This is a genomic window from Vibrio sp. SCSIO 43137 (assembly GCF_028201475.1).
GTDB lineage: Bacteria > Pseudomonadota > Gammaproteobacteria > Enterobacterales > Vibrionaceae > Vibrio.
In genome coordinates this window covers 749,730-807,400 of sequence record NZ_CP116383.1, presented here as the reverse complement: position 1 = coordinate 807,400, position 57,671 = coordinate 749,730, and the positions used below count along the sequence as shown (strand labels likewise).

The window sequence follows — 57,671 nt, the reverse complement described above, 5'->3', positions numbered from 1 at the left end:
CCCGTCCATGCATGGCGACCAGGAGTCATATCATTCTTTATGGCGAAGGTTGTCGACAACGCCTCTTTCTCAACAGAGCTCTCTTCAATAATCTTCGCTCCTGCCGGATTCACCATTTCAAAATGGGCGGCAATCGATCCCGGCAGTACCAACCCCATCTCGCCACTGACCGTCATACTATGGTCAACATTCTCTTCGTGAGACTGGATAAAAGTGACTTGCACAGGTGAAGGGTAAACCAGTACAGACTGCTCTACGGAGCGGAGAAATACCCCATTTCCCGAGGTAATAATAGCTCTGTATTTGCCCGGGTTAACCTCAATAGGCAGTTCAACGGTAAATACTCCGTCACCGGCAACTTCATCCAGACCTTCCCCGTTATCCATAAACGAACCCAGTTCAATGGTTTCAGGAACTTCCGTTAGTTCAGGGTTATCGGGGTCTTCAACATGGTGAACAAAAGTCACTTTCAGGCGGACACGGTTAAGAAAGTCCTGAACCACCAGCGGATCACCGTTTTGGGTCAGCCTTGCGGTAAATTTAAGCCGTTCGGTTTGATAGAGGCGGGAAGGAAATTTCTCTACACTCAATTTCAGGTTGGAAAGCAGCAGGATATTGTTTCGCGGCGTAACCTTACCGACCGCCTGCCACGGCCCCGGCATAGGATTTTCGATAGAAATAATGTCCAGTGCACTCTCTTCATACCATGAAACATTATCGGGATGGTTCCACGCATAATATTTCTTGCCGTCAGGGCGCACCAGAACAACGGATTTTGAACGATTTTTGCGGTAAACCAGAAAAGAGATTTGATCGATAGTAGGATCAACCCTAAAGCGATTATCCAGCAGGGACTGAGAGGACTCTGTCTGAGACCAGCTGACAGAACTGGTTACAATGCATAGAAGTAAAAACAGAATCCTTAACATAGTTTCCTCTTATTGGCGCCAGAGACATTGGCCGGCTTTTTCAACGATATCCAGTCGATCCTTGTGTGCATTTAGTTCATCGGCCGTCGCGTACAAAACCTTAAGTGATTTTCTTCCGGCTGCTACTCGCTTAACAGTTTCTGAACCCGAATCACTGTTTGCCTGACTACCGGCATTAAACTCCAACGCCGTTTGCCCGCCCGTCATCATCAAATAAACATCAGCGAGTATCTCTGCATCGAGCAAAGCCCCGTGAAGAGTACGGTGGGAGTTGTCTATTCCGTAACGGTCACACAAGGTATCCAGATTATTCCTTTTGCCGGGAAAAATCTTTTTCGCCATGGCAAGGGTATCGGTAATCTTGCAGTAGTGCTCTGTTTTACCAATTGCCGGATCCAGCATATTAAACTCATTATCCATAAAGCCGACGTCAAACGGCGCATTATGGGCAACCAATTCACTGCCTTTAATAAAGTCCAGAAACTCCTGATGAACGTCCTGATAGTCAGGTTTATCCGTCAGAAATTCATCGGTAATACCGTGTACTTCAATCGCGTCAGGCTGGATCTCTCTGTCCGGCTTAATATAGACATGAAAATGCCTGCCGGTCAGTTTACGGTTGATGATTTCCACCGCACCAATCTCGATAATTCTGTGTCCCTGATAAGTCGGGCCACCCTCGCGGTTCATACCTGTGGTTTCCGTATCGAGAACGATGATTCTTTGCTGATTCGAATTGTTACTAGTATTCATAATGATATGTGTGTCAGACTATACTGATTAAGCATTTAGCAATAATTACTAATAGTACCAAATGATGACAAAACAAGTCGAAGTTTTCACAGACGGTTCCTGTTTAGGTAATCCCGGCCCCGGTGGTTACGGCATCGTTCTTCGTTATAAGCAGAACGAAAAGCAGATTGCACGCGGTTTTACACTCACTACCAATAACCGTATGGAAATGATGGCAGCCGTTGTTGCTCTGCGCACTTTAAAAGAGCCGTGTAAGGTTATTTTAACCACTGACAGCCAGTATGTTCGTCAGGGTATTACTCAATGGATACACAACTGGAAAAAACGTGGCTGGAAAACAGCCGACAAAAAACCAGTTAAAAACGCAGACTTATGGCAGGCTCTTGATAAAGAGTCAGCTCGTCACGAAGTAGAGTGGCACTGGGTAAAGGGACATGCAGGCCACAGGGAAAATGAAATCTGCGATGAAATTGCAAGAGCAGCGGCAGAAAACCCTACCGATACCGATGAAGGTTACGTTCCTGCATAACTAACACAGTCAGAGATCAGATTCCTCTGTATCTCTGACAACCTACCCGGCAGTTTACGCTGACCGGAGAAAGTTTTCTCTTCAGTTTCCAGTGAGGCTTTATCAGCTTTAACGGATAGGTCCGCTTTCTTGCCACAATAAAGTAGAGGCTGCCGAATGGCGCAACACTGTCACCCAGCCCGTTTTCAAGCCATGTCCAGAAAGGATGGTTCCATGGAAAGGCGGCGTATCTGTCGGTATGAATAACTTCATAATTCAACACACCCAGCCAGTCGCGGATGCGGTTTGAGGTAAACATTCTGCCACTCCACGGCAGATTATTTTTTCTCCAAGGCAGCAAGCTGGTGATTCCTGTCAGGCTGACAGGGTTAAAACCGGTAATAATAAGATAACCATCATCGATCATTACCCGGTCTACTTCACGTAAAGTACGGTGAGGATCGTTACAATAGTCAAGTTGGTGGGCAAGTAACACCACATCAAAGCTTTTTTCGAGAAAAGGAAGGTTGTAGCTATCTGCAATAACATTGTGTAGCGGGTTTTTAATATCTACACTAACCTGATGTTGAATATTGCACATAGTACTGGCAATCTCACAACTTAAACCACCGAGTTTAAGCATATGATAACCAAATAGCTTTGGACACCACTCGTCCAGCCTCATCTGAATGGAAGCAGATACCCACTCTCCGTTTTTCAGATGTTGCCATGAGTGAGGCTTTTCAAGCTTTCGTGTTGTACGAGCTGGTTTCATCGCCTGTTAAATTTCCATAGCTGGAGAATAAAATGTTAACCATCAAGAGCATACCTGCATTTAATGACAATTACATCTGGCTTATTCAAAATCACGACCTACGTTGCGCTGTGGTGGATCCGGGTGACGCTCAGCCTGTCATCGACTATCTTGATCGTTATGGACTAACTTTAGAAGCAATTCTGGTTACTCACCACCACAATGATCACACCGGAGGTATTTCTGCTCTGATCAGCGCCTATCCACAGCTCAAGGTAGTCGGGCCGCAAAACAGCACTATTAAGACTCTTACTCACCAAATGAAAGGGGGCGATCAGTTCTCTCTGTTTGATGAGACTTTTCTGGTTCTCGACCTGCCGGGACACACACTCGATCACATAGGGTATGTAGGTGATGGCAAACTGTTTTGTGGAGACGTGCTGTTTTCTGCCGGCTGCGGCAGGGTCTTTGAGGGAAGTTACCAGCAGATGTTTGACTCACTGAATAAAATCTTACGTCTGCCGGAAGAGACAGAAATATTCCCCGCCCATGAATACACCAGTAGTAATATTGCCTTTGCCATGGCAGTAGAACCGGATAACAAAGCGCTGCTGGAGTACCGGGAGGATGTCTATCGACTAAGGGATGAAAACCGCCCTACCTTGCCGACAACCCTAAGGCAGGAAAAATGGATCAACCCTTTCCTTCGCTACGATCAGCCAAGCATCATTAAATCTGTTTCTAACCGTATCAATGAGACAACACCTCTGAGTGTCTTCTCTGCCCTCAGGGAGTGGAAGAACGCATTTTGACATTTTCTGCCTTGTATCAACAATTGAGCACAAGTATTATCAGCAGCCAATTTTGAAAAAGGTTAGATTAATGAGAACTCTATTGAGTTGGGTCACTGTACTTTTACTGGCTGGCTGCCAGATGACCCAACAAAATGACGTGTCTACTCAAGATACAGAAACAAACAACGCAAATCAGCTTGAAAATCAATCTGATGCCGACTCGGTGGCAAACACTGAATCCATCGGCCAGAAAGACTCAGCTGACTCAGACACGGCTTCTCAGACTAAAGATACCCCTCCGGTAGCCACTCCGTGGGATCAGGAAGATTTATGGCAGCGCATTGCTATGCAGCTCTACCTTCCTGTTCCAGATCACAAAAAAGTAGATTACTACCGGAACTGGTATCTGAAACACCCAAATCATCTGGCCACTATTTCTAAGCGTGCAGAACCTTTCCTTCACCTTATTGTAGAGAAGGTTGAAGAGCGACAACTTCCTATGGAACTTGCCCTTCTTCCTGTGGTTGAAAGTGCTTTTGATGCTTTTGCCTACTCTCACGGCAGTGCTGCCGGCTTATGGCAGTTTGTACCTGGTACAGGGAAAATGTACGGACTTAAACAAGATTACTGGTACGACGGCCGTCGCGATGTGAAAGCCTCTACAGAAGCTGCCCTTGAGTATCTGACCTATCTGAACAAACGGTTTAATGGCAACTGGAGTCACGCTATTGCTGCTTATAACAGTGGCGGCGGCCGGGTATCACGGGCTATCACGAAAAATGAGAAAGCTGGCAAACCAATCGATTTTTTCTCTCTGGATCTGCCTAAAGAGACCAGTGGCTATGTGCCGAAACTTCTTGCTCTGGCAGACGTGGTTGCCAATCAGGAGAAATATGGCCTGACAATACCGGCTATCAAAAATGAAAAAGTGTTGGATATGGTTGACCCGGACGAGCAACTGGATCTTGCCATTGCGGCGAACTACGCCGGCCTGTCAGTAGAAAAGCTGCAAAGTTACAACCCGGCCTACAACCAATGGGCAACCGCTCCCGATGGTCCGCACCATTTTCTTATCCCATCAGATAAAGTGGCTCAGTTTAATAAAGCTGCTGAAGCGAACCGTGGTAAGGGTGTCAAACTTATCCGCTATAAGATCAAAAGCGGTGACTCGATCAGTGTAATTGCCAAAAAATTTGATACCACAGCCAAAACTATCCGTGTAGCAAACAATCTGGCAAACAACAATATACGTGCCGGTAAATATCTGATGATACCAACCTCTACCGGTAGCGATAAGACCTACACCCTTAGCGCAAAGAACCGGCTGGCAAAGACTCAGTCTAAAAGCAGAGGTAAGTACAAGCTCACTCATACCGTTGCTTCAGGTGACAGCTTATGGACCATTTCAAGAAAACACAAAGTCTCTCACCTTGCTTTGGCAAAGTGGAACGGAATGGGACCGAAAGATACTCTTAAGATAGGCCAGAAGATTGTTATCTGGAAAAACAGCGGATCAGATTCAATTATCCGCACAGTCAATTATAAGGTACGTAGCGGCGATACCATCAGCGGCATTGCCAATAAGTTTAAAGTAAAGAGCTCAGATATTGTTAAGTGGAATAACCTTACTAAGCAGAAATATATTAAACCCGGCCAGAATTTAAAACTATATGTAGATGTTACTAAGGTAAGTGTATGATCGTTCCATCCATCAACCCTTTAATTATGTTGGTTGATATTTTTAAATCACCAACCTCCTGTTTTGCAGCCCTTTATCAGAAAGGTATGTGGGGCTGGCAAACCTATGTGATTTTGCTGCTCTCTCCTTTCCTGTTTTGGGGAGCCTACTTTGATGTGGTTAATTTTGATTGGCTTAAGCAAGGCCTGATGGCGCAAACCAGCGATCCTGAACTGATGGCTCAGATAGATGCTAATGCTCTGATGGCCAGTGAAATCATCAATGATCTTTTAAACCGTACCCTTGCTGTGGCACTGCTGGCGTTCTGGTTTATGCTGGCAGCAAAACCAAGCCAGTATCAGCACGGTTACTGGAAGTGGTTTGCTGCATCGACAGTAATCACCTTTCCTGCTGTTCTGGGTGATCTTGCCAGCTATGTAAACCTGCTTATTAATCATGGACAGGTAATGACCTATGCGGCCGATCTAAACAGCCTGAACGGACTGCTAAAACTGCCTCTGAACAATGAGTGGTCTGGCTTTGCCAGCGCCTTCCCTCTGCTTCTGCCTTGGTATATTGTTCTGGGTTATGCGGCAATAGGGGCATGGACAGAGTTTAACAAAGGTCAGGCATTAGCTATTGCCTCTATTCCATGGCTGGGATACTTCTTTATCTGGGCTATTTATATCCTGATATTCTAAGCTCAGCCAGTAAAGGGTTATGATCAGAAGCGTCCGTTACGGGCGCTTTTGCGTTTATAAGATCCAGCCCGCGGATAAACAGAAAATCCAATGGTAACCCGGTAACAAAACGGGTTCGGTTATCAGGCTCAAAAGTGACCGGTTCTAACTTTAAACCATCAGTAAGCTGTGCCAGTGCTGTTGTTCTGCTCTCGCTCCAGGCATTAAAGTCACCGGCCAGAATAACAGGGCCCTTATGCTGTTTAAGTGCCAGATAAACCTGATTCAGTTGCTGACGATAGTCGCTGATACCAAAGGCGAAGTTAATTCCATGAAGGTTAATCACAGCCAGCGTATCACCGCCGGAAAGTGAATATAACGAGTACAAGGAAGATTTAGGTAAGCGTAACCATGGTTCCATACTAAGCATGGCACAGGCTTTTATAGCAGCTTGCTGAGAGAGAGTCATTACACCAGCCGGCAACTGAAACACCTCAAAGGCATTGACCTGATAACTATTGAGTCTTTGTTGATCAATCCAGCTCTGAAATGCTTCGTTAAAACTCACTTCCTGAAGTAGCAAAAGTTGCTTCTCTTTTGCCATGCGGGATAGCTCCGTTTTCCAGCTTTCCCGGTTCTGCTTAAAAATATTCCAGACAACAAGATTAATAGTTCCGGAGTTATCCAGATAAGAGGTGGGCTCAGTCTGAAAACATGCCTGTTGGTGTGAAAGTGTGCCGCTATGATAAACCAGTAACTCCGGCTTATCTGACACTGTGAAGGCAGTATGGTAAAGAGAAACTAACCCTATCGCCGCAAGTGCTGCTGTCACTGATAGGTACTTTCGCCACTTCCTCATACCACACCTCAATAAAAAAGGAGCCTGAAGCTCCTTTACAATATAGTTATCTCAGCGCGATTAGATAGCGTCTTCATCTTCTTCACCGGTACGAATACGTACAACACGTTCGACCTCGGTTACAAAAATCTTTCCGTCGCCAATCTTGCCTGTCTGAGCGGTTTCTATAATGGTATCAATACACTGGTCAACAACATCACCGGTAACCACTATCTCAAGCTTTACTTTCGGCAAGAAGTCCACCATATATTCTGCACCGCGATAAAGTTCAGTATGGCCCTTCTGACGGCCAAAGCCTTTTACTTCAGAAACAGTCATCCCTGTGATACCTACTTCAGCCAGAGCTTCCCTTACGTCGTCTAGCTTAAACGGTTTAATTATCGCTTCGATTTTCTTCATCTTAATCCCTTAACGTGTGCTGAATAACGGTATTATTACTGATTTAGACTAAATAACCAGTGTTAACCATCATAAAACGGATTAACTACTTAAGAGTTGAGTAGTAAGCCGCCAGGTTTTCAATATCCTGATCGCTTAGAATCATTGCCTGAGCCTGCATTACAGCAGCCAGACCGCCGTTTCTCTGCTTAGAGCGATACGCTTTGATTGAAGATTGAATATAAGCCGCGTTCTGCCCTTTCAGGTTCGGGTAACCATCAATAACAGCAATACCGTCTACACCGTGACATGCACCGCAGACAGCCGCTTTTGCTTTTCCGGCAGCAGGGTCGCCTGCTGCAAGAGTTGCTCCGCTAAACAGAGCTGCAGCCATCATCATTCCAGTAGTAAACTTGTTCATATACATTGTTCCTTTATTAATAGATTTGCTTTATCTTTCATTATTTTTCTTATCTGAAGATTTATACTTTATTCCAGCAGAATTCACAATCCTGACCTGAGAAATCTTTGTCAACGAACATGTTTACCACCGTTGCCAGCCGATCGTTGTACATAATTATCGGTGTACGATTGCGTAACCAACTCGGAATACCGTATTCCTGAAACAGCTTTTTCAGCTTTCTGCTATGACCACGATCTGTAGGGTGAGCTGATAATCCTTCGGGATTAAATATTACCCTGACGACCTCGTCTGCCCCCGGCAGTCTCAAAGTCTGAGAAGCTGAATTTGTCACTTTACTCATCTTGAGAGTACCTAGGCTATCCGGTAATACGAGCTCCTGCCCAAACTGGATCAAATTTGACCACTCACTAACATTATTAAGGTGTGGCAGAAAATAGAGCTGCTGCTGATAACGACGGACTTCGCCACTGGAAAGAACTAACTTAGGGTTTGCATCACAGGATGCCAAAGCAACTTCCTGCCATAAGAGTTCAAGCTGACGGACACTTGGCATCAGGCTCGACTGTTTTTGCAGCCACATACGGATTAGCTGATTACGCGCCAGAGTACTCTGCTCACTCAGCTTACCGATGGAAAGCTGTAAGTTTTCACCTGTCATTCCGGCCAGCTTATCTTCCAGTAACTCTTGTAATAGCGCTTCCTGATCGGCACACAGTTTCGCACTGCGCAGTACCGACTGTTCCATCGACGGCCAGCGGGATCTGAGTACCGGCATCACCTCGTGACGAAGAAAATTCCTGTCATAACGGGTATCCTGATTACTTTCATCTTCGATCCACTCTAGTTGCTGCTCTCTGGCAAACTCTTCTACCTTCTCTCTGGTCACCGACAGTAAAGGCCGGACAATAGCACCCTGTTGAAACGGGCTGGATTCTGCCATAGCAGAGAGTCCTTTAGGCCCGCTTCCCCTTTTTAGCGCCAGTAAAAAGCTCTCAGACTGATCACTGGCATGCTGCCCTGTCAGCAACAAATCACCGGCACCAACCCACTTTGCCAGCGCCGCATATCGGTGTTTTCTCGCTTCCTGTTCTGTACTTATCTGATTACCCAGTTCCAGCTTTACTTTCTCGACCCGGCATTCAACCTGATAGTCTGAACACCACTTGATGCACTGTTCTGCCCATATGTCAGCATTTTCGCTTAGTCCGTGATGAACATGAACCGCCATACACTCTGTTTGAGGAAACTCTGTGCGGTACTGTGCCAGAAGGTGTAAAAGAACACGCGAATCGACACCGCCGCTAAAAGCAACAATCACCTTTCCGTGATTACTTTGTTGGCTCAATACAGATAAGAAGTGCTGATAAATCAAGATAAGAAACCTTTACCGGGCTATAAACTAAAAAAGCGGACATAAATGTCCGCTCTATACTAACTGATTCTACACCTGTCTGTTAACAGTATCCGTAGTTCATCAGACGCTGGTAACGTCTCTCAAGCAGGTTATCATGATCCAGTTGGTCAAGATCTTCCAACTGCTTCAGCAGAGTCGCTTTCATATTCGCAGCCATCTGCACAGGATCGCGGTGAGCACCACCCAGTGGCTCTTCGATAATCTCGTCAATCAGCTCAAGTTCTTTAAGGCGGTCAGCCGTCAGACCCATTGCTTCTGCTGCCTGCGGCGCTTTATCCGAATCTCTCCACAAGATTGAAGCACAACCTTCAGGCGAGATTACAGAATAAGTAGAGTACTGAAGCATGTTTACATAATCGCCAACACCGATAGCAAGAGCACCACCAGAGCCACCCTCACCAACAACGTTACAGATAACCGGCACTTTAAGGCCTGACATCACTTTCAGGTTCTTAGCAATAGCTTCTGACTGACCACGCTCTTCCGCACCGACACCCGGGTAAGCACCGGCTGTATCGATAAAGGTGATAATCGGCATATTGAAACGCTCAGCCATCTCCATCAGACGTAACGCCTTACGATAACCTTCCGGCTTTGGCATACCAAAGTTACGAAGTACCTTCTCTTTAGTTTCACGGCCTTTCTGATGACCGATTACCATTACCGGACGCCCATCCAGACGGGCAATACCGCCAATAATGGCTTTATCGTCAGCAAAAGCACGATCGCCGGCCAGCATATCAAACTCGGTGAAGATATTTTCAATATAATCCTGTGTATATGGACGCTGTGGGTGTCTTGCCAACTGCGCTACCTGCCATGCACCTAAGTCACTGAATACTTTTGTCTTCAGTTCTAAACTTTTTTCTTCAAGTTGGGCGATTTCTTTGTCCAGATCTACAGAGGTATCACCACCATGCCGGGATACACCACGAAGCGCTTCAATCTTAGCTTCCAGTTCAGCAATCGGCTTTTCAAATTCCAGAAAGTTTAGGCTCATCTTGAATCCTTTTATTTTCAGTCGCCAGCAGCAACTGACTTCTAGTTAAATTCGAGTTCTACCTGGCTTTTTCCAAGTAGCAGTTTTAAATCATCGATTAATTCATCATTTGGCGTTACACGCCATTCAACCCCCAGTGCGAGCTTTGCTCTGGCATCTGGCCGTTGATAGTAAATATTGACGGGAACGGTTCCTGCCCGGTGAGGTTCCAGTATCCGGCTAAATTTGTCGAAAAACTCGTCATCAATCTGAGATTGGCTGACAGAGATAGAAAGTCCACGGGCATATCGCTCACGAGCTTCACCCAGATCCATAACTTCCCGGGCGGACATTTTAAGGCCACCATTGAAGTCATCAAAGCTGACCTGTCCCGAAACCACCAAAATTTTATCTTTTTCCAGCAGTTCCGCATACTTATCTAGCGAATCCGAGAACAACATCACTTCAATTCGTCCCGAACGATCATCCAGAGTCATTAAACCGATGCGGCTTCCGCGCTTTGTTGTCATCACTCTGGCTGCAATAACCAGACCGGAAAGTGTCACACTTTGATCCCTGCGGGTAGGTGTAGCGTCTTTAAGTCGACAACTGGTGTACTTAGAAAGTTCCTTAATATAGGCATTTACCGGGTGTCCGGTCAGATAAAGACCAAGAGTTTCACGCTCACCTTCCAGCCAGACCTTCTCCGGCCATTCCGGAACCTGAGCATAAGCTTGCTCAACGGCTTCCGGCGCTTCTGTCAGCACACCAAACATATCAGCCTGACCAAAGGCTTCTGCCTGATGATATTGCCCGGCGGCTTTAACGGCATCATCGACCGATGCCATCATTGCTGCACGGTGAGGCCCGAGCCTGTCAAGAGCACCAGCCTGAATCAGCTTTTCAATAACCCGCTTATTGACCTTTTTCAGATCCACTCTGGCACAAAAATCAAACAGATCTTTAAAGTGGCCGCCACGCTCTCTGGCTTCAATAATACTTTCAATCGGTCCTTCACCAACCCCTTTGATGGCACCGATACCGTAAACTACCGCTCCGGTGTCATCAACGTTAAAGCGGTACAGGCCGACATTGACATCCGGTGGCAACACTTTCAGCTTCATTCGCAGACATTCATCCACCAGACCAACGACTTTTTCAGTATTGTCCATATCCGCTGTCATTACCGCCGCCATAAACTCAGCAGGGTAATGGGTTTTCAGCCAAAGGGTCTGATAAGAAACCAAAGCATAGGCTGCTGAGTGCGATTTGTTAAATCCGTATCCGGCAAATTTCTCCACCAGATCGAAGATCTTCATTGCCAATTCGCCGTCGACACCGTTGTTAATAGCACCTTCTTCGAAAATGGCACGCTGTTTTGCCATCTCTTCCGGCTTTTTCTTACCCATGGCACGACGAAGCATATCTGCACCGCCAAGGGTATAACCCGCCAGAATTTGGGCAATCTGCATCACCTGCTCCTGATAAAGGATGATGCCGTAGGTTGGATCCAACGTCTCTTTCAGGGACTCGTGTTGCCAGGTTTCATCCGGATAGGAGATAGCCTCCCGACCATGCTTACGGTCGATAAAATTATCTACCATGCCGGACTGCAAAGGCCCCGGACGGAACAGGGCCACCAGTGCAATAATATCTTCAAAACAGTCAGGCTGAAGGCGCTTAATCAGCTCTTTCATACCGCGGGATTCAAGCTGGAATACCGCTGTTGTTTCGGAGTTTTGCAGTACCCTGAAGGAGGCGTCATCATCCAGAGGAATGGATTCAATACGCACAGGAGGCTTGCCTTCGCGCGCCATACGCGGGTTCACCAGCCCCAATGCCCAGTCAATAATGGTCAGGGTTCTCAGACCAAGGAAGTCAAACTTAACCAGCCCGGCAGTTTCTACGTCGTTTTTATCGAACTGGGTAACAGGGAAATTACCTTCCGCATCGCAATAAATAGGCGCAAAGTCGGTAATAGTGGTCGGGGAGATAACCACGCCACCAGCGTGTTTACCGGCGTTTCGTGTCACCCCTTCCAGCACGCGACACATATCAATCAGCTCTTTTACTTCCTCATCAGCCTGATAGATTTCAGGTAGCTGAGGCTCCGCTTTAAAAGCCTTTTCCAATGTCATGCCCGGGTCGGGTGGTACCAGCTTGGAGATTCTGTCAACAAATCCGTACGGGTGTCCCAGCACCCTTCCCACATCGCGGATTACCGCTTTTGCCGCCATGGTACCAAAGGTGATGATCTGAGATACCGCATCCCGTCCGTACATCTCCGCTACGTGGTCAATTACCTGATCACGTTTATCCATACAGAAGTCGATATCAAAATCGGGCATGGAGACACGTTCAGGGTTCAGGAAACGTTCAAACAGCAGATCGTATTCAAGCGGGTCGAGATCGGTGATTTTCAGGGCATAAGCCACCAGCGAACCGGCACCGGAACCCCGCCCCGGTCCTACAGGCACATCGTTATCTTTCGACCACTGGATAAACTCCATTACGATAAGGAAGTAGCCGGGGAAACCCATCTGGTTAACAACGTCCAGCTCGATCTTCAGGCGCTCATCGTATTCAGGACGTTTCTCTGCCCGCTCTTTTTCATCAGGGAACAGAAATTCAAGTCGCTCTTCGAGGCCCTCTTCAGACTTCTTAACCAAATAGTCTTCTATCTTCATCCCTTCGGTAGGGAAATTGGGCAGGAAGTACTCTCCGAGCCGGACAGTCACATTACAGCGCTTAGCGATCTCAACACTATTCTGTAGTGCTTCAGGAATATCAGAGAAGAGCTCACACATCTCCTCTTCACTACGCAGATACTGTTGAGCACTGTAGTTTTTCGGTCTTCTTGGGTCATCCAGGGTGTAGCCGTCATGGATGGCAACGCGAATCTCATGGGCATCAAACTGCTCCTCATCAAGAAACATCACTTCATTGGTTGCCACAACCGGCAGCTGAGCCTGCTCCGCCAAATCAAGGGCGAAATGGAGATAACTCTCCTCATCAGCTCTTCCGGTACGGGTCAGTTCCAGATAAAAACGGTCAGGGAAATGAGTGTTATAAAAAGAGACACATTTCTCTGCCAGTTGGCTGTTCCCCTTCAGCAGAGCCTTGCCAATTTCCCCCTGCTTACCACCGGAAAGAACGATAAGCCCTTCAGCATGATTCGCCAGCCACGCTTTATCGATAACGGGCTGATGCTGAATATGACCACGCTGGTAGGCCTCAGAAATCAGTAAAGTAAGGTTGTTATAGCCCTTATTGTCGGACGCCAGAACAGTCAGGCTGGTCAGCTCATCAGCAAACTCCTCAGACTGCATTTTAAAGTCAGCGCCAATAATAGGCTTGATACCGCAGCCATGAGCCGTATTGTAAAACTTAACCAGACCACACAAGTTGGTAAAATCCGTAAGAGCCATTGCAGGCATGCCAAGCTCGGCCACCTTTTTCACCAATGGCGGCACCTTGGATAACCCATCCACCATTGAAAAATCACTGTGTACACGCAGGTGTATAAACTTCGGCTCTGACATCTCTTTACTGCTCAATCTTCTCTGTTTAATTCGGATATATGGTGCTTAGAAACGCTATTCTAACCCTAAAGCACGTTTAACAGGCTTAAAACTTTTGCGGTGCTGCTCAATAACGCCATGTTTTTCAATCGCCTCGAAGTGAGCCTTGGTCGGATAACCTTTATGCTTGGCAAATCCGAACTGAGGATGCTCGGCGTCCAGCTCCTCCATCTCCTGATCTCTCACTACCTTAGCGATAATGGAAGCCGCACTGATCTCTGCTACCCGTAAATCCCCTTTCACTACCGCTTCCCCCTGCATAGGCAGCTCAGGTACACGGTTTCCGTCAATTAAGGCAAGATCAGGCTGAACCTTCAGACCGGCAATGGCTCTCTGCATTGCCAGCATAGTTGCATGCAGAATATTCAGCTGATCTATTTCTTCCGGCGAGCAACGCCCCACAGACCATGCCAGTGCTTTTTCCTGTATCTCAGGGAACAGTGCCAGTCGTTTTTTCTCTGATAGCTTCTTAGAGTCTGTCAGCCCTTCAATAGGGTTATTAGGATCTAATATAACCGCTGCAGTAACAACGTCCCCGACCAGAGGCCCGCGGCCAACTTCGTCCACACCGGCAATTAAATTAAATCCTTGCGGGTATTCATAGGGAGCCAGCTCTTTAGTCATTTTGTTTTCCAATTAATTTTAGTACCGCATCTGCCGCTTGTTTATCAGCGTTCTTTCTTATCCGGTGATGCATTTCGGTAAACGTCTCTAGCAATTGCTGATTATCCTGAGTTAACAATCTGTCAGTCTCAGCAAACAAGTTATCTGGTGTACATTGCTCAAGAAGGTACTCTTTTACCAGCTCTTTACCGGCCAGAATATTCGGCAAAGAAACAAACTCGGTTTTTACCAGTCGTTTGGCTATAAAGGCGGTTATGGCATTGACCTTGTAACCAACCACCATAGGCCTTTTCAGCAACATACACTCAAGAGCCACTGTTCCGGATGCCAGCATCACGGCATCAGAGGCCTGAATAACATTACCCGCTGTATCTTCTACCAGCACAAAGTCCAGCTCCGGTGCCAGCTCTTGCCATGCCTGCTCAAACTGCGCTTTTCGCTTAGGGTTTACAGCCGCCACCACAAAACCCAGCTCAGGGTGTTTTTTATAAAGCTTTTTACAAGTCTCAATAAAGGGTGGTGCCAGCATTCCAACTTCAGAACCACGGCTTCCCGGCAGTACTGCCAGCCACTTTTTATCTGACTGTAAACCTAGTAGTTCTCTGGCTTCAGTTTGGTTGTTTTCAAGGGGGATCGCATCCGCCAACGTGTGGCCGATAAACTCACAAGGTACATTAAACTTGTCATAAAATGCTTTTTCGAAAGGCAGGAAGGCCAATACCAGATTGGTTGCTTCAGCAATCTTGAAGATACGTTTCTGACGCCACGCCCAGACAGAGGGGCTGACATAGTGAACTGTGGTAATCCCTGATTTTTTAAGATCTTTCTCTAAACGCAGATTAAAGTCAGGCGCATCAATTCCGATAAACACATCCGGCGGATTTTGGCTAAAGTAGCGAACCAGTTCTGCTTTCACTTTCAGCAGTCGTGGCAATCTACCCAGTACTTCCACCAGCCCCATAACCGCCAGCTCTTCCATATCAAACAGAGATTGGCATCCCAGAGCTTTCATCTTAGGGCCGCCGATACCAACGAACTCAGCATCAGGATAACTCTGCTGTATCGCTTTTATAAATCCTTCACCAAGGGTATCTCCGGACAGCTCGCCGGCGACGATTCCTATTTTCAGACGTTTAGACTCAGACATCTGTTTTTCCTAAGGTTATCTATAGACAAAAAAGACCGCTACAGGGCGATCTTTTCTCTAAATCTCACTATTCACTCAAGTCGGGGTTTAGCGAATAATACCGCGCTCAGATTTCTCCAGAAACTCTAAGAACAACTTAACACCATTAAACTCTTCTGCTTCTTTAGCAATTTCCAGCTTAGCTTCTTCCAGTGTATTGCCACTTCTGTACAAAGCTTTGTAAGCACGGCGAATAGCATGGATCTCTTTCTTTTCAAACCCACGACGTTTCAGGCCTTCAATGTTGATACCAAACGGCGCACAGTGATTGCCCTGCGCCATCACGTAAGGCGGCACATCCTGAACCACAATGGAACCACCGCCCAGCATAGCGTGATCGCCCACATGACAGAATTGATGAATAGCGGACATACCACCAACAATCGCCTGATTACCAACTTTAACATGGCCTGCAAGGGTGGCATTATTGGCAAAGATACAGCGGTCTCCCACAACACAGTCGTGAGCGATATGAGCGTTAATCATAAACAGGTTGTCACTGCCAACCTTAGTAATACCGGCATCCTGAACGGTACCACGATGCATGGTTACGCTCTCACGAATGGTGTTGCGGTCGCCGATTTCCAGACGGGTATCTTCGCCTGCATACTTAAGGTCCTGACACGCTTCACCAACTGAGGCGAACTGGAAGATACGGTTATCTTTACCAATTTTTGTCGGACCTTTTACTACCACATGAGAAAGCAGTTCAGTTCCGTCACCAATCTCTACTTTGCTGTCAACAAAGCAAAACGGGCCTATTTTTACATTGGCTCCGATAACTGCGCCTTCTTCTACAATAGCGGTCGGATGAATCTGAGCTGTTTCATCAATCATAATTAAAATTCTCTACGGGCACATTTTAGTTCAGCAGAACACACTTCTTCACCGTCAACTTTTGCTACACCATTAAACATAGCAATACCGCGGCGCTCTTTGAGAAACTCAACTTCAATAATAAGCTGGTCACCCGGATTTACCGGCTTACGGAATTTCGCTTTATCAATACTTGCGAAATAGTATAGTTCATTCTCTTTCGGAGCTCCGAAAGTAGCAAACGCCAGCAAACCAGTAGCCTGCGCCATCGCTTCCAGAATAAGCACGCCCGGGAAAATAGGCAGTTGTGGGAAATGGCCGGTAAACTGAGGCTCATTGACTGTCACATTCTTCAGACCAATAAGGTATTTACCCTCTTCATAATCTGTTACCCGGTCAATCAGCAAAAATGGATAACGATGCGGAAGTAGTTCCTGAATTCGGGTGATATCCATGGTTTTCTTTTCAGTAGTCAAAGCCTGTTTTCCTATGTGTAAATTTTCAAAAATAGCGGTGAATTATAAATGGAAAAGGCCCGCGTGTTGCAGACCTTAGGTAGGAAAAACCAGATTAGGATTCCAGTTTTTTCTCCACCGCCTTTAATCTTTTGTTCATTTCATCAATTCGATGAACACGAGCAGCTGTTTTACGCCACTCTTTATTTGGCTGTAACGGGATACCTGATGAATATACTCCTTTCTCAGAAATACTTCTCATCACCATCCCCATTCCGGTAATAGTGACACCATCAGTAATCTCGATATGGCCATTAATCACGGTCGCACCGCCAATAATGCAGTACTTACCTATGGTTGTACTACCAGCAATAATGGTACCGCCAGCCAACGCACTACCGTAACCAATATGGACATTGTGTGCTATCTGAAGCTGATTATCGAGAATCACATTGTCTTCAATAACCGTATCGTCCAGAGCACCACGGTCGATAGTTGTGCAGGCGCCTATTTCAACACGGTTTCCGATTTTCACCGATCCGACCTGAGGAATTTTAACCCACTCGCCTTTGCTATTGGCATAGCCAAAACCATCCGCACCAATCACTGTACCAGATTGAACCAGACAAGCCTCGCCAATTTCAACCCTGTGATAAACAGTCACGTTTGCCCACAACTGAGTGTTACTGCCGATTTTTGCCTCTTTGCCGATAAAGCAACCTGCCCCGATAGTGACGTTGTCAGCCAAAACCACACCGGATTCAATGGTACAATTTGCACCGACAGAAACCCCTTCACCAACAACAACATCATCAGCAATCACAGCGGAAGAAGCGATTCCGTTGCAAGCGGCAGTTGGTGTAGTATCAAGAGCCTGAGCAACAAGGGCGTAAGCCAGATACGGATCTTCTACTACCAAAATATTGGTGTTACAAAGATCCTTTTCAGAGGCTTTCACCATGATAGCTGAGGCCTGACAATCTGCCAGATGCTTTTTATATTTAGCGTTAGACAAGAAGGTAATATCACCTTCACCGGCTTTATCCATTCCGACAACAGAATGGATAACAACAGATCCATCGCCATGTAGTTCGCCACCGGTAACCGCGGCTAGTTCAGCAAGAGTGACTCTAGACATAATAATTACTTAAGTTCAGCAAGCACTTTTTCAGTTAAGTTTAGTTCTGGTTTAGCAAACTGCAGAGACTGGGCATCAATAACCATATCAAAACCATCTTTATCGGCAATTTTCTCTACCGCTTTCTGAATCAGCTCCAGAGTCTGGGTGCGGGCTTTATATTCCAGAGCCTGAGCTTTCTTCTGGTAAGCTTCCTGCTTAATCTTACCTTCAGCCTGAAGTGAGCTGATATCAATCTTTAGTTTCTGAATACCGTCTTCTCCCAGCAGTGCACCATCACGATCTATCTGCTGCGCCTTGGTATTAATAGCTGCACTGATTCTTTCCAGCTCAGCACGGTCATCTTTAAGCTCACCCTGAAGCTTAGTCATAATCGCTTCACGCTGAGGCATATTTTTTACAATATAGGCGGTACTGATATAGCCCACTTTCTGCGCAGCTTCAGCCGCGTTAGCAAACATTGACGCACTTAGAACTACAAGGCTGATACCAGCAGCTTTAACAATCTTTTTCAAAATATGATCCTTTTAGAAAGTTTTGCCTATGGTGAAAGAGAAGAACTCTTCACTGTCACCTTTGAATTTTTTAACCGGTTTTGCAATGGAGAACACCAGTGGCCCCATCGGAGACATCCACTGCACTGCAGCACCGTATGACGAACGATAATTGGTCGGGTCAGAGTAATCGTAGTAGTAATCTTTGCCTGACATATTAGGATCTGCTTTACGGTATTTAAACTCCGTATCCCAGACACTGGCCATATCAAAGAAAATACTGGTTCTTACCTGACTTCTCGCCTCGTCTGATGCGAACGGGGTAGGAACGATTAGCTCAACACTGGCTAATGCCGTTGCGTTACCACCTACTGACTTATCTGTTGCGATATAGTTAGGGTTGTTACCGACACTCTGGTTATATACCGCTTTTGGACCTGCGGAGTTAGAACTAAATCCGCGCAGAGTAGAGAAACCACCAGCATAGAAGTTCTCATAGAACGGATACAGGTTGTCATTACCGTCAGCCGCCTTACCATAACCGTTACCATAACCTAACTTACCGCGTAACAGCAGGGTAAACTCATGTTTCTTGGTCAGGGGAATATACTGACGGACATTGTACTGAGTCTTAAAGTACTGCACATCAGATCCCGGTACGGTAATCTTAAATGAAGCACTCTGATGGTTACCGGCAGTCGGGAAAAAGCCTCTGTTCAGATTGTTCCGGCTCCATCCCAGAGTAATATCAAAGTCATCAACAACCAGTTCGTTAGCTCCCTTCATATTCTTTTTCTGGGCTGCCAGGAACTGCTCAATCTGTACGTAAGATTCCAGATTTGAGATCTTGTTGTGCTTATATCCGATACCAAACTCAAGGAAATTCAGTTCATCATATGGGAAACCCCATGTCAGTCCGGTACCGTAACTTTGGTTGGTATAATCGACAATACCCGCTTCAGAGGCTTTAAACTCGTTATAGAAGATTTTTCCGCCTAAACTAACACCATCCAGATTCCAGTAAGGATCTCTATATTCTAATGTCACATTCTTAGAAGAGTCATTCATAGAAGCGCTGACACCAATGCGGTTACCTGTACCGGCAAAGTTATCTTGCTGCAGGCCAACCTGAAAACTGACACCAGACGCAGTACCATAACCAACACCAAAGTTAATGCTGCCGGAGTTCGCTTCTTTAACGCTATAAACCAGATCTACCTGATCATCTGTGCCCGGAACACGTACCGTCTGTACATCAACGGTTTCAAAGAATCCAAGCCGGTTCAGGCGGGTTTTACCCGTATCGATGGATTTAGAGTTTAACCAGCTCCCTTCCATCTGACGCATTTCACGACGCAATACTTCATCTTTGGTGGCATTATTACCGGTAAAGCGTATATCACGCACATAGATACGTTTACCCGCTTCAACATAGATTGTCAGGGTAACCTGCTGCTTCTCATCATCAAATTCGGGCTGAGTATATACCTTAGGATAGGCATAACCGGCCTCACCAAGGATACGTTTTACATTCTCTTCTAACTGAGTAACCAGAGAGCCATTGTAAATATCGCCATCTTCAAATGGCACCATCTTCTCAAACTCAGCTTCTTTGCCGATCAGTTCACCCTTAAAGTTAACGCCTTTAATGGTGTAAGGCTTACCTTCATCGATATTCAGGGTGATATAAACGCCTTTCTTATCGGGAGAAATCGCCACTTGTGTGGAGTCAATCTTAAACTTCACATAACCGCGGTCTAAGTAATATGATGTCAGTTTTTCAATATCTGCTGCCAGCACCTGCTTCTGATATTTATCATCAGAGAGGAAGTTCCACCATGAAAGATCAACATTCAGATCAAAACGGGACAGGAGCTCATCATCACTGAACACTTCATTGCCGATAAAATTGATCTGTTGGATTTTGGCTGAAACACCTTCAGAAAAGACAAACTTAAGGTCAGCACGGTTTCTTGGCAGAGGTGTTACAACAGCCTGAACAGAGGCGTTGTATTTACCCACACTGTAATAAAAATCTTCCAGTCCTTTCTCTATATTACTCAGCGTGGTGCGGTCAAGGGCTTCACCAGTACGTATATCTGATGCATCAAGGTTCTGTTGAAGCTGCTCTTCTTTTATCGCTTTGTTTCCGGAAAAAGAGATATTAGCAATGGTCGGACGTTCCTGTACCTGCACAACAAGTACGTCACCGTCTCTTAGTACCTTAACGTCTTCGTAGTTACCCGAGTCGTAAAGAGAACGGATAATTCCGGCAACATCCTGTGAACTGACAGAATCACCAATCCGCACAGGAATTTTCAGCAAAGCAGCACCTAGTGCCACACGTTGCAAGCCTTCGACTTTAATATCTTTTACCACAAATTGTTCAGCAGCACTGACGGCTGAACTAGCGACGATAATGGAGGCGAGTAGTAGTTGTTTAATTGCCATACCAGTTATAAATGTTCCTTGATACTTCTTTTGTTCCTGCAATGGTGTAACTTATCACTCAACCAGACGGATCCGCTTCAGAATAAAGCGGTTAAATCCGGCTTATGTGAACTGCAACATCACAGACGCATAAAATCATTAAAAATAGCGACAGCCATAAGGGAGAAAATAATCGCTCCCCCGATACGAAAGCCCATCTCCTGCACTTTTTCAGAAACAGGGCGGCGTATAACAGCTTCAATCATATAAAACAGTAAGTGACCACCATCCAGAATAGGCAGAGGCAACAGATTGATAATTCCTAAGTTAACGCTGATCAGAGCCAGAAAACCGAGGAAATAGACTAAACCGTACTCTGCTGTTGCTCCTGCCCCTTTGGCAATGGAGATTGGTCCGCTTAAATTATTCAGCCCCACATCACCAAAGATCAGCTTCTTCAGCATATTAAAGGTAAGAGCTACAATCTGTCCGGTTTTCTCAACCGCTTTCGCTACCGCATCGATGGGGCCATAGCGCTGTTCAACCTTATAAGACTCAGGCCACTCAGCGATGGCAGGGCTGATACCGGCAAAGCCAATCTCGCGGCCGTCATCCAGTGTACGGCTGGCTGGAACCACAACTTTTGTAATTTGACTGCCGTTTCGCTCCAGCAGCATATCCAGCGGTTTATTTGGTGAGTCCTGAATCATCTCGACCACCTGCTGCCAGCTATCAATCACCGTACCATTTATAGCAAGGATGGTATCACCAACCTGTAAACCTGCGTTTTCTGCAGCGCCCTGCTCTGCCACCATCGCCAGACGGGTATATATTTCAGGCGTATAAGGGGTAAAACCAAGGGTTTTCATGGCCGATTCCGTTTCCGGATTAAATTTCCAGGAACGAATATCTATAACTTTGGTTTCTTCAATACCATATTCATCAGCAGGTTTAACAGTAACCACCAGTTCCTGATCACCAATATGGGATACCAAGCCCATGTTTACTGATTCCCAGTCAGGTGTTTTGTTACCGTCGATTGAAGTAAACTGCATGCCTTTTTCTAAGCCAGCCCGAGCAACGATAGAGTTGGGAGTCACTTCACCGATAACCGGTTTCACCGCCGGAACACCAATAAGGAATACCAGCCAGTAGGCAAAAACCGCAAAGAAAAAGTTAAAGGCCGGACCAGCAGCAACAACGGCACTTCTCTGCCATAGCGGCTTAGTATCAAAGGCCTGATCTTTCATCGATTCAGGAACATCATCTGTGCGGCCATCAAGCATTTTTACATAACCGCCTAGAGGGATAACTGACAAACTATACTCTGTGCCGTCTTTACCTTTTTTCTTCCAGATAGAGCGACCGAAGCCTATGGAAAACTTCTCTACCTTGACGCCACATTTCCTTGCAACCCAGAAATGACCAAACTCATGCACAGCAACAAGAATACTCAGGGCAATTATAAAGCTGGCCAGATTCCATAAAATATCAATCATAATGAGCGTTCTCTAATAACTTCCTTTGCCAATACGCGAGCCATTCTATCCAGCTCAAGTAAGCTTTCCAAGTTATCCAGTCTCTGCGGTTGCATTTCGTTACACACTTTTGTCAATACACGTTCATTGACAACGGCAATATCGGTAAAGTTCAGCTGTTTTTTCAAAAAGGCGTCGACTGCCACCTCATTTGCTGCATTAATCGACGTTGTCGCATGTTGCCCTTCATAACAGGCATCAATGGCCAGTTTAAGGCAAGGGTAACGGGCGAAATCCGGCTCAAGGAAAGTAAGCTCACCTACCTTAGTAAAGTCTAGTGCAGATACCGTTGACGAGATACGCTGAGGGTAAGACATGGTCAGTGCAATAGGAGTACACATATCAGGCTCCCCCATCTGCGCCAGTACGGAGCCGTCTTTATACTGAACCATGGAGTGAATCACTGATTGAGGGTGGATAAGAACTTTTAACTGTTCCCGTTGGCAGTTAAACAGCCATTTTGCCTCAATAAACTCCAACCCTTTATTCATCATTGTCGCAGAATCAACAGATATCTTTGGCCCCATTGACCAGTTAGGGTGGGCTATTGCCTGTTCCGGTGTTACGGATGAGAGAGCAGAAACATCAGAATAGCGGAATGGTCCGCCGGAGCCGGTCAGCAAAATATTACTGACACCTTCAGCCTGCAGATCACAGCGTCCCGGGTTACGTTGTACACTTTCAGGCAGACACTGAAATATCGCATTATGTTCGCTATCAACAGGAAGCAGTTCCGCACCATGAGCTTCAACCGCCTCGATAAACAGTTGGCCGGACATAACCAGCGCTTCTTTATTGGCCAGCAAAACTCGCTTACCCGCTTTTACCGCAGCCATTGTAGGCACTAAACCAGCGGCCCCGACAATAGCCGCCATCACCATATCAACCTGACTTAGTGAGGCGACATAGCAAAGCCCCTCTTCTCCGGCCACAACTTTGGTATTAAGAGACAGAGAAGCGAGCTGCTGTTCAAGCTGTTTTGCCGCAGAAACATCAGACATAGCAGCATATTCAGGCTGCCACTTCTGACACAAGATTCTCATCTGCTCTACGTTCGATCCTGCCGCTAAAGCAGTCACGTTAAACTTATCGGGATTTTCACCAATCACCTTAAGCGTGCTACTGCCGATTGAACCTGTTGCACCTAGAATCGAAATGTTTTGCATGCAGAATTAACCATTAATTATTGCGAAGTGGTAGAGTACTTAACAGGCATATTAAATGCCTCTCAGGCCAACTAAAGTGTGAAATAGAGCAAGGTGAACACAGGGAAAGCAGCAGTCAGACTGTCAATCCGGTCTAATACACCACCGTGGCCGGGAATAATATTACTGCTGTCTTTAATACCGGAAACCCGTTTGAACATACTTTCCACAAGATCTCCCAGCACTGAAATTACAACCGTGATCAGAGTGATAACCACCATAATTACACCACTCTTGAAGGTAATTTCCAGCAGGCTGGCAGCACCCCAGCCAACCAGCAGAGCAACGATAATACCACCTACAAGACCTTCAATGGTTTTATTCGGGCTGACATTTGGCGCCATTTTATGTTTGCCGAAAGATTTACCGGCAAAGTAAGCCCCGCTATCGGCAGCCCAGACAAGAAGACAGACAAACAGAACCAGGTTTGCACCATGATAAGGTTCAGATTCGATATTTTGAGCCCTTAGCAGTAACATGCTCCAGAAAAACGGGATCACTGTCAGCATTCCAAACAGGTGTCTCAGAACTTTTGAGTGTTGCCATTTATCCGTTGAAGAGGGGTAACTGACAGCCAGATAACTGGCAACGAGCCACCAACAGGCTGCTACAGCAAGAATCAGATAGTGAAGAGGGCTAATCGAGTTAAGACTCACCACATCAGACGGAACCGCTATCACACTGAATACTAGTGCCAGTATGGTCGGAATCATAGCCAGATAGCGGTTCGGGCTGTTAACAAACTGCGCCCACTCCCAAAATGCAATAATACAGATGGCCGCAATCACTAGCATAAAAAGAGGAAAAGAGAGTTTAAAAATTGCCAGCGCCGCCAGAGGAGCTAATATCAGCCCGGTTATTATTCTTTGTTTCAAAAGGGTACCTTAAATTATTCCATTAACGCCTTTATCTGCTCACCGGTACAACCAAAACGGCGTTCACGGGTCACAAACCAGGATACAGCCTCAGCCAGTTTCTCTTCATCAAAATCCGGCCAATACTCTGAAGTGAAATAGATTTCTGCGTAAGCAAGTTGCCACAACATAAAATTACTAATCCGACATTCGCCACTTGTTCTAATTAAAAGATCCACCGCTGGCAAGTCGGACATTGTTAAATGTGAGTTGATCACCTCTTCTGAGATATCACTGACTTGTAATTCACCAGATTGAACTTTTTCAGCAACCGCTTTGGTTGCTTCTGTGATATCCCACTTACCACCATAATTGGCAGCAATATTCACCACCATACCACTGTTTTTTTCTGTCAGTTGCTCCGCATCGCGAATCTTTTCCTGCAGGCGGGTGCTGAATTTGGAGATATCACCAATGACCCTTAACCTCAGATTATTTGCATGCAGCTTCTTAACTTCTTTAGTAAGGGCGGTAACAAACAGATCCATCAGCAGGCTCACCTCTTCTTCAGGTCGTCGCCAGTTTTCACTGCTGAAGGCAAACATGGTAATGGCTTGTATACCAAGTCTGGCCGCCCCTGAAATGGTTTTACGTACTGCTTTTGCACCGGCTCTGTGGCCAAATACTCTGGGTTTTCCTTTTGACTTAGCCCAACGGCCGTTCCCATCCATTATGACCGCAATATGCTTAGGGAGATCTGTATTGGTAACTTGAGATTCAGGCATGTTATGAATTAATGGTTAAATGGGTTGTGGATAATAGCATAAAAAAACGCTGCGCCGCAGATATACTACACGCACAGCGTTAATTGTCAGAGCCGGTAATGAGTCAGATTAGACTTCCATCAACTCTTTTTCTTTTGCAGCAAGCACTTCGTCTACGCTCTTAACCGCAGCATCAGTGATTTTCTGAATATCTTCCTGCGCTTTACGATCTTCATCTTCAGAGATCTCTTTCTCTTTCAGAAGACCTTTCAGGTCACTATTTGCATCACGACGAATGTTACGAATCGCTACACGGCCATTTTCAGCTTCACCACGTACGATCTTAACCAGGTCACGACGACGCTCTTCTGTCAGCGGAGGAAGCGGAACACGGATAACCGTACCGGCTGACATTGGGTTCAGCCCGAGATCTGACATCATGATGGCTTTCTCTACTGCCTGAGTCAGTTCTTTATCGAATACTGTAATCGCCAGTGTACGGGCATCTTCAGCAATAACGTTAGCAATCTGATTCAGGGGAGTTGGTGCACCGTAATACTCAACGGTAATACCAGAGAGTAAGCTAGGGTGAGCACGACCAGTTCTTACCTTTGAAAGGTTATTCTTAAGCGCTTCAACACTTTTTTCCATGCGCTCCTGCGCGTCTACTTTGATTTCGTTAATCACGTTTTCACCTTAAATTGATCTTTAATTGCCTGAGCAAACAGCAAAGCTTATTCAGCGTCACTGATTAATGTGCCTTCAGCTTCACCCATCACCACGCGACGTAATGCGCCTGGCTTGTTCATATTAAATACGCGGATCGGCATTTTATGGTCACGTGCCAGTGTAAATGCCGCCAAGTCCATAACTTTTAGTTCTTTTTCAAGAACAGCACTATAAGATAGCTTATCATACAGCTCTGCATCTGGGTTGGCTACCGGGTCAGCAGTAAATACTCCGTCAACTTTTGTGGCTTTCAGCACAACATCCGCTTCAATTTCGATACCGCGCAGGCAAGCCGCTGAATCAGTAGTGAAAAACGGGTTACCGGTACCGGCAGAAAAGATAACAACACGTCCCTGACGTAGCTGAGAAATAGCATCAGCCCAGTTATAGTCATCACACACACCTTTAAGCGGAATTGCCGACATTACACGGGCATTAACATACGCACGGTGCAGAGCATCACGCATTGCCAGTCCGTTCATCACTGTTGCCAGCATACCCATGTGGTCACCCACTACACGGTTCATACCCGCTTCCGCAAGGCCTGCGCCACGGAAAAGGTTACCACCACCGATAACCACACCAACCTGCACGCCGAGCTCAACCAGCTCTTTCACTTCCTGAGCCATTCTGTCTAGTATAGTTGGATCAATACCAAAACCTTCTTCGCCCTGAAGTGCTTCACCACTAAGTTTCAAAAGGATTCGCTGATACGCTGGTTTAGGATTTGTTGTCATGGAGTATACCTTCCGATGTAAAGTTACTGATTAACTGTTATAGATAAAAACTACTGTTAATTAAATAAGCTATTACTCATTATGATTCATATCGGCAGACATCGAACACAAACACACGTTAACCCACCCATGGGGCTCCGCTGCGCCATCTCTGGCGCAGAGGGTTTGCTTATCGATGCCTGCCTGATGACAGTTCAGTAAGAAACAGCTATTTGTAAAAATAATTCCTATTTATGACAGCTAATTTAGTTAGCTATTCACAAAAAGACCGCAGCCTTAGCTACGGTCTTTATCAAGCAAGATACGCTAAGGATTAACCTTTTTGTACCGCTGCTACTTCATCTGCAAAGCTCATTTCTGCCGCTTTCTCGATGCCTTCACCAACTTCTAGACGAACGAAGTTAGCTACAGAAGCGCCTTTCTCTTTCAGCATTTCGCCTACAGTCTTCTTAGGTTCCATGATGAAAGCCTGACCAGTCAGAGAGATTTCGCCGGTGAATTTCTTCATACGGCCGATAACCATTTTCTCTGCGATCTCTGCAGGTTTGCCTTCGTTCATTGCGATTTCAACCTGAACCGCTTTCTCTTTTTCTACTACTTCAGCAGGTACATCTTCTGGGTTAACAAACTCAGGCTTAGATGCAGCAACGTGCATTGCAACGTGCTTAAGAGTTTCAGCGTCAGCTTCACCGGCAACAACAACACCGATACGCTCACCGTGACGGTACTCAGCAAGGCTTGCACCTTCAATGTACTCAACACGACGGATACTGATGTTTTCGCCGATTTTAGCAACAAGAGCGATACGAGCTTCTTCAAACTTAGCCTGAAGAGCAGCAGCGTCAAGTTTTTCAGCTACAGCAGCGTCAGCTACTTCGTTAGCAAATGCCAGGAAGCTTCCGTCTTTCGCTACAAAGTCAGTTTGACAGTTTACTTCAAGAAGTGCAGCAACACCGTCAGCTTGTTTAATAATGATGGTACCTTCAGCAGCAACGTTACCCGCTTTTTTAGCTGCTTTAGCCGCACCACTTTTACGCATGTTTTCGATCGCTAGTTCAATATCAGCGTCCGCAGCAACAAGCGCTTTTTTACATTCCATCATACCTGCGCCAGTACGCTCGCGCAGTTCTTTTACTAGAGCAGCAGTTACAGTTGCCATTCTCTATTCCTCAGTTGATTCCGGATAAGATAAAAATCAGGGGCCTTAGTACGGGCCCCTGATACTAACTATACCTTAGTACGTATTGAAACTATTCACTACATAACTAAGTATGACGTCAGAGTCCGCTATTATTCAGCTTCTTCTACGAAACCGTCTTTTTCTTCAACAGCCGCAGCTAAGTCTTGGTTACGACCTTCTTTAACAGCTTCAGCAGCAGCGTTCAGGTATAGCTGAACGGCGCGGATCGCATCGTCGTTACCAGGAATGATAAAGTCAACACCATCTGGGTCAGAGTTAGTATCAACTACAGCGTATACTGGGATGCCCAGGTTGTTAGCTTCTTTAACTGCAATGTGCTCGTGATCAGCATCGATTACGAACAGCGCGTCAGGAAGACCACCCATGTCTTTGATACCACCAAGAGATTTCTCTAGCTTCTCCATTTCACGAGTACGCATTAGAGCTTCTTTCTTAGTTAGTTTGTCAAAAGTACCGTCTTGAGCCTGAGCTTCAAGATCTTTAAGGCGCTTGATAGACTGACGAACAGTTTTGTAGTTTGTTAGCATACCGCCTAACCAGCGGTTGTTAACGTAGAACTGGTTGCTGTTGATAGCAGCTTCTTTAACAGCTTCAGATGCAGCGCGTTTTGTACCAACGAAAAGAACTTTACCTTTCTTCTCACCAACTTTAGCAATTTCTGCTAGAGCGTCGTTGAACATTGGAACAGTTTTTTCTAGGTTGATGATATGAACTTTGTTACGAGCACCAAAGATGAATGGCTTCATTTTTGGGTTCCAGTAACGAGTCTGGTGACCGAAGTGAACACCAGCTTTAAGCATATCGCGCATTGATACAGTTGCCATTTTAAAATCCTCTATGGGGTTAGGCCTCCACATACCCCATGTGTCCGACTTTAACCAATCGAATTGTTAAAGCACCCCGGAACATGTGTCGGTACGTGTGTGAGATTAAAAATATTAGTTAATGAAGTGAAGCTGCTTCGCCATCATGAAACAGATGAAGAGAACAGTTCCAGACTTCGGCGCGCTTTATACCACAATTTCGCCCTGAATTACCAGAAAAACTCTAACTTCTGCTGCATATTTTACTTATTGAGAAAACTAGACCTTTACCCGCTCGTTCAAGCCACTGTCACAGCCATAACTCAACAAAGGGAAGCCAATTGAGTATAAGATTCAATTGCAGTTATGCTTTTTCAACGTAAAATAGAAGTAATAGATAGTTAATTTGCATGAAGAATAAGCGCAACCGCGCTGAGATAAATAGATGACTATAAAAATCAAAACAGAACAAGAAATTGAGAAAATGAGAGTGGCAGGAAAGCTGGCCGCACAAGTTCTAGAAATGATTGAGCCCTATGTAAAACCGGGGGTTACCACAGAAGAGTTAGATCAGATCTGTTATAAATATATCATCGACAATGGCGCCTACCCGGCACCGCTCGATTATCACGGTTTCCCAAAGTCCATCTGTACTTCTGTTAACCATATTGTCTGCCACGGTATACCGGCCAGCAAAGACGAAATAGGCACTACAGGTAAAGACAAACCGGGCATTTTGAAAGACGGTGATATCGTAAACGTCGATATTACTGTGATCATTCCCGATGATAAAAATGCGTCACTGAAAACACGGCCAAAAGGCTATCACGGCGATACCTCTAAAATGTTTTATGTCGGCGATGTCTCTCCTGCTGACAAACGTCTATGCATGGTTGCACAAGAGTCACTTTACACCGCTATGCGTAAAGTGAAACCGGGCATTACCGTTGGCGATATCGGTACGACTATTCAGAAGTACATTAAAGGTGTCACACCAAGGTTCTCCATTGTTAAAGACTTCTGCGGACACGGTATAGGTAATGAGTTCCATGAAGAGCCTCAGGTTGTCCATTACAAAAACAGCGACAGGCGTGTTCTTAAACCCGGTATGATTTTTACCATCGAACCTATGATTAACGCTGGTAAGTTCGGTTGTAGTGTTGACCTGGAAGATGACTGGACAGTATATACCGGAGACGGCAAGAACTCAGCTCAGTGGGAACACACCATATTGGTAACAGAGAACGGTTGTGAAGTTCTCACCCTGAGGGAAGAAGAGACCATTCCCCGCCTGATGATCAACAAATAATTTCAATCCCTGCTCCGGCAGGGATTTTTCTTTCAGCCAGCCCTGAAAACATTCCCTTAAACCATTGGCACACTAAGTCAGTGCTGGTAGATTGATAAAAGTTTCAAAAATCTGCATGGATGCGTTAGATGCCCTATTTATCACCGTTAAAGTTTGTTGATTCCCAAATCACACCGGTAACCCTTAAGCAACAACTCGATAAACTCACTGAATATCAGAAAACGTCTTTTATTCAGCGCCACTCTGTCACTGATCTGGTGTTTGACCGCTCTGATTATATGGATCAGCTATTACATCGTTTATGGCGCTATTTTGGTTTTACTGAAGTTGAAGATCTCTGCCTGATCGCTGTCGGGGGGTATGGCCGGGGTGAACTACACCCATTGTCAGATATAGATATTCTTGTATTGTCGGAACAAGAGATCACAGATGAGCAGGGCGAAAAAGTCAGTGAGTTTATTACCCTGCTCTGGGATCTCAAACTGGAAGTCGGCCATGCCGTGCGCACCATGGATGAGTGCATCAAAGTAGGCAAAGAAGATCTTACTGTAGCCACTAACCTTCAGGAAGCTCGCTTTTTATGTGGCAGCGAAGAGGTATTTCATAACCTGAAACTACTCATTCACTCAGAAAATTTCTGGCCGAGTGAAGATTTTTATCAGGCAAAAATTAAAGAGCAAAAAGACAGGCACGCCCGGTATCACGACACCACCTACAACCTCGAACCGGATATTAAATCCAGCCCAGGCGGTCTGCGCGATATACACACCTTAAGCTGGATCGCCCGAAGACATTTTGGCGCCACTTCCCTGCTGGAAATGAGCAAATATGGCTTTCTGACCGACGGCGAGTACCGGGAACTGCAGGAGTGTCAGGATTTTCTCTGGCGGGTTCGCTTTGCTCTGCATATTGAACTGAAACGTTACGACAACCGGCTTACCTTTGCCCATCAGGCTCAGGTGGCAGAACATCTCGGCTTTACCGGAACAGGCAATATTCCGGTTGAAATGATGATGAAAGAGTTCTACCGCACCCTGCGAAGAGTAGCCGAACTGAATAAGATGCTGATTAAGCTCTTTAATCAGGCCATTCTTAATGAAGGGGAGCAAGCAGAAGCAGAGATTCTGGATGATGACTTCCAGCGTCGAGGGGGGCTTATTGAGGCCAGAAAACCGGCGCTGTTTCAGGCGAGGCCGGAGACCATATTGGATATGTTTATTCATATCGCTAACGACTCCAGTATCGACAGTGTTGCTCCGTCTACCCTTCGCCAGTTAAGAACCGCAAGAAGACGCCTGAACAAGTTTCTACATACTATTCCGGAAGCGCGGGAAAAATTTATGACCCTGTGCCGTCACCCCAACGCCCTGCACAGAGCCTTTACCCTGATGCATAAGTTAGGCGTTCTTGCTGCCTATCTGCCACAATGGAGCCAGATAGTCGGACAGATGCAGTTTGATCTGTTCCATGTCTACACCGTTGATGAGCACAGTATGCGCCTGCTTAAGCACCTACACTCATTCAGTTTTGCAGACAACCATAACAAGCACCCTATCTGCTGCGAGCTTTACCCCAGAATTCAGAAAAAAGAGTTGCTGATTATTGCCGGTATTTTCCACGATATCGGCAAAGGGAAAGGCGGAGATCACTCAGAAATAGGTGCCGTCGAGGCGTATAACTTCTGTATTGAACACGGGTTATCTAAGCCGGAAGCAAAACTGGTTTCCTGGCTGGTGTTAAATCACCTTCTGATGTCGGTAACCGCACAGAGACGAGATATCTATGATCCTGATGTTATTGCCGGATTTGCCAAAACCGTCCGTGATGAAGAGTACCTTGATCATTTAGTCTGCCTCACCGTTGCCGATATATGTGCCACCAACCCGGAACTCTGGAACAGCTGGAAAAGAACTCTGCTGGCAGAACTGTACCATTCAACCCAGAGGGCATTAAGAAGAGGGTTAGAGAATCCTGTCGACGTGCGGGATCGGATTCGCCACAATCAACAGTTGGCTTCTGCCCTGTTGAGAAAAGAGGGGTATTCAGCCCGGGAGATTGAACTGTTATGGCAAAGGTTTAAAGCTGATTATTTTTTGCGACATACCCATAAACAGATCGCCTGGCACGGCAGCCATCTGCTACAGAATGATGATAAAGATCAGACCCTTGTGCTAATCAGCAAGAAAGCCACACGGGGAGGCTCAGAAATATTTGTCTATTGCCGAGATCAATCTGCTCTTTTCGCCACTATTGTTGCCGAATTAGACCGGCGTAATCTTAGTGTTCATGACGCTCAGGTTATGACCAGCAAGGATGGTTATGCGTTAGATACCTTTATGGTGCTGGATCAAAACGGCCAACCTATCGAAGAAGAGTGTCATCAGGTTATCAGTGACAGTATCCGTACCGTTGTTCTGGACTCAAGCAAAAGAAAAATGCGCCTGCGCCGTACACCGAGAAACTTGATTCACTTTAAGGTAAAAACTCAGGTTGACTTTATTCCGACTAAAACTAAAAAACGCACCCTGATGGAACTGGTAGCCCTTGATACTCCCGGCCTGCTTGCAACAGTGGGCGGTACATTTTCCGCCTTAGGTATCAACCTGCATGCCGCCAAAATCACCACCATGGGTGAGCGGGCAGAAGACCTTTTTATTCTCACTTCTGCCAGTGGCGGGCGTCTGAACGATGAAGATCAAAATACTCTACGTGAATTACTAGTGAAAAATATCGAAGATCTAACACCTGAATAGATGAATGTTCTTTCGCCAATTTAGAAAAACGATCTCGTTCACAACTCTGTTTTTTGGATGAAATATCAGCTATCTACCACGCAATTAGGCTGCTACAGTTTAGGAACACACATTGAGCTAATAACACAACTGTTATGAGGTAACTTATGTATCCAAACCTGACTGGTCTTGGGATTCATGATCCTAAACAAATCGAACGCTACTCATTGCGTCAGGAAGCTCACAAGGATGTGTTGAAAATCTATTTTCACAAGCAGAAAGGAGAGCTGTTTGCGAAAAGTGTAAAATTTAAATACCCGAGACAGGTTAAGAATGTACTGGTAGACAGTGGTACGCACCAGTATAAAGAGGTGACTGAGATTAACCGCAACCTAACTCTGGTGATCGATGAACTGAACAGCATCACCCGCCCTGAAATGCTTAAAGGTAAAGATCTGAAACAGAAAATTCTGACGGATCTGCGTCATCTTGAAAAAGTGGTCGCCAGCAAGATTCAGGAAATCGAAGCGGATTTAGAAAAGCTGGATTAGATATTAGATTAATTGATAAGGGCAGACAATCATCTGCCCTTTTTTATTCTTGTCCGGAAATTTCTGACGGCCAGCCAAACTCACTAAATAGCCGCTGCCAAATCTCATCAAAGCCTGCTTTGATCACGATCCGCTCTTTACTATAAGGGTGAACAAAACTCAGCTCCGTTGCGTGTAGCAATAACCGACGCGCATCATAGTGTTCCCTGAACAGGCGATTATGCTTACCATCTCCATGAGTGGTATCGCCAACAATCGGATGTCTCAGGTGAGCCATATGTCGCCGCAGTTGATGTTTGCGGCCGGTTTTCGGCTGTAGTTCAATCAGGCTATAGCGACTGGTTGGATAACGTCCCGTCGAGTGCGGAACTTCAACCTTAGCCAGAGGTTTGTATTCTGTGATAGCTTCCTTGGCCTCTTGTTCCTGACTGACAAACTTATCAGCAATCTTATCCAGCTCTTCCTTTAACGGATAATCCAGAACATCCCCTTGTTCAATCCAGCCACGTACAATAGCGTGATAAGTCTTCTGCATCTCGTGGTTAGCAAACATAGGCATCACATCAGAGGCAACCTCACTGGAAAGAGCAAAAAAAAGCACTCCCGATGTAGGGCGATCCAAGCGGTGCAGCGGAAAAACATGCTGACCAATCTGATCCCGGAGCGTCTGCATAACAAACTCCGTTTCATGCTTATCCAGCCACGAGCGGTGCACCAGCATTCCGGCCGGCTTGTTTACCGCGATAAGATACTCATCCTGATAAACAACGTCTAAGATCATGCGCCCACCTTATCGATAGCCTGCAAGGTTTCTATTAACTCCGCTTTCTCTTTCTGTGATTTCCATACTTCTTCAAAATAGGGAGAAATGCAAAAGCCCTTAATGTCTTCCCCGTTATTCAGCATCTGACTGACCCGCGGAATAAAAATCCATTGCAGCCACTGCTGCGGAGAAAGGGTATCTAATGCAAAGGGTTGCCGGCTGGATAAGGCTTCAGCCGTCGGAGGCTGCTGCTTCCATAGCCCGGACTGTCTCAGCTGTTGTTCCAGTAAAGTCAGCAATTCTGAGTATGAGTTTGACACCTGCATCGCTTTTATCTGTGTAGCACCTTGAAATTTGCGCTAAGAGTACCATTTATTAAGCTAATACCAATAGAGCAAATGATAACGGGCAGATGGAAAACATACATACACTGACGCAACTACTGACCAATAGCGGTTGTGACTATAAAATTTTTGACCTCGGAAGACGTATTCTTCCTATCTCCAATGCTCTTTTCTCCAATGTAGAAAAAGCTCAGCAGCCCTACCCGTATCCTCTTCAGCGCCACGCACATATGGCCATCGCTTACTGGAACAGTGAGAAACAGCCATGGATCTGGTTCCTTAAGTTTCCACTGGATGAGAGAGGCCTGCTGAAGCAGTCAGATATAGGTAACTTTATCAAGTATGTACTTGAAGCGATGGGAACCCGTTTAGGTGGCGATCTGAGTGAAGAAAAGCAGCAAAAGCTGGCAAACAACCCATATACCTTTAAGCCGACAGAAGACAAGATGGCGGTTTTCCACAGCCAGATCAGGGCAGAGCTAGATCTACCTACCAGTCAGTATTATGAACATGCACAGCATTACTTTTCCGGCGGTCTTGGCTGGGATAAATGGCAGACCGTAGGTCTTCAGGGCATCACTGATATCTGTGCCAGACTGGGAAGTGAACAAAATGGTGTAATGCTGAGAAAATCACTCAGACACCTTCCTCCGGAACCAAGATACGCACTACTTGGTGCATTAGAGCATACAGAGTTACCACAAAAGCTGGCTGATACCCTCAATGAGCTGGCACAGCAACAGATAGAAAGCTCAGACCCGGATCTATTTCTGCTGGCAGCTTATGTCAGAGCGCTGTCTGGTGCGCAGGATTCCTCCCTAAAACAGGTGATTTCTGCCATTCTTGCCAGCCCGCGTCTTAGTCATCAGGAAGTACTTATCGCCATTGCAGGACGTTCATGGCAGGCGTTAGAAGATGGTACGATTGCACAACAGTTCTTACTCCGGCTGGCTCAGACGGGAAATCAGGCTCTATTTAATCAAATTTTTGCCGACTTAGTCACTCAGCCATCCCTTCGAATGGTTCTTTTGCCACTATTAAACAGCAGCCCTTCAGAAGAGCTGGCTTTGGCTTTGATTCAGCTTCAGCAGACAACCAGAAAGGATAGCAAACCATCATGATAGATAATCTACTGGCTATTCTCGCATTGAGCTTTGGTTGTTTTCTGTTCTGGCAGCAGAGGCGTCAGTCTGAACTGGCCAAAGCAGCTATTATACGTAAATGCCGCCAGTTAGATTTACAGCTATTAAGCGTTGCACTTAAAGCGCATAAGATAAAAACACCGGATGGCCGTTGGTACTGGCATACGGTTTATCAGTTTGAGTTTTCTGCCCTTGGTGACGATTGTTATCAGGGTCAGTTATTTATGAAGGGGTTCCATCCGCTCAACTTTGCCATTCCTCCCTACCGCATAGAGAGCTGAGATAACAGCACGCTATTTCTGGACGAAAGAGATGTTCATGGCAAAAGAAAAGCCCCGACGCTTTCACATCGGGGCTATACTCTTACTCGCAGCGATCCGGCTACTAATGGTGCTCCATGCATCTTCCTTAATAGTACTGAATCCTTCAGCCTGTCCTTCTTCGCCTTCCTGACGGTGTCCTGACTATCCTTTTCACTAGCTTCCCGGCTAGAACACTTCACTTGTTCCCTGAGCGGTGTCCGTTACATCATCCTGATGTTGTCCTGAGCCCAGTTCCTTTTGGTGTCCTTTGCATTCCGTACCGCCAGCTTCCTGCTAACGTTAGCTTCCCGCTAATCCTGAATCCTTTTTGGCTGAAATCCTGTCAACCCACTTCATCCTGAAGATAATCTATCCCAGATTATTCTTAAATCCTTGTCCACTTCCTGTCGACAACTTAATAATACGATATGTAGAGTTATGAACAAGATGGCCAGTTTATACGTATTTTTACTTACATTGACTCAATTAATTAAATAATACATAAAAACAAATAGTTAAATATGTAAGACAAGATTATCCCCTGTCATTTAATCGATTTCTCTTACATACAGTGTGAGAGATCTCTTACAAGGACAATCCCATATCGGCACTTTGCCATTAGCGTGTCGGTTTTATCTTTTGACTGATATCGCTATTATGCCTTCATAAACCCAATAACGGAGCCCCCTATGCAGACCAAAGATGTCTCAGCAGAACTGGAACAAGCCATTCTGTTACTGGAGCAACAAGGTAAACAGCCCAGCGTTGCTTTAGTGAAATCTAAGCTCTCATCCAATGTGCCAATGCCGGCCATTATTGCCGCAATTAAAAACTGGAAGAGCAGTAAACCTCTGCCAAAGGTAGAGATTGCAGCCGAAAGCGGCAGTGCTGAAGAGCGTATTGCCCAACTGGAGCAGCAGGTCGCTCAATTGACAGCACGCATTAAAGTGCTGGAGGAGAAGTAATGAAGATATGGGTTGACGCCGATGCCTGTCCGAAAGTGATCCGGGATACCTTGTTCAGAGCTGCAGAACGGACAGGTGTAGAATGCACCTTTGTTGCCAACCACAGAATTCCTGTACCTAACCGGATCAACATAAAATCCATACAGGTGGAGAGTGGCTTCGATATTGCTGATAATGAAATTGTCCGGCGGGCAGAGTGCGGCGATCTGGTAATTACGTCAGATATTCCGCTGGCAGATGAAGTCATCACTAAAGGCGCTTTGGCCCTCAGCTCGCGTGGAGAGCTATACACTAAGGAGACCATAAAAGCCCGGCTAAATATCCGCGACTTTATGGATACCATGAGAGCCAGCGGAGTACAAACCGGCGGGCCTGCGGCGCTTTCTCAGACAGAAAGGCGCGAGTTTGCTAACCATCTGGACAGAATTCTGGCTAAAAGGTAGCGACTTTATCGTCGCTACTTAACCTGAACCCAAGTTACTTAAGCATATCCCAGGAGATATTTGAGACAATCCGGCAGCGGTCACATTTAAAGTAGAAGATATCGTGCAAAGGTTCATTCAACAGCCATTCACCACCGCACTTAGGGCACCGTCTTTGCTTCTCATCTGCAAGACTGACGCCACCGACACGATACTGGTAGTAATAGGTCGGAATACCGGTCAGGTACTCAATTCTGCCTCGTAAATCCCAGCCCCTGCGGAACAGATCACTTCCGATATCCGTGATCTCCCTTAACGCAGCATGTTCTGCCTTACAGGCTCCTCCCATCTGAATTTCATCGCAGGCCTGCCACTCCGTCTGCCATTTAATGACCGACTTATGATCGCCATTCAGGGTTGGAGGGTTGCGGTAAAGTGGGATAGGAAGCAGTGACTCACCACTTCGTAACGGCGAACAGGTATGCACATAGGTAGTGTAGAGCACCTGCCAACTAGGTACCTCCTCTTCAGCGGCCTGCTCAGAGTTAATATCCCTACCCAGCAGGCGCACTTTAGGAGCCAGCAGTGAAGCGTCAGAAAGCTTACTCAGGCAGTAGTTGACAAAATCCGAGTGGTTATCAGGATGCAGGCTCTCTTGTTCAGGGCAAACCAGACGAACATAAAAAACGCCTTCCCCCATTACCACAGGAAACTCCCTGCCCAGAATCTGACCATTAAAACGTAATGCTTCCATTAGCCCGTTAATGGCTTTATCTACCGCAGAGATAGTGGTGTTATCAAAACACTCAAACTCCAGTTCGACAACGTACATCCGTTATACCTCTGGCTTAATATGAGCAAGAAACTCTGTAACATCTTCGGCAAGAATATCCCGCTTATCCGTTCCAAGGCGCTCCAGAATGACATTACCTGTCAGATTACAGATAGAAATAACATCCATATCCTCATCTGTGGCACCAATAAAAACTGTTGGTTTTAGTTTCAGCCTGCGCTGAGTCACCAGATGACCCAGAATATTTTCCTGAAGGCGCACAAAGTCTTCATCACTCCACACCTGTAGCAGCACAAAAGGGTTTCCGTTCCATGTTGCTTCCATATCCGCACTATATTGGCAGCCATAGAATTCTTTGATGGAAGAGTGCAAGGTCAACTCTATACCAGCTTCAACGTTGGTAAAGTCAGCCATTTGATCACGCTGTACCGGTCTCCAGAACACGGCATCTCCCTCTCTGTTCTCAACACAGGGAGAGACAAGCCCTGCCATCTCCTCACTGCGGGGAATACTGTGGTGGCTGGTCTGCCATGCCTGAACAAAATCATTTGAAAATGTGTGTAATGCCTCTGGCACCGGGTGAGTCATGGAAACTCCTTGAATTAATGACAGCGAATAAGGGATTAAGTAGAATCCGGTTATTCTAATCGATATTTGAAGTGAAGTATGAGCAAATATTCAAATGCAAAGGAGCTTTCTGGCCTGACACTAGGCCAGAAAACGGAATACAGCCACCAATATGACGCCTCTCTGCTACAACCCGTACCAAGAAGTCTTAACCGGGATGATCTGGAATTGGCAGGCGATCTCCCCTTCAAAGGCTGTGATATCTGGACACTTTATGAGATTTCCTGGCTAAACTCTAACGGCCTGCCGCAAGTTGCCATTGGCGAAGTCTCTATCCCCGCTGAAAGCCAGAACCTGATTGAGTCAAAATCCTTTAAGCTCTATCTGAACAGCTTTAACCAGAGCAAGTTCGAAAGCTGGCTGCAGGTAAAAGAGACGCTGGTGAAAGACCTGTCTGAGTGTGCTAACGCACCGGTTTCCGTATCCCTGAATCATCTTGATAAATATACCTCTCAACCTATCGCAGATATGGATGGAAGCTGTATTGATGATCAAGATATTGTTATAAACAGCTACGAGTTTGACCCTTCTTATCTGGAGAAGGCTACCAGTCATGAAAAAGTCAGCGAGACCCTGCACAGCCACCTGTTAAAATCTAACTGCCTGATCACCAATCAGCCTGACTGGGGCAGCGTTGAGATTAAATATAGTGGTAACAAGATCGACCCGCAGGCGTTACTTCGCTATATTGTATCTTTCAGAGAACACAACGAGTTCCATGAGCAGTGTGTTGAACGTATCTTTATGGATATTCAGAAGTACTGTAAACCAGAATCACTCACTGTTATGGCCCGCTACACCCGCCGTGGCGGACTGGATATCAACCCATTCCGTTCATGCACTCACTCAGCACCAGAAAATAATCACAGAATGGCACGCCAGTAGAGAGGGTAGATTTGGCTATTAAGGGAGTTACAGTAAAAATCTTGGCAGCAGTGTTAGCGGTAGGCGCCGCTTTCTCTGCTGCCGCACAAGTGGAAATCAGTTCAGGCTCAAAAATCCTTGATGAAGCGGATAAGCTGGTAGAAATCGTACCCGAGCAATCCAAGCAGATAGCACAAAAATTCCTTACCTCAAGAACTCTGACCAATAAAGATAAAAGCTCTAACTCCAGAGATGATGCCAACAACACATTAAGAACGCCGGCCACCAGTATTGACGCTCTTCAGGTCATTGCAAAAGCCATGTTGCAACTCGGTGATACCCGTGGAGCCCTGGACAGTATTGATCAGGCAGAAACACTGGCCAGAGGCTACAAGCTCGATTTTATTCTGCTGGAGACTCAAATACTGAAAGCCAGATTAATCTGGCAGATAAAACAGGATGAGAGTCAGGTTCAGCCGGTTCTCAGCAGTGTTGAAGCCCAGATACAGCAGAACAGTGATCTTCAGCTACTCAGTAACAACATCAACTATCAATTGCTGATGCTTAAAGCTGATATCGCTGCTAAAAATCAACAACTTGATGTTGCAGACAAACTCTACAAGCAGGCAGAAAACTTTCTCAATCCGGATGAAAACAGGACCGAGTATGTAAACTATCAGATAGAGCTGGGAGAGTACCACCTCAGATATCTGCAGTATAACCGCGCTCTGCAACAGCTACTGGCAGCCTACTGGACAACCGTCGAAAATGATATGCCCATTGAGCTGGCGAAAATAAACCGCATACTAGCCACACTATTTTACCAGAAGAGGGTTCTGGACAAATCACTGGAGTACTTATCTCAAGCCGCTGATTTCTATGATAATTATGAAAAAAACCCTATTCTTCCAAATGTGCTAAAGCAGATGGCAGATATCTACTATGATCAGGGGAAATATAACCTTGCTCTGGTACATTACTTTAATGTTCTTGATGCAGAAACTATTAATAGAAATATCGAAGACGTCATTGAGCTAAGGTTAGATCTGGCAAAAACATATTTGCAACTCTATAACTTCCCATTAACAGAACAGTACATAAAAAGGGCTAATACCCTTCTTTCTTATACGGAATTAGACAGTTTAAACGCCCAATCTCTGTTGTTACAGGCACAGTTATATTTTCAGAAAGGACAGAATGAAGAAGCGCTTAAGTTTGCTCAGTCTGCTCTAAAAATAGGTAACGAGAATACCAATATTGAAATTCAGTTAAATGCTCATCTGTTGTTAACAAATATCAATGAAGCGAATAACAATTTTCAGAGTGCATTTATTCATGGCAAACAATACAACGCTCTTATTACATTAATTAAAGACCAGTTAATTGAAATATCTGAAGACGATTTTCGACAGCAAAAATTATTTATGGAGCGTTCATTGCACTATAAAGATCAGACTGATGAACTGGTATTAAGAACTCAAAATATTACCCGTTATCGCTACTCTACAACGGTTCTGTTTTTCCTCTCACTTCTACTGGTAATCCTGTTTATTCACAGAGGTATGACTAACCGGAAGATGCGTGGTCAGTTGAAAAAACTCTATCAGGACCACTACACTCATCCACGCTCCGGCCTAAGAAACCTACGTCTTCTAATTAAAAGGCTTCCCTCTTCTCTGGAGCAGAGTAGCGCTCACTTTGAGCAATGGCAAACGGGTGAACTTATCAATGAACCCCTGCATGATAAACTGCGATTTGCCATGATTGATCTGCCTTTTCTGAGAACCGTTTATCTGAGAAAAGGCTACAACGCCGGGCTTGAACTAGAAGGTGAGTTTGGAGAATTTATCAAAACCAAAGTTGAACTCCCTGCCCGCTTATATCATTTTTCTGACGCCATGTTTTTATATGTGGAGCCTAACACTTCTCCTGAAAAAACAGCAGAACAGTTATTTAATCAAATCACCGACTGGGTATCTGAATTTGAAGCCGATAAAAATATAGCCAAAGTTGTCCGGCTTGGTATTGCAGATTATCCATTTTTGCCCCGTGCATATACCGCTATAAATGATAAGGAGTTAATTGATATTCTCCTGATGGCATCCAATATGGCTCGAAGTTTACATATCGAACTGGGTGGAAATCAGTGGGTATGTCTCAGAGCAATAGAACACGCCCCAGCAGCAAGTTTTGCTAATGAAAATATAAGAGAAGCGTGTCAGCAGGCAATAGAAAAAGGGCTGATAAAAATAGACTCTTCAAACAAAATTGAGGAGAACATCATAAAATCCAGCATTATTGATTAGAATATAATCAGTTGGTTAATATTTTGAATGAACTGAACCAATAATTTGCTATTATCAATCGGATTTACTTTTTTTTAGGAAAGCTTAGCCCTATTTATCTATGAGTGAAAAGAAGCTCACTGGCCGGGAAGAGATTCTGCAACAGATCGACCAGTTGAAACTACAACTAGAACAAGCAAAGTTAAAGCACAGGGATGCTTCGTTCAAACACACAAGAGAGTCTAAAGTTCTCAAGCGGGTGGTCGCTAACCTTAGTGATGCCTGCATGGGATATAATGACGATCTTGATAAAGCTGTAGTTTCGTTAAAGAACGCTTTTGAACAACAAAATGACATTTCTAAGCTGATTCCCCGTCTGGCGATACTGGAGCGACTGTTAAAACAAAACACTCATGCGATGGAAAAAAAGAAAGTTAATCTGGACGAGAGAGTAAGGCAGAGCGGTGAAACACTGCAAAGGATACCGGGGCTACCAGCTCAGCTTAAACGCGACCTGAGAAACTTACTGAGCTTTCCATCAGTTAAAAATCAAAACCAACTGGATCAAGCTACCCGCCTGCTGGCCATCTATGAACGAGCCATTAAGATTATTACCTCCAGCTCAGTTCATACCCTGCAAAAAGATCCCGAACTTAATCAAGAACTGCTTAGCAAATTAGCAGAAGAGCTGCAGCACCTGATCAGTGAACTTGATTTCGATGGCGAGTCCGGTGACTTGCTCAACGATATCAGGGTTAAGCTGCTGGTAGGCGTTGCCTCGGATGCCTTACTTGAGCTGACTCTGCAGGTTCTTAAGCTGGTTATTCAGGGCACCCATTTCGAACGCAAAACCTCAGAACAGTTTCTCGGTCAGGTAAACACCTCTCTTAGCAAAGTGATCAAAAGCTCAGCCCAGAATCTGGAGCAGAGCGAATCCTATGCCAAGCACCGTAAACAGATGACATCAGAACTGGTGGATATCAGCGGTGAAACTCAATCAGCACTAAACAAGGCGACAGACCTAGAATCAGCCAAAGCTGCTGTTGACCCTTTACTGGAACAGATAAACATGCTCACAGAGCGGCTAAAGCACAATGAGCAGCGGGAAATGGCGATACTGGAGCGGGTTGCCAATAATAAAGTTCAGCTTGAAGGCCTGTATGAAATTACTCAGGATCACCGCCGCAGGCTGGAAGATCAGTCGCGCAGAATGCTTATCGATCCACTGACTAAGGTGTTCAACCGTGCCGCGTTTCTGGATCGGCTGGAACTTGAATACCACCGCTGGATTCGCAATCAACATAGCCTGTATGTTCTGCTGCTGGACATTGATAACTTTAAAGCGCTCAATGACAGCTTTGGTTATGCTGCCGGAGATAAAGCACTGAAAATCATTGCCAGAACCATTTCGAAAGAGATGCGAGATGATGATGTACTGGCGCGTTTTTCAGGCGAAGAGTTCATTGCCATTCTGCCGGGGTTGAACGAAAAAGAGTGTCAGACTCTTATCCAGTCACTGCAACTTCAAATCTGTAAGCTGCCATTTAAGTTCAGGGATCAGAATATCACTATTACCGCCACCGTTGCCCTGTCCAAACTACGCGACTCAGACACGCCTGAAGAGGTACTGGATCGACTCAACCTTGCCCTTAATGAAGCAAAACTCAAAGGCAACAATCAGACAGCAATCAAATAGAAGCTTCTGCTATTCTCTATCTAATTTCTTGTTTTATCTTCCTTTTAATACATCCTCTCTCACACGTTTCTTGCAGTAGTATCAGTATAAGTATATGGTAAATAATATATAAAATTCACAAATGTAGGGTTTTACACTCTACTTGTTCGTGAATATATACCCAAGTGACCTCAAGATGCAGTATTCAGAGCTGCATCAAGATGTTCAGTTCAAGGAAGATAACTGTAGGAATGGCCACTCCCTTTCAAAGTTATCTGACACAGAAATGGACACCTTGATGCGCTCCCAAAGAGCGAGTTTTATTGGCTCCTGCTCTGTGTTACTGATTCTCACCGTAGAATGACTATGGCTTCAAATCAGTGCCTTGATCAGAAGCCAATAAATTCTCGCTGAAAAAGCATATTGAGGTGACTTGGGTATAACAATACTTCCTGAAGAAAAGGAGGAGAAGATGATCACACATATTAGTCCTGCCGGTAGCATGGATTTGCTGTCTCAACTTGAAGTCAAAAGACTGAAGAAAGAGGCCACCAGCGACCTGTATCAACTTTACCGCAACTGTACCCTCGCGGTATTAAACTCTGGCAGTCACACAGACAACTCAAAAGAACTACTGGATAAACACAAAGATTTTGACGTCGACGTGGTCAGCCGTGAACGGGGCATCAAGCTTGAACTGACAAACCCGCCGGCAGACGCTTTTGTGGACGGAACCATAATCAAAGGAATTCAGGAGCATCTGTTTTCCGTACTGCGGGACATTGTGTACGTCAATATGCACGTCGCACAGATGCATCAGGAGAATCAACACGACCCGATTCATATCACCAACCTTGTATTTGCTATTTTGCGTAACGCTGGTGCACTTCATCCGGGCATTGAGCCGAACCTTGTCGTCTGCTGGGGTGGGCACTCCATTAATGATATAGAGTACCAATACACCCGTGAAGTAGGCCATGAGCTGGGGTTAAGAGAGCTGAATATCTGTACCGGTTGTGGTCCGGGTGCGATGGAAGGCCCGATGAAAGGAGCCGCAATCGGCCACGCCAAGCAGCGCTATGATGAGCAACGCTATATCGGCTTAACCGAACCGTCCATTATTGCTGCCGAGCCGCCAAACCCGATTGTTAATGAACTGATTATCATGCCGGATATTGAGAAGCGTCTTGAAGCATTTGTGCGCATGACTCACGGCATAGTGATCTTTGCCGGTGGCCCGGGAACCGCAGAGGAAATACTCTATATTCTCGGTATTATGATGCACCCTGATAATAAAGATCAGCCAATGCCTATCGTTCTTACCGGCCCTAAGGAGAGCGAAGCTTACTTCCGTTCACTAGACGCCTTTATCGGCGATACCCTTGGTGAAGAGGCACAATCTCACTACCAGATTGTTATTGATGATCCGGCCAGAGCGGCACAGATTATTAAAGAAGCGATTCCGGCGGTGAGGGAGCATCGTAAGCTGACTGAAGATGCCTACAGTTACAACTGGTCACTGACGATACCACCAGAATTTCAAGTTCCGTTCGATCCGACCCATGAAAGCATGGCCAATCTGGATCTGCATATGAATCAGCCTACAGAAGCTTTGACTTCTAATCTTCGCAAAGCGTTTTCCGGTATAGTCGCAGGTAATGTTAAGGCGGAAGGCATCAAAGAGATTGAAGAACACGGCCCATTTATTATTGATGGTGATCCGGAACTGATGCAGAAGATGGACAAACTACTGAGTGATTTTGTCAGTCAGCAGCGGATGAAGTTGCCGGGCTCTGCCTACACTCCATGCTATAAAATTGCCGGAGAGAAATAGCGGTTAAACTAACGAGTATCTGGCCTAGTAAGGCAGATTAGTTATACAATAGGGGCTGTTTCAGCCCCTTGTTATTGCGGAATTTTATGTCTATTCATCTTGTGATCATCGATGCGCTCAACCTTATCCGCAGAGTACACTCAGCTCAGCCGGATCCTACCGATATCAACAGGACAATAGAGACCACCAAAAGAACACTCCACCGCATCTTGTCGGAAGCAAACCCCACTCATATTATCGCGGTATTTGATCACCACCTGCAGGAAAGGGGCTGGCGCGCAGAGATACTGCCAAGCTATAAAGAGAACCGTAAACCTATGCCGGAACCGCTAAAAAACGGTCTGGACGATATTCAGGAAGCCTGGTGGCAGCTTGGTATCGACTCACTGTTATCGGAAGGCGATGAAGCCGATGATCTGGTGGCCACCCTTGCGGTTAAAGTGGCTCAACACGGTGAGAAGGTAACCATTATTTCTACTGATAAAGGTTACTGTCAGTTACTGGCTCCTACCCTGCAAATCCGCGACTATTTCCAGCATCGCTGGCTGGATTCAGATTTCGTCAGTCAGGAGTTTGGTGTACAACCTGATCAACTTGCTGATTACTGGGGGTTAACCGGAGTCAGCTCCAGTCAGGTGTCAGGTATTCCCGGTATCGGGCCAAAAGCGGCCAAAGAGATTCTGATTCAGTTTAGCGATATTGAGGCAGCCAACAGTTCAGATGAACTGCCGGAAAAATACCGCAAGAAATTTGCTGAGCATATTGAGCTGGCAAGAGTGTGCAAAAAAGTCGCCACACTAAAAACCGATCTGGAACTCGGATTCAACCTGCAGGATCTGCGTTACCAGAAAGCAAATGAGAGCCCGGAAGGACTCTCATAATAAGATTGATAAGACTTTGCCTGCGATTCAGGTCACCGCTCTTAACGTGGTGAGATATTAGACAGGCACTGTATATGCACCGTTATCTCTTCCCTGTCGTGGTAGAGATGTTTGGCCTGCAATCTGTACTTCACCCCATTTTCAGACAAAAACAGCTTAAGGGTTTCAATATCTTCAAGAACCTCGTCATAGCGCCCTTTCATCGGCAGCTTAAGGTTGAAGATGGCTTCTTTAGCCCAGCCACGGTAGATCCACTCTCCCATTAGCTGTGCAACGCGGGATGGCTTCTCCACCATATCGCAAACCAGCCAGGTAACGTTCTTTCTTGCCGGTTCAAACTTAAAACCATCCACCATATGGTGCTTAACCTGACCCGTTTCCATCAGGCTGTCCGCCATCATGCCGTTATCAATGGCGTGAACAAACATAGAGCGTTTAACCAACTGATAGGTCCAGCCACCCGGACAGGCGCCAAGATCTACCCCCCACATTCCTGAAGCCAGTCTGGTATCCCACTCTTCTTTGGGAATAAACACGTGAAATGCCTCTTCCAGTTTCAGGGTTGAGCGGCTTGGCGCATCAGCGGGAAACTTAAGGCGCGGAATGCCCATAAAGAAAGGTGAGTTATTAGACGGGTATGAGTGACCAATAAAGCAGTGCCCCGGCTCAATAAAGCAGACATGCAGCACCGGCTTTTTCGGGTTATCTTTTTTAAACAGTAATCCTTTGCCTCTCATTGCCTGACGCAGCGGCACGGTAAACTTACGGCAGAACTTAAGCAGCTCTTTGGCTTCATTGGTATCCGGAGTCTCAATACGTAAATCACCACACATAGGGAAACCGTCAATGTCACCTAGCTCAGCCAGAATAGGTGAAATACGATCCTCTTTAGGCAGATCAGTAAACTCAGCAGAAATGGCAAACATCTGTCTGGCAAAAATCAGTGACTGAAAGTCAATATTCTTAATCAGCCTGTCGGCATCTCCGTCCTGATAACATTCAAACAACACGTAGCCCGTATTGTTTTTAACGCGTGGAAAGCCAAACACTTCCAGTTGGTTCGCTTTATCCTGAATTTCACCGGCACACTCTTTTTCAAATCCTGAGCGGCAATAAAGCATAACCTGTTTCATTGAGTCACCTTAAATCGCTGAATAGCTGAGTAAGTTATAAAGCCCCAGCCTAACATAAACATCAGTCCGCCAAACGGCGTTACCGGACCAAACCATTTTATTCCAGTCAGAGCCAGCCCATAAAGGCTGCCGCTGAAACAAAGGATGCCGATGATAAAGCAATTCGACGCTCTAAGCAGCGATTTTTGCATCTTTTCATCACTATTTAGCTGAATCAGCACTACACAGGCAATAATGGCCAAGGTATGCAAGAACTGATACAGCACTCCGGTTTCAAAAACCGAAAGCAGATATTCAGACAGCCTTGATTTCAGTCCATGGGCAGCAAACGCCCCTAATCCGACCGCAGACATCCCCGACAGCCCGGCAAACAGCAACCGGAGAGAAACCGCACTATTCATCAATCAATACCTCCTGTTCACTGGCAGCCTTAGCCAGCATCCAGTCGCGGAAAGTAGCGATACGGCCGGAATCTGCCTGTTTATCGTGACAAACCACGTAGAAGGCATTTTTGCTCACCAGAACTTCGTTAAAAGGAGAAACTAACCGACCTGCATCCAGCTCTGGTTGCGCCAGTACGTTATTGCCCAGAGCAACCCCCTGACCGTGAACAGCAGCCTGAAGCACCATGGTTGAGTGGCTGAAAATAGGCCCGTGGTTTACGTTAACCCCTTCGATATGGTTTTGCTTTACAAACTGTTTCCACTCTTTACGGGAAGTATCATGTAGCAAGGTATGATCTTTCAGATCATCCAGCCCCATCAGCGGCTTTTTACCCACCAGCAGTTTCGGGGAACAGAGAGGAACCAAGTATTCCTGATAAAGTTTATCGGCTCTCAGACCGGGCCAGCTTCCTCTGCCGTAGTAGATGGCAACATCAACATCATCGGTCAGTGAGCCTTCATCCAGATCAACGGCCTTTATGCGAACATCAATATCGGGCTCTTGTTGATTAAAGTCAGCTAAGCGCGGTACCAACCACTGAATAGCAAAGCTGGGCGGTAGGCTGATGGTTAATGCGCCCTTCTCATGACGTTCTAACACCTTGTCCGTAGCTTCGGCAATGGAGCTGAAGATATCCTTGATATCTAAAAAATAGCTCTGTCCCTCCTCAGTCAGGAGCAGAGAGCGGTTGCGGCGGCGAAAAAGCTTTATATTCAAAAATTCTTCTAATGCTTTTATCTGATGACTAACCGCAGCCTGTGTCACAAAAAGCTCCTCTGCAGCACGGGTAAAACTTAAGTGCCGGGCTGCAGCTTCAAAGACTTTTAATGAGTTTAACGGGGGTAACCTTCTGGACATTTATAACCTCTGATTAACACATTAGTTTTTTTTATCCGAAACATTATAAAATGTCGATTGCCTGACAGCCAGAGAAATTCTATATTTTGCCTCGCAGCTCACTCCTGAACGGCTTGATTCTATGAATCAATTGGATTGATGTTGCGATGTTGTGTTTGCAAAACTCGAATTCGAGTTAAGGTAGAATTCTACCACCTGTATCTCGTACCACCTGTTGAGACCAGATACATACTTCCTGTATAAATTTGACCTGTCTGTCAAAAAATTATTTTGCACCGCTTATAGCGGTGCTTTTTTTTGCCTGTCGTTTTTTGAGATTCTGACTTGCAGGCATAAAAAAACAGCTGACCTAAGCCAGCTGTTTTATCAATCTCATTGCTTCTGTTAAGGACGATACACTTTTACGTTGTTAAAGCCCTGCTCTTTCAGATAAAGCGCCTGCAAGCGGCTCATTACGCCACGATCACAGTAAAGCAGGTACTGCTTAGTCTGATCCAGATCGCCAAACTTAGTCGCCAGCTTATAGAAAGGAAGATGCTTCACATCTACCCCATCCAGCTCAAGAGGGTTTTCATCCTCTTCATCCGGGCTACGGATATCCAGTACCACGGCATGTTCTTCAACGGCCTTAACCAGCTCAACTTCAGGCGCTTCCTCCTGCGCCTGTTTTTCGATATCACGGATATCCATTACGCGGGCATTGTAAACCGCCTGCTCAAGCACAGAGAAATCGAAGTTATCTTCTTCTTTCTCCAGCTTCTCTTTAACCGCTTTCACCGTTGGTTTTCTTGAGATAACACCGCAATACTCCGGCATTACCTTGGCAAAATCTTCCGTACCGATAATACGGGACAGATCGATAATATCTTCTTTATCCCAGTTGATCAGGGGACGAAGAATCAAGGTATCCGTCACACCGTCAATATGACGCAGGTTAGTCAGAGTCTGGCTGGATACCTGCCCCAGTGCTTCACCGGTGACCAGTGCCTGAATACCAAACTTCTCTGCCAGCATTCCGCCTGCACGCATAAACATACGCTTCAGCACAACGCCCATCTGACCGTCATCCACTTTTTCCAGAATCTCAGCCACAACTGGTTCAAAGTCTACCGAGATAAACTTCACCTTGGCTGAAGAGCCGTATTTATTCCACAAATAGTGAGAGACCTGCTTAACGCCAATCTCATGGGCAGGACCGCCAAGATTAAAGAAACAGTAATGGGTTTTTGAGCCACGTTTAATATGCAGGTAACTGGAAACACCGGAATCAAAACCACCGGAAATCAGGCTAAGTACATCTTCCTGAGTACCCAGAGGGAAGCCACCCAGACCTTTATGGCGGGCAATAACCTGATTGAGCTTATCATTGGCTATCTCGATATTTACTGTCACATCCGGCTTGTTCAGCTTAACGCGGGCACTTTCAACAGACTGATTCAGACCGCCACCGACATAACGCTCCAACTCAATAGAGGTAAAATCATGCTTACCGCGACGCTTAACACGAACCACAAAAGTTTTATTTTCGATTTTCTTGCCACTAAGCGCCAGCACCTGCTCATAGATATCATGCATATCTTTAAAGTCAGACTGCTGCACTTCCAGAACATGATGAATACCGGGTGTGTGAGTCAGAATGGTTAAAACTTGTTGGTAATACTCATCACTATTGGCTGATACTTCAATATGGTCACGACGATTGAATACCGCCACAGATTCCGTTCTGCGCTGGATAATAATCCTCAGATTACACTCCAGTATACGAGTGAAGCGCTTACGCACAGATTCACTTTTAACAAAAATCTCCGGATGGGGCTTAACAATAAATTTCATATCTGATTTCGCTAGTCTTAAGGCAAAGAGATCAACTTTCCGGTGCGATACACCAGAAAACTAAGGCGCGGGATTATACACCATTTTTAGCTAAAGGAAGAGTATTAAACAGAGGGGAGAGCCTGTAACACTATGGCTACAGGCTCAGGCAGAGTTAGTTTACCGCCATAGAAAGGAAGTAACCTACTGTTGTTGCTACACCAACGCCGATAAAGCCCGGCAGAAGGAAGCTGTGATTCAGTACATATTTACCGATTCTGGTTGTTCCTGAGCGGTCAAAGCTGATGGCAGCCAGATCACTAGGGTAGAACGGGAAGAAGAAGTAGGCATAACACGCCGGCAGTACACCAATCAGAACCGGAGCAGGAATGCCCAGTGAGAAGCCAAGAGGTAACATAATGGTTAATACCGCGGCCTGACTCTTCAGGAACACTGAAGCGACAAACATGGCGATAGCAAAACTCCACGGATGGATACTCACCACATCACTGACCATAGAGACCAGATAAGGCTTGTGGAAGCTGATAATAGTATTACTCATCCAGGCGATACCAAAGATGATGATCACCGCCGTCATACCGGCAGTAAATACATGACTGGTCACGATCTTCTTAGGCTGAGCTTTAGTCACCAGCAAAATAATCGCACCAACAGAAAGCATCAGGAACTGAATCGCCACAGACATCTTCACGCCAGCCGGAAGCAGGTTCAGGCTCTTACCAAACATGGCAACAAAGATAACCGTCGCAATACCCAGAACAAAAATGGTCAGGCCGGTTTTCGCTTTCTTATCTTCTGTTGAACCCTCTTTCGTTTCTGCTTCTGTATCTATCAGTTCATTACGAAACTCTTCGTCTTCACAACGCGCTTTAAATTCAGCATCTTTATCCAGATCTTTACCGCGCTTAAGGCTCCATGTACAAGCAACCAGCACACCAGCCAATGTTGCAGGAATGGTCACTTTAAGAACGTCGATCAGGCCGATATCCAGATTGTTGTCAACGGCTGTCGCCATGACAACGGCTGCCGCTGCAGCAATCGGGCTTGCTGTAATACCCATCTGAGAGGCAACCGTTGCCATCGCCATAGGACGCTCAGGGCGAATACCTTTTTTATAGGCAACATCATAGATTACAGGCAAAAGAGGATAAACAGAGTGACCAGTGCCGACCAGAACAGTAAGGGAATAGGTGCAAAGAGGACCAAGGAAAACCACCTGATTAGGGTGTTTACGCAGCAGTTTTTCTGCATATTTTACCAGCAGTTTAAGGCCGCCGGTCGCTTCCAGCGTCGCTGATGCTGCCACTACCGCAAGGATGATCAACATAACACTGATTGGCGGTGTCCCCGGTGCAACACCAAATACAAATGCCAGAACTGAAACCCCTAAGCCCCCCAACAGGCCAAAGGCGATTCCGCCATGCCGGATACCGACAAATATCACTGCGAGCAGCAGCATTAAATGGATATAAAACATAATTTTTCCTTATTTTAGAGTAATTCGTATACTCCCGAATCATGCAGGCACTAAAGAGCCTAATAAGGCGTTACCCTGTGCGGGCAAAATAAAAACAGTATGATTTGTAGGGATATTGATATTGGACTCACTATAACAATTCTCAAAAAAGCGAAATCGGAGGGCGGGACTATCGTAACTAATTATTGGTTTTGTAACTTTTGTAACCACTTTTGTCAGAAATCATCGCTTCAATTTCTGACTTGGCACATAGAACCTATCGTACTGCGGCCGATATACTCATTCAAATAATACGGTTTTTGTTAATAACAGGTCAACCTATGAAGCTCAAAAGCTATCTGGCCATCACAACTATTGCGACTTCTTCATTTATCGTAATTGTTGTCACATCGGCGATTCTGTTTCTGCTGAAAACCTCCCATCAGGAGAGCTTTCAGGCTCGGGGACTGGAGCTTGCCAGAGTTTTGGCTCACAACCCTGTTATCATTAATGCGGTAGAGGCAAAAAACAACGGCCAGCCTTATGCACTTCAGGATTACATAGAAGGGATCCGCAGCAGCACTGATGCTTCTTATATCGTTGTTGTTGATAAGAATGCCATGCGCCTTAGTCACCCGACTCCCGATAAACTTGGCAAGCACTTTATCGGTGATGATATCTTTCCGGCACTGGAACAAGGGCTCGAATACAGTAGTGTTGCTTCTGGCTCCCTTGGTGAAGCCATCAGAAACTTCTCTCCCATCCTGTTAAATGGTGAAGTCATAGGGGCGATCTGCATCGGCTACTTATCGGTAAAAACCTCCAGCATTCTGCTGAAAGAGTTTAGCGATATCGGCCTGATAGTCGGCAGTGTTTACCTGCTGGGTATGGCGGCCATTGTTGCCTTTGTTTTTAAAATCAGAAAAACCTTTCTCGACTTCGAGCCGGAATTTATCGTTAATAAGTTCCGCGAACACGAGATGGTATTTGACAGCATACGCGACGCCATTATCGCCATAGACAGCAATATGGCCATCACCACCATCAACAACAGCGCCATTAAGCTGCTTTCCATGGGAACATTAAACCGCTATGACTATATAAAACATGAGCTGTCGGACTACTCTATCCCTCTGAGTCATCTGGTTCTGACATCAAACGGTATGTTCCATCAGGGCGATTTCTCTATCGGTAAACTGAAATATCGCGCCCATATCTATCCTATCAACACATTTAAAGGACTAACGGGTTACGTTATTGTTTTCTTTGCCAACTTAAACCGCGATGAACTGGAACGTGAAGTCAATGATCTGAAAAACTACACAGGTATTCTGCGTAGTAAAACTCATGAATACTCCAATAAACTCAACGTTATCTCCGGCCTGTTACAGACAGGAAAATACCGGGAGAGTATCGAGTATATTCAGCAGGAGACAGATAAATATCAGTCAGTACTGCGCAATATTGTTATGTCTGTTACCGACAGTGCTGTCGCCAGCTTGTTACTGGCTAAGTTCAATAAGGCATCCGAGCTGGGAGTCAAATACAGTATCGATCCTGACAGCCACCTATCGGCCTACCACAAAAACGCCTCTGAAAAGCTGATCACCATTATCGGCAATATTGTTGATAATGCTTTGCTGGCTTCATGGCAGAACCGACAACAGAGAAAACCGGAGATTTCCGTCTATATCAGTGACAGAAGCAGCCATATCATTCTGGAAGTGCAGGACAGCGGCGCAGGGATCGAAGAGAAGCTCTCCGCCCATATTCTGGAGTTTGGTGTCAGTTCAAAAGATAACGATGAACACAGCGGTATCGGTCTCTATCTGGTAAAACAATTAGTAGACTACTTTCATGGCAGTATCGACTGGGAACGGACGGAGAAACAGACCACCCTATTTAGTATCTACCTGAACAAAGATGAGGTTGAGAATGACAGATAAACTGAGTGTAATGATTCTTGAGGATGATGTCAGGGCAAGCTACACGCTGGAATCGACCATCAATCAGCATCCCGGTTTTCAGGTGGTCGCCGTCAGCGAAAACTGTGCTGAGGCATTGATGCAGTACCAGCTGTTTAAGCCCAGACTTATCTTTGTCGATATCACCTTGCCCGATGGCAGCGGTATTAGCGTAATGCGTCAGTTACGCGAGCAGAATGCTGAGTGCGACTTTATTATGACCACCGCCGAGAGAGAAACCAGTACCGTTCAGCAGACAGTTCAATTAGGTGTGGTTGACTATCTGATTAAGCCCATCCGCATGTCACGGGTATTGCAGGCATTAACAGACTATAAAGAGTATACCCGTCAGCTAACAGAGACAGACACGGTCGATCAGGGTGAAATCGACCGGCTGTTAAGAAAAGCGCCGCAAAAAACCAGGGCAACGCCGAAAGGCATTGATGCCACCACGCTGGCTTCACTAACAGAAATACTAAAACGGGAACAGTTGAATGACTTTTCTGCCAGCGATATCGGTGAGCGTATGAATGTCAGCAGAATAACGGCAAGAAGGTATCTGGAATTTCTGGAATCAGAAGGCCTGATCCGTCTGGTACTCAACTACAATACCGGCGGCAGGCCCCGTCGTTTATATCAGCAGGTAAACTAGGGTCTGTTGACCCTAGCCATATTTATTACTGAGAAATACTCACTTCATCACTAAACTTAGGTTTACCCTGAAGAATACTGATCTCAACCCTGCGGTTGCGAGAACGCTCTGCAGGCGTTGCGTTACTGTTTAGCGGCTCGGTATCTGCCATACCACGCACCCTTAACCTGTTATGGTTAAAACCGCGCACTTTCTCCATCTCCTGCGCTACGGAAACCGCCCGCTGTGAAGAGAGATCCCAGTTGGAACGGTAAAGCTCAGAATCCAGTCTCTGGTTATCCGTATGGCCGGAAACCCGCACAATGCCCGGAATATCTTTAACAAGATCAGCAATCTGCCTTACCAGAGGTCGGAACTTAGGCTGCAGGAAAGCAGACCCTGCCGGGAAGGCACCCCGCTCACGAATGCGGATAACCAGTTCCTGCCCAAGGTTCTCTACTTCCAGTGCGCCTTGATCAATTTCGCGCTCAAGAGCTTTCTTAATGGTTTCTTCCAGAGAGTCTGTCTCAGATGCCATGGCTTCTGCCTGAGCTTCACCCTGAGAATCCTGTTCCTGCTCTTCCTGAGATTGCGCCTGAGTAGTTTGACTCATACGGGTTGACGTTTGTGGTGATTCGCCACCGGTTTTATCACCCGCTTCACGGTTTTTACCACCCGCTTTGGCTTCTTCACCCTCATGAAAATCCAGTGTCGGCTGAGTGATATCGATGGTCTGCTGCATGATCACATCAATAGGCGTCGGCTCAGGTCTGCCCGGTCTGAACTCCTGGGCAATTACGCTGGTACCTTTAGGGATGTCTTTAACTTCCAAACGGTTTTGCACACCAAAAGCAAATTTCATGGAGCCGGCAATCTGCTTGAACTTCAGTACATCCATCTCAGAAAACGAGAGCAGAAGTACGAAAAAGCACATCAGAAGGGACATAAGATCAGAGAATGTCGCCATCCATAACGGAGCCCCCGGGGGCGGACATTTGCAATCTTCTTCTTCCATTACCTTGCTTCCTTACTCGTTATCGACATCAAGAACACGTTTCTTCTCATTGAGATAGTTCTTCAGATAACTATCGATAACACGAGGGTTCTGACCATCCTGAATGGCGAGTACACCATCCATAATCAGGCGACGGTTAAGTTTTTCCTGTTCACGGCGAAGAGATAATTTATCTGCAATCGGGAAGAACACCATGTTTGCCAGCATCGCACCATACAGGGTTGTTAAAAGGGCAACCGCCATCGCAGGTCCGATAGATTTCGGATCATCCATGTTAGAAAGCATAGCAACCAGACCAACAAGTGTACCAATCATACCCATGGCCGGAGCAACATCACCATAGGCACGAAAAACATCGCCCCCCTGAACATGTCGTTCATCGGTCAGTGAAATATCTTTTTGCATCGCCGCCCGGACAACTTCGGCATCGTGGCCGTCCACCAGCAGGTCGATACCTTTTTGCATAAAGCTGCTGCTGATTTCCATCTCTTCCAGAGCAAGAAAACCACCTTTACGTGCCGCATCAGCCATCTCTACGATTTTTGCGATCAGATCTTCAGGATCATCGGTTTTAAACATAAACGCTTTACCGGCGATCTTAAAGGCACTAAAGAACTGCCCCAGGGTAAACTTCATCAAAGCTACGCAGGTAGAACCACCTACTACGATAAGAACCGAGGTGGTATCGAAGAACATGCCAAGGCTGCCACCAAGTATCATCGCCATGATAACGAAGCCGAAGCCACCAATTAAACCTACTAATGTTGCTAAATCCACTAAGCACCTCTTATGCTAACTCGTTGAATGCAGTTAGTGTGGGAATAGTCCTATATCGGCAAGAACCTGTGATCATTTAATGATTTATTTGAAAAAACATCACAGTTTGCCTTTTTTACCCTCATTGCTGCCATTAACTCACAAGGCCCAAAGCAGCCGATCCCGGAGAAAATATCCTCCTCAGGATAAGCCCTGCCCCGAAAATTGCCAAGTTATGCTTTTCTGACTGTGACACCAGCATATAGTTTAACTGGTAAAAAACACCGTGAATCAGTCATATTGCTGTTGCATACATACCCTCAAAGCAAAATCCGTATATAATAGCGCGATAATAAGATCTCCCGACGAGATTATAATTTAGAAGACTGTTAACCTTTCACGTTTGACCCAAACCGTTCACTAAGGTAACTTTCGGGCACCTCACTAGAAGTAGAATAGCCATGGCAACAAAAAAACCTGAAAATATGACGTTCGAAGCAACGCTGGAAGAGCTTGATTCTATTGTAGAACAGATGGAAAACGGCGAACTGGCTCTTGAAGATGCGTTAAAGAATTTCGAACGTGGTATTGCGCTGGCGCGGGAAGGACAGGCAAAACTGTCTCAGGCGGAACAGCGCGTCTCTATATTGCTGGAAAAAGACGATGAAGCGGAACTAACACCGTTTCAGAGTGAACAGCTCAGAGATCAGTAGTCATGGAAAAAGCGCTTTCTCAGTATCAACAAAGAAATAACGACCAGCTTGAAGCATGGCTATGCCGCTTTGAGCATCAACAGCAAAGCTTGATTCAGGCCATGCGCTACGGACTACTGCTCGGTGGCAAAAGAGCCAGACCATTTCTGGTTTATGTCACCGGTGCGATGCTGGGCTGTAAACCTGAAGAAATGGACACTCCGGCCAGCGCCATTGAGTGCATTCACGCTTACTCACTAATTCACGATGACCTGCCGGCGATGGATGATGACGAACTTCGTCGCGGGCAGCCGACCTGTCATATAGAGTTTGATGAAGCAACGGCTATTCTCACCGGTGACGCCCTGCAAACCCTTGCCTTTACTGTACTCGCTGAGGGTCAGCTTTCCGATGCAGGGGAAAAGAACCGCATTAAAATGATTCAGACACTGGCGCAGGCATCTGGTGCCGCCGGCATGTGTCTAGGACAAGCTCTGGATCTGGAAGCGGAAAACCGCAAGGTTTCGCTGGATGAACTGAAAACCATCCATAAAAACAAAACCGCCGCCCTGATAAAGTGCGCCATTCAAATGGGAGCACTGGCCGCCGGTGAAAAAGGAGAAGCTATCCTGCCGCAATTAGGCCAATATGCCGATGCACTGGGGCTGGCTTTTCAGGTTCAGGATGACATTCTG

55 protein-coding genes (2 of these 55 cut by a window edge) are annotated in these 57,671 nt (G+C 45.9%); 20 read left to right on the top strand and 35 right to left on the bottom strand.

What is annotated here, in order from left to right:
- Positions 1-929, bottom strand: partial view of a TIGR03503 family protein gene (locus PK654_RS03900; protein WP_271697785.1) — the 5' portion only. Its footprint begins 322 nt before the window's first position; 929 of the gene's 1,251 nt are visible here — the first part of the coding sequence; its start codon is at positions 927-929; the stop codon falls past the left edge of the window.
- A gap of 9 nt (positions 930-938) precedes the next feature.
- The gene (gene dnaQ, locus PK654_RS03895; RefSeq protein ID WP_271697784.1) at positions 939-1,682 is read right to left on the bottom strand and encodes a DNA polymerase III subunit epsilon; all 744 of its coding nucleotides are present in this window, start codon (positions 1,680-1,682) and stop codon (positions 939-941) included.
- Between the two features lie 64 nt (positions 1,683-1,746).
- Here dnaQ and rnhA point away from each other — a divergent pair, with 64 nt between their 5' ends.
- Positions 1,747-2,211, top strand: coding sequence for a ribonuclease HI (rnhA, locus tag PK654_RS03890; protein WP_271698778.1), 465 nt, complete (start codon positions 1,747-1,749; stop codon positions 2,209-2,211).
- 16 nt (positions 2,212-2,227) lie between these two features.
- Here the strand turns inward: rnhA and PK654_RS03885 are convergent, their stop codons facing one another.
- Positions 2,228-2,965, bottom strand: a complete 738-nt coding sequence (locus PK654_RS03885) for a class I SAM-dependent methyltransferase (RefSeq protein ID WP_271697783.1) — start codon at positions 2,963-2,965, stop codon at positions 2,228-2,230.
- A gap of 32 nt (positions 2,966-2,997) precedes the next feature.
- On the opposite strand from PK654_RS03885, the gene gloB reads away from it, so the two are divergent.
- From gloB to PK654_RS03870, 3 genes are all read left to right on the top strand, one after another.
- Entirely contained in the window at positions 2,998-3,756 is a 759-nt protein-coding gene (gene gloB, locus PK654_RS03880) for a hydroxyacylglutathione hydrolase (RefSeq protein ID WP_271697782.1), read from the top strand.
- Between the two features lie 70 nt (positions 3,757-3,826).
- A complete protein-coding gene (locus PK654_RS03875; protein WP_271697781.1) occupies positions 3,827-5,437 on the top strand; it encodes a lytic transglycosylase in 1,611 nt (536 codons plus the stop codon).
- Positions 5,437-6,117, top strand: coding sequence for a YIP1 family protein (locus tag PK654_RS03870; protein WP_271698776.1), 681 nt, complete (start codon positions 5,437-5,439; stop codon positions 6,115-6,117). The genes PK654_RS03875 and PK654_RS03870 overlap by 1 nt, the downstream gene beginning before the upstream one ends.
- Here PK654_RS03870 and PK654_RS03865 read toward each other — a convergent pair.
- The 21 genes from PK654_RS03865 to rpsB form a co-directional block, all read right to left on the bottom strand.
- Positions 6,095-6,955 carry an endonuclease/exonuclease/phosphatase family protein gene (locus tag PK654_RS03865; protein WP_271697780.1) on the bottom strand — a complete coding sequence of 287 codons (861 nt, stop codon included), beginning with the start codon at positions 6,953-6,955 and terminating at the stop codon, positions 6,095-6,097. The two genes, PK654_RS03870 and PK654_RS03865, sit on opposite strands and share 23 nt — an antisense overlap.
- 60 nt (positions 6,956-7,015) lie before the next feature.
- Positions 7,016-7,354 (bottom strand): nitrogen regulatory protein P-II, encoded by a 339-nt coding sequence (glnB, locus tag PK654_RS03860; protein WP_271697779.1) that lies wholly within the window; start codon positions 7,352-7,354, stop codon positions 7,016-7,018.
- A gap of 85 nt (positions 7,355-7,439) precedes the next feature.
- Positions 7,440-7,754 (bottom strand): c-type cytochrome, encoded by a 315-nt coding sequence (locus PK654_RS03855; protein WP_271697778.1) that lies wholly within the window; start codon positions 7,752-7,754, stop codon positions 7,440-7,442.
- 61 nt (positions 7,755-7,815) lie between these two features.
- Positions 7,816-9,129 carry a tRNA lysidine(34) synthetase TilS gene (gene tilS / locus PK654_RS03850; protein ID WP_271697777.1) on the bottom strand — a complete coding sequence of 438 codons (1,314 nt, stop codon included), beginning with the start codon at positions 9,127-9,129 and terminating at the stop codon, positions 7,816-7,818.
- Between the two features lie 82 nt (positions 9,130-9,211).
- Positions 9,212-10,171 carry an acetyl-CoA carboxylase carboxyl transferase subunit alpha gene (gene accA / locus PK654_RS03845; RefSeq protein WP_271697776.1) on the bottom strand — a complete coding sequence of 320 codons (960 nt, stop codon included), beginning with the start codon at positions 10,169-10,171 and terminating at the stop codon, positions 9,212-9,214.
- A gap of 41 nt (positions 10,172-10,212) precedes the next feature.
- On the bottom strand, positions 10,213-13,692 hold the full coding sequence (dnaE, locus tag PK654_RS03840) for a DNA polymerase III subunit alpha (protein WP_271697775.1): 3,480 nt from the start codon (positions 13,690-13,692) through the stop codon (positions 10,213-10,215).
- Between the two features lie 54 nt (positions 13,693-13,746).
- Entirely contained in the window at positions 13,747-14,367 is a 621-nt protein-coding gene (gene rnhB, locus PK654_RS03835; protein WP_271697774.1) for a ribonuclease HII, read from the bottom strand.
- Entirely contained in the window at positions 14,348-15,502 is a 1,155-nt protein-coding gene (gene lpxB / locus PK654_RS03830) for a lipid-A-disaccharide synthase (RefSeq protein WP_271697773.1), read from the bottom strand. The genes rnhB and lpxB overlap by 20 nt, the downstream gene beginning before the upstream one ends.
- An 87-nt stretch (positions 15,503-15,589) precedes the next feature.
- Positions 15,590-16,378: an acyl-ACP--UDP-N-acetylglucosamine O-acyltransferase gene (lpxA, locus tag PK654_RS03825; RefSeq protein WP_271697772.1), complete on the bottom strand. Its 789-nt coding sequence runs from the start codon at positions 16,376-16,378 to the stop codon at positions 15,590-15,592.
- Between the two features lie 2 nt (positions 16,379-16,380).
- The gene (gene fabZ / locus PK654_RS03820) at positions 16,381-16,812 is read right to left on the bottom strand and encodes a 3-hydroxyacyl-ACP dehydratase FabZ (RefSeq protein ID WP_271698774.1); all 432 of its coding nucleotides are present in this window, start codon (positions 16,810-16,812) and stop codon (positions 16,381-16,383) included.
- Positions 16,813-16,927: 115 nt separating this feature from the next.
- Entirely contained in the window at positions 16,928-17,950 is a 1,023-nt protein-coding gene (lpxD, locus tag PK654_RS03815) for a UDP-3-O-(3-hydroxymyristoyl)glucosamine N-acyltransferase (RefSeq protein WP_271697771.1), read from the bottom strand.
- 5 nt (positions 17,951-17,955) lie between these two features.
- The gene (locus PK654_RS03810) at positions 17,956-18,465 is read right to left on the bottom strand and encodes an OmpH family outer membrane protein (RefSeq protein ID WP_271697770.1); all 510 of its coding nucleotides are present in this window, start codon (positions 18,463-18,465) and stop codon (positions 17,956-17,958) included.
- A 12-nt stretch (positions 18,466-18,477) separates the two neighbouring features.
- On the bottom strand, positions 18,478-20,895 hold the full coding sequence (gene bamA / locus PK654_RS03805) for an outer membrane protein assembly factor BamA (protein ID WP_271697769.1): 2,418 nt from the start codon (positions 20,893-20,895) through the stop codon (positions 18,478-18,480).
- A 119-nt stretch (positions 20,896-21,014) separates the two neighbouring features.
- Positions 21,015-22,373: a sigma E protease regulator RseP gene (rseP, locus tag PK654_RS03800; RefSeq protein ID WP_271697768.1), complete on the bottom strand. Its 1,359-nt coding sequence runs from the start codon at positions 22,371-22,373 to the stop codon at positions 21,015-21,017.
- Positions 22,370-23,578 (bottom strand): 1-deoxy-D-xylulose-5-phosphate reductoisomerase, encoded by a 1,209-nt coding sequence (gene ispC, locus PK654_RS03795; RefSeq protein ID WP_271697767.1) that lies wholly within the window; start codon positions 23,576-23,578, stop codon positions 22,370-22,372. Before ispC ends, rseP begins: the two co-directional genes overlap by 4 nt.
- Before the next feature lie 71 nt (positions 23,579-23,649).
- On the bottom strand, positions 23,650-24,492 hold the full coding sequence (locus PK654_RS03790) for a phosphatidate cytidylyltransferase (RefSeq protein WP_271697766.1): 843 nt from the start codon (positions 24,490-24,492) through the stop codon (positions 23,650-23,652).
- A 14-nt stretch (positions 24,493-24,506) separates the two neighbouring features.
- Positions 24,507-25,256 carry a polyprenyl diphosphate synthase gene (gene uppS, locus PK654_RS03785; protein ID WP_271697765.1) on the bottom strand — a complete coding sequence of 250 codons (750 nt, stop codon included), beginning with the start codon at positions 25,254-25,256 and terminating at the stop codon, positions 24,507-24,509.
- A gap of 108 nt (positions 25,257-25,364) precedes the next feature.
- Positions 25,365-25,922, bottom strand: coding sequence for a ribosome recycling factor (frr, locus tag PK654_RS03780; protein WP_271697763.1), 558 nt, complete (start codon positions 25,920-25,922; stop codon positions 25,365-25,367).
- Positions 25,923-25,969: 47 nt separating this feature from the next.
- A complete protein-coding gene (gene pyrH / locus PK654_RS03775; protein WP_271697761.1) occupies positions 25,970-26,701 on the bottom strand; it encodes a UMP kinase in 732 nt (243 codons plus the stop codon).
- Positions 26,702-27,014: 313 nt separating this feature from the next.
- Positions 27,015-27,860 (bottom strand): translation elongation factor Ts, encoded by an 846-nt coding sequence (gene tsf / locus PK654_RS03770; RefSeq protein WP_271697759.1) that lies wholly within the window; start codon positions 27,858-27,860, stop codon positions 27,015-27,017.
- A gap of 131 nt (positions 27,861-27,991) precedes the next feature.
- The gene (gene rpsB / locus PK654_RS03765) at positions 27,992-28,726 is read right to left on the bottom strand and encodes a 30S ribosomal protein S2 (protein WP_271697757.1); all 735 of its coding nucleotides are present in this window, start codon (positions 28,724-28,726) and stop codon (positions 27,992-27,994) included.
- Between the two features lie 424 nt (positions 28,727-29,150).
- Between rpsB and map the strand changes: the two genes are divergently transcribed.
- From map to PK654_RS03750, 3 genes are all read left to right on the top strand, one after another.
- Positions 29,151-30,014 carry a type I methionyl aminopeptidase gene (map, locus tag PK654_RS03760; RefSeq protein ID WP_271697756.1) on the top strand — a complete coding sequence of 288 codons (864 nt, stop codon included), beginning with the start codon at positions 29,151-29,153 and terminating at the stop codon, positions 30,012-30,014.
- Between the two features lie 128 nt (positions 30,015-30,142).
- Entirely contained in the window at positions 30,143-32,767 is a 2,625-nt protein-coding gene (gene glnD / locus PK654_RS03755; protein WP_271697754.1) for a bifunctional uridylyltransferase/uridylyl-removing protein GlnD, read from the top strand.
- Between the two features lie 146 nt (positions 32,768-32,913).
- Positions 32,914-33,297, top strand: a complete 384-nt coding sequence (locus PK654_RS03750; protein ID WP_271697752.1) for a DUF3461 family protein — start codon at positions 32,914-32,916, stop codon at positions 33,295-33,297.
- Positions 33,298-33,340: 43 nt separating this feature from the next.
- On the opposite strand, the gene truC is transcribed toward PK654_RS03750, so the two are convergent.
- Complete coding sequence (gene truC / locus PK654_RS03745; protein WP_271698773.1) at positions 33,341-34,075, bottom strand: tRNA pseudouridine(65) synthase TruC; 735 nt, start codon at positions 34,073-34,075, stop codon at positions 33,341-33,343.
- The gene (locus PK654_RS03740) at positions 34,075-34,380 is read right to left on the bottom strand and encodes a YqcC family protein (protein ID WP_271697750.1); all 306 of its coding nucleotides are present in this window, start codon (positions 34,378-34,380) and stop codon (positions 34,075-34,077) included. Before PK654_RS03740 ends, truC begins: the two co-directional genes overlap by 1 nt.
- Positions 34,381-34,472: 92 nt before the next feature.
- Between PK654_RS03740 and PK654_RS03735 the strand changes: the two genes are divergently transcribed.
- The 4 genes from PK654_RS03735 to PK654_RS03720 all read left to right on the top strand — a co-directional run bounded on the left by PK654_RS03735 (position 34,473) and on the right by PK654_RS03720 (position 37,256).
- The gene (locus PK654_RS03735; RefSeq protein ID WP_271697748.1) at positions 34,473-35,525 is read left to right on the top strand and encodes a DUF3549 family protein; all 1,053 of its coding nucleotides are present in this window, start codon (positions 34,473-34,475) and stop codon (positions 35,523-35,525) included.
- Entirely contained in the window at positions 35,522-35,827 is a 306-nt protein-coding gene (locus PK654_RS03730) for a DUF3301 domain-containing protein (RefSeq protein WP_271697746.1), read from the top strand. The genes PK654_RS03735 and PK654_RS03730 overlap by 4 nt, the downstream gene beginning before the upstream one ends.
- Positions 35,828-36,537: 710 nt before the next feature.
- Positions 36,538-36,813: a hypothetical protein gene (locus PK654_RS03725; RefSeq protein ID WP_271697745.1), complete on the top strand. Its 276-nt coding sequence runs from the start codon at positions 36,538-36,540 to the stop codon at positions 36,811-36,813.
- Positions 36,813-37,256, top strand: a complete 444-nt coding sequence (locus PK654_RS03720; protein WP_271697743.1) for a YaiI/YqxD family protein — start codon at positions 36,813-36,815, stop codon at positions 37,254-37,256. Before PK654_RS03725 ends, PK654_RS03720 begins: the two co-directional genes overlap by 1 nt.
- Before the next feature lie 34 nt (positions 37,257-37,290).
- On the opposite strand, the gene PK654_RS03715 is transcribed toward PK654_RS03720, so the two are convergent.
- Together PK654_RS03715 and syd are read right to left on the bottom strand one after the other, a co-directional pair.
- The gene (locus PK654_RS03715; protein WP_271697741.1) at positions 37,291-38,067 is read right to left on the bottom strand and encodes a Zn-ribbon-containing protein; all 777 of its coding nucleotides are present in this window, start codon (positions 38,065-38,067) and stop codon (positions 37,291-37,293) included.
- Between the two features lie 3 nt (positions 38,068-38,070).
- Complete coding sequence (gene syd, locus PK654_RS03710) at positions 38,071-38,616, bottom strand: SecY-interacting protein (protein ID WP_271697739.1); 546 nt, start codon at positions 38,614-38,616, stop codon at positions 38,071-38,073.
- 78 nt (positions 38,617-38,694) lie between these two features.
- Here syd and queF point away from each other — a divergent pair, with 78 nt between their 5' ends.
- The 5 genes from queF to xni all read left to right on the top strand — a co-directional run bounded on the left by queF (position 38,695) and on the right by xni (position 46,194).
- Positions 38,695-39,540, top strand: coding sequence for an NADPH-dependent 7-cyano-7-deazaguanine reductase QueF (gene queF / locus PK654_RS03705; protein WP_271697737.1), 846 nt, complete (start codon positions 38,695-38,697; stop codon positions 39,538-39,540).
- A gap of 41 nt (positions 39,541-39,581) precedes the next feature.
- Positions 39,582-41,825 (top strand): tetratricopeptide repeat protein, encoded by a 2,244-nt coding sequence (locus PK654_RS03700; protein ID WP_271697735.1) that lies wholly within the window; start codon positions 39,582-39,584, stop codon positions 41,823-41,825.
- A gap of 100 nt (positions 41,826-41,925) precedes the next feature.
- Positions 41,926-43,500: a diguanylate cyclase domain-containing protein gene (locus PK654_RS03695; protein WP_271697733.1), complete on the top strand. Its 1,575-nt coding sequence runs from the start codon at positions 41,926-41,928 to the stop codon at positions 43,498-43,500.
- 451 nt (positions 43,501-43,951) lie between these two features.
- On the top strand, positions 43,952-45,313 hold the full coding sequence (gene ppnN / locus PK654_RS03690; protein ID WP_271697731.1) for a nucleotide 5'-monophosphate nucleosidase PpnN: 1,362 nt from the start codon (positions 43,952-43,954) through the stop codon (positions 45,311-45,313).
- Positions 45,314-45,399: 86 nt separating this feature from the next.
- Positions 45,400-46,194 carry a flap endonuclease Xni gene (gene xni / locus PK654_RS03685; RefSeq protein ID WP_271697729.1) on the top strand — a complete coding sequence of 265 codons (795 nt, stop codon included), beginning with the start codon at positions 45,400-45,402 and terminating at the stop codon, positions 46,192-46,194.
- Between the two features lie 41 nt (positions 46,195-46,235).
- On the opposite strand, the gene rlmM is transcribed toward xni, so the two are convergent.
- The 5 genes from rlmM to PK654_RS03660 form a co-directional block, all read right to left on the bottom strand.
- Positions 46,236-47,327, bottom strand: a complete 1,092-nt coding sequence (rlmM, locus tag PK654_RS03680) for a 23S rRNA (cytidine(2498)-2'-O)-methyltransferase RlmM (RefSeq protein WP_271697728.1) — start codon at positions 47,325-47,327, stop codon at positions 46,236-46,238.
- A complete protein-coding gene (locus PK654_RS03675; RefSeq protein ID WP_271697727.1) occupies positions 47,324-47,728 on the bottom strand; it encodes a DUF423 domain-containing protein in 405 nt (134 codons plus the stop codon). Before PK654_RS03675 ends, rlmM begins: the two co-directional genes overlap by 4 nt.
- A complete protein-coding gene (locus tag PK654_RS03670; protein WP_271697726.1) occupies positions 47,721-48,629 on the bottom strand; it encodes a transcriptional regulator GcvA in 909 nt (302 codons plus the stop codon). Before PK654_RS03670 ends, PK654_RS03675 begins: the two co-directional genes overlap by 8 nt.
- A 384-nt stretch (positions 48,630-49,013) precedes the next feature.
- Positions 49,014-50,462 (bottom strand): tRNA uracil 4-sulfurtransferase ThiI, encoded by a 1,449-nt coding sequence (thiI, locus tag PK654_RS03665; protein WP_271697724.1) that lies wholly within the window; start codon positions 50,460-50,462, stop codon positions 49,014-49,016.
- Between the two features lie 154 nt (positions 50,463-50,616).
- Positions 50,617-51,939 (bottom strand): anaerobic C4-dicarboxylate transporter, encoded by a 1,323-nt coding sequence (locus PK654_RS03660; RefSeq protein ID WP_271697722.1) that lies wholly within the window; start codon positions 51,937-51,939, stop codon positions 50,617-50,619.
- Between the two features lie 320 nt (positions 51,940-52,259).
- On the opposite strand from PK654_RS03660, the gene PK654_RS03655 reads away from it, so the two are divergent.
- On the top strand, positions 52,260-53,864 hold the full coding sequence (locus PK654_RS03655) for an ATP-binding protein (protein ID WP_271697721.1): 1,605 nt from the start codon (positions 52,260-52,262) through the stop codon (positions 53,862-53,864).
- Complete coding sequence (locus tag PK654_RS03650; protein ID WP_271697720.1) at positions 53,854-54,534, top strand: response regulator; 681 nt, start codon at positions 53,854-53,856, stop codon at positions 54,532-54,534. Before PK654_RS03655 ends, PK654_RS03650 begins: the two co-directional genes overlap by 11 nt.
- A gap of 25 nt (positions 54,535-54,559) precedes the next feature.
- Here PK654_RS03650 and PK654_RS03645 read toward each other — a convergent pair whose 3' ends face one another.
- Positions 54,560-55,528: a flagellar motor protein MotB gene (locus tag PK654_RS03645; protein WP_271697718.1), complete on the bottom strand. Its 969-nt coding sequence runs from the start codon at positions 55,526-55,528 to the stop codon at positions 54,560-54,562.
- Positions 55,529-55,540: 12 nt separating this feature from the next.
- On the bottom strand, positions 55,541-56,305 hold the full coding sequence (pomA, locus tag PK654_RS03640; protein WP_271697717.1) for a flagellar motor protein PomA: 765 nt from the start codon (positions 56,303-56,305) through the stop codon (positions 55,541-55,543).
- 440 nt (positions 56,306-56,745) lie between these two features.
- Here pomA and xseB point away from each other — a divergent pair, with 440 nt between their 5' ends.
- Together xseB and ispA are read left to right on the top strand one after the other, a co-directional pair.
- On the top strand, positions 56,746-56,997 hold the full coding sequence (xseB, locus tag PK654_RS03635; protein WP_271697716.1) for an exodeoxyribonuclease VII small subunit: 252 nt from the start codon (positions 56,746-56,748) through the stop codon (positions 56,995-56,997).
- 2 nt (positions 56,998-56,999) lie between these two features.
- Positions 57,000-57,671, top strand: the 5' portion of a protein-coding gene (gene ispA, locus PK654_RS03630; protein WP_271697715.1) for a (2E,6E)-farnesyl diphosphate synthase. The gene runs 213 nt beyond the window's last position; only the first 672 of its 885 coding nucleotides appear in the window; it begins with the start codon at positions 57,000-57,002; its stop codon lies beyond the right edge, outside the window.

Excerpts from the sequence above, each read along its gene's own strand:
- dnaQ (WP_271697784.1), bottom strand. The coding sequence starts at position 1,682 with ATGAATACTAGTAACAATTCGAATCAGCAAAGAATCATCGTTCTCGAT.
- rnhA (WP_271698778.1), top strand. The coding sequence starts at position 1,747 with ATGACAAAACAAGTCGAAGTTTTCACAGACGGTTCCTGTTTAGGTAAT.
- PK654_RS03885 (WP_271697783.1), bottom strand. The coding sequence starts at position 2,965 with ATGAAACCAGCTCGTACAACACGAAAGCTTGAAAAGCCTCACTCATGG.
- gloB (WP_271697782.1), top strand. The coding sequence starts at position 2,998 with ATGTTAACCATCAAGAGCATACCTGCATTTAATGACAATTACATCTGG.
- PK654_RS03875 (WP_271697781.1), top strand. The coding sequence starts at position 3,827 with ATGAGAACTCTATTGAGTTGGGTCACTGTACTTTTACTGGCTGGCTGC.
- PK654_RS03865 (WP_271697780.1), bottom strand. The coding sequence starts at position 6,955 with ATGAGGAAGTGGCGAAAGTACCTATCAGTGACAGCAGCACTTGCGGCG.
- glnB (WP_271697779.1), bottom strand. The coding sequence starts at position 7,354 with ATGAAGAAAATCGAAGCGATAATTAAACCGTTTAAGCTAGACGACGTA.
- PK654_RS03855 (WP_271697778.1), bottom strand. The coding sequence starts at position 7,754 with ATGAACAAGTTTACTACTGGAATGATGATGGCTGCAGCTCTGTTTAGC.
- accA (WP_271697776.1), bottom strand. The coding sequence starts at position 10,171 with ATGAGCCTAAACTTTCTGGAATTTGAAAAGCCGATTGCTGAACTGGAA.
- dnaE (WP_271697775.1), bottom strand. The coding sequence starts at position 13,692 with ATGTCAGAGCCGAAGTTTATACACCTGCGTGTACACAGTGATTTTTCA.
- lpxB (WP_271697773.1), bottom strand. The coding sequence starts at position 15,502 with ATGTCTGAGTCTAAACGTCTGAAAATAGGAATCGTCGCCGGCGAGCTG.
- lpxA (WP_271697772.1), bottom strand. The coding sequence starts at position 16,378 with ATGATTGATGAAACAGCTCAGATTCATCCGACCGCTATTGTAGAAGAA.
- fabZ (WP_271698774.1), bottom strand. The coding sequence starts at position 16,812 with ATGGATATCACCCGAATTCAGGAACTACTTCCGCATCGTTATCCATTT.
- lpxD (WP_271697771.1), bottom strand. The coding sequence starts at position 17,950 with ATGTCTAGAGTCACTCTTGCTGAACTAGCCGCGGTTACCGGTGGCGAA.
- bamA (WP_271697769.1), bottom strand. The coding sequence starts at position 20,895 with ATGGCAATTAAACAACTACTACTCGCCTCCATTATCGTCGCTAGTTCA.
- rseP (WP_271697768.1), bottom strand. The coding sequence starts at position 22,373 with ATGATTGATATTTTATGGAATCTGGCCAGCTTTATAATTGCCCTGAGT.
- ispC (WP_271697767.1), bottom strand. The coding sequence starts at position 23,578 with ATGCAAAACATTTCGATTCTAGGTGCAACAGGTTCAATCGGCAGTAGC.
- uppS (WP_271697765.1), bottom strand. The coding sequence starts at position 25,256 with ATGCCTGAATCTCAAGTTACCAATACAGATCTCCCTAAGCATATTGCG.
- pyrH (WP_271697761.1), bottom strand. The coding sequence starts at position 26,701 with ATGACAACAAATCCTAAACCAGCGTATCAGCGAATCCTTTTGAAACTT.
- tsf (WP_271697759.1), bottom strand. The coding sequence starts at position 27,860 with ATGGCAACTGTAACTGCTGCTCTAGTAAAAGAACTGCGCGAGCGTACT.
- rpsB (WP_271697757.1), bottom strand. The coding sequence starts at position 28,726 with ATGGCAACTGTATCAATGCGCGATATGCTTAAAGCTGGTGTTCACTTC.
- map (WP_271697756.1), top strand. The coding sequence starts at position 29,151 with ATGACTATAAAAATCAAAACAGAACAAGAAATTGAGAAAATGAGAGTG.
- glnD (WP_271697754.1), top strand. The coding sequence starts at position 30,143 with ATGCCCTATTTATCACCGTTAAAGTTTGTTGATTCCCAAATCACACCG.
- PK654_RS03750 (WP_271697752.1), top strand. The coding sequence starts at position 32,914 with ATGTATCCAAACCTGACTGGTCTTGGGATTCATGATCCTAAACAAATC.
- PK654_RS03735 (WP_271697748.1), top strand. The coding sequence starts at position 34,473 with ATGGAAAACATACATACACTGACGCAACTACTGACCAATAGCGGTTGT.
- PK654_RS03730 (WP_271697746.1), top strand. The coding sequence starts at position 35,522 with ATGATAGATAATCTACTGGCTATTCTCGCATTGAGCTTTGGTTGTTTT.
- PK654_RS03725 (WP_271697745.1), top strand. The coding sequence starts at position 36,538 with ATGCAGACCAAAGATGTCTCAGCAGAACTGGAACAAGCCATTCTGTTA.
- PK654_RS03720 (WP_271697743.1), top strand. The coding sequence starts at position 36,813 with ATGAAGATATGGGTTGACGCCGATGCCTGTCCGAAAGTGATCCGGGAT.
- PK654_RS03715 (WP_271697741.1), bottom strand. The coding sequence starts at position 38,067 with ATGTACGTTGTCGAACTGGAGTTTGAGTGTTTTGATAACACCACTATC.
- syd (WP_271697739.1), bottom strand. The coding sequence starts at position 38,616 with ATGACTCACCCGGTGCCAGAGGCATTACACACATTTTCAAATGATTTT.
- queF (WP_271697737.1), top strand. The coding sequence starts at position 38,695 with ATGAGCAAATATTCAAATGCAAAGGAGCTTTCTGGCCTGACACTAGGC.
- PK654_RS03695 (WP_271697733.1), top strand. The coding sequence starts at position 41,926 with ATGAGTGAAAAGAAGCTCACTGGCCGGGAAGAGATTCTGCAACAGATC.
- ppnN (WP_271697731.1), top strand. The coding sequence starts at position 43,952 with ATGATCACACATATTAGTCCTGCCGGTAGCATGGATTTGCTGTCTCAA.
- xni (WP_271697729.1), top strand. The coding sequence starts at position 45,400 with ATGTCTATTCATCTTGTGATCATCGATGCGCTCAACCTTATCCGCAGA.
- rlmM (WP_271697728.1), bottom strand. The coding sequence starts at position 47,327 with ATGAAACAGGTTATGCTTTATTGCCGCTCAGGATTTGAAAAAGAGTGT.
- PK654_RS03675 (WP_271697727.1), bottom strand. The coding sequence starts at position 47,728 with ATGAATAGTGCGGTTTCTCTCCGGTTGCTGTTTGCCGGGCTGTCGGGG.
- PK654_RS03670 (WP_271697726.1), bottom strand. The coding sequence starts at position 48,629 with ATGTCCAGAAGGTTACCCCCGTTAAACTCATTAAAAGTCTTTGAAGCT.
- thiI (WP_271697724.1), bottom strand. The coding sequence starts at position 50,462 with ATGAAATTTATTGTTAAGCCCCATCCGGAGATTTTTGTTAAAAGTGAA.
- PK654_RS03660 (WP_271697722.1), bottom strand. The coding sequence starts at position 51,939 with ATGTTTTATATCCATTTAATGCTGCTGCTCGCAGTGATATTTGTCGGT.
- PK654_RS03655 (WP_271697721.1), top strand. The coding sequence starts at position 52,260 with ATGAAGCTCAAAAGCTATCTGGCCATCACAACTATTGCGACTTCTTCA.
- PK654_RS03650 (WP_271697720.1), top strand. The coding sequence starts at position 53,854 with ATGACAGATAAACTGAGTGTAATGATTCTTGAGGATGATGTCAGGGCA.
- PK654_RS03645 (WP_271697718.1), bottom strand. The coding sequence starts at position 55,528 with ATGGAAGAAGAAGATTGCAAATGTCCGCCCCCGGGGGCTCCGTTATGG.
- xseB (WP_271697716.1), top strand. The coding sequence starts at position 56,746 with ATGGCAACAAAAAAACCTGAAAATATGACGTTCGAAGCAACGCTGGAA.